The sequence below is a fragment of the Peribacillus tepidiphilus genome (genome assembly GCF_009466385.1).
GTDB classification, from domain to species: domain Bacteria; phylum Bacillota; class Bacilli; order Bacillales; family DSM-1321; genus Bacillus_BN; species Bacillus_BN tepidiphilus.
In genome coordinates, this window is record NZ_WIAQ01000001.1 from 173015 (window position 1) to 230685 (window position 57671).

64 protein-coding genes, 1 tRNA gene and 4 pseudogenes (2 of these 69 running past the window's edge) are annotated in these 57671 nt (G+C 38.0%); 20 read left to right on the forward strand and 49 right to left on the reverse strand.

Annotated elements, in window-relative coordinates; translation table 11 throughout:
- From spoVAEA to GD441_RS00995, 16 genes are all read right to left on the reverse strand, one after another.
- A protein-coding gene (spoVAEA, locus tag GD441_RS00920) for a stage V sporulation protein SpoVABEA (protein WP_153122727.1) crosses the window boundary here: on the reverse strand, positions 1-162 show its 5' end (the start). It extends 438 nt beyond the left edge of the window; 162 of the gene's 600 nt are visible here — the first part of the coding sequence; the start codon lies at positions 160-162; its stop codon lies beyond the left edge, outside the window.
- A gap of 30 nt (positions 163-192) precedes the next feature.
- On the reverse strand, positions 193-615 hold the full coding sequence (locus GD441_RS00925) for a stage V sporulation protein AB (RefSeq protein WP_153122729.1): 423 nt from the start codon (positions 613-615) through the stop codon (positions 193-195).
- On the reverse strand, positions 605-1225 hold the full coding sequence (locus tag GD441_RS00930; RefSeq protein WP_153122731.1) for a stage V sporulation protein AA: 621 nt from the start codon (positions 1223-1225) through the stop codon (positions 605-607). The genes GD441_RS00925 and GD441_RS00930 overlap by 11 nt, the downstream gene beginning before the upstream one ends.
- 257 nt (positions 1226-1482) lie before the next feature.
- The gene (locus GD441_RS00935; RefSeq protein ID WP_153122732.1) at positions 1483-2772 is read right to left on the reverse strand and encodes an NCS2 family permease; all 1290 of its coding nucleotides are present in this window, start codon (positions 2770-2772) and stop codon (positions 1483-1485) included.
- A 166-nt stretch (positions 2773-2938) separates the two neighbouring features.
- The gene (sigF, locus tag GD441_RS00940) at positions 2939-3697 is read right to left on the reverse strand and encodes an RNA polymerase sporulation sigma factor SigF (RefSeq protein ID WP_153122734.1); all 759 of its coding nucleotides are present in this window, start codon (positions 3695-3697) and stop codon (positions 2939-2941) included.
- 13 nt (positions 3698-3710) lie between these two features.
- Positions 3711-4151, reverse strand: coding sequence for an anti-sigma F factor (gene spoIIAB / locus GD441_RS00945; protein ID WP_153122736.1), 441 nt, complete (start codon positions 4149-4151; stop codon positions 3711-3713).
- Positions 4152-4153: 2 nt separating this feature from the next.
- On the reverse strand, positions 4154-4504 hold the full coding sequence (gene spoIIAA / locus GD441_RS00950; RefSeq protein WP_153122738.1) for an anti-sigma F factor antagonist: 351 nt from the start codon (positions 4502-4504) through the stop codon (positions 4154-4156).
- Positions 4505-4627: 123 nt separating this feature from the next.
- Positions 4628-5803 (reverse strand): D-alanyl-D-alanine carboxypeptidase family protein, encoded by a 1176-nt coding sequence (locus tag GD441_RS00955; protein ID WP_153122740.1) that lies wholly within the window; start codon positions 5801-5803, stop codon positions 4628-4630.
- A gap of 227 nt (positions 5804-6030) precedes the next feature.
- Positions 6031-7335 (reverse strand): pyrimidine-nucleoside phosphorylase, encoded by a 1305-nt coding sequence (locus GD441_RS00960; RefSeq protein WP_153122742.1) that lies wholly within the window; start codon positions 7333-7335, stop codon positions 6031-6033.
- Between the two features lie 113 nt (positions 7336-7448).
- Complete coding sequence (locus GD441_RS00965) at positions 7449-8261, reverse strand: purine-nucleoside phosphorylase (protein ID WP_153122744.1); 813 nt, start codon at positions 8259-8261, stop codon at positions 7449-7451.
- 114 nt (positions 8262-8375) lie between these two features.
- A complete protein-coding gene (gene deoB / locus GD441_RS00970; RefSeq protein ID WP_153122746.1) occupies positions 8376-9560 on the reverse strand; it encodes a phosphopentomutase in 1185 nt (394 codons plus the stop codon).
- Between the two features lie 335 nt (positions 9561-9895).
- The gene (gene xerD, locus GD441_RS00975) at positions 9896-10789 is read right to left on the reverse strand and encodes a site-specific tyrosine recombinase XerD (RefSeq protein WP_153122748.1); all 894 of its coding nucleotides are present in this window, start codon (positions 10787-10789) and stop codon (positions 9896-9898) included.
- 16 nt (positions 10790-10805) lie between these two features.
- Positions 10806-11039, reverse strand: coding sequence for a YqzK family protein (locus tag GD441_RS00980; RefSeq protein WP_153122750.1), 234 nt, complete (start codon positions 11037-11039; stop codon positions 10806-10808).
- A 177-nt stretch (positions 11040-11216) separates the two neighbouring features.
- Positions 11217-11678 carry a ferric iron uptake transcriptional regulator gene (fur, locus tag GD441_RS00985; RefSeq protein WP_153122752.1) on the reverse strand — a complete coding sequence of 154 codons (462 nt, stop codon included), beginning with the start codon at positions 11676-11678 and terminating at the stop codon, positions 11217-11219.
- 126 nt (positions 11679-11804) lie between these two features.
- Complete coding sequence (gene spoIIM, locus GD441_RS00990; protein WP_153122754.1) at positions 11805-12452, reverse strand: stage II sporulation protein M; 648 nt, start codon at positions 12450-12452, stop codon at positions 11805-11807.
- A gap of 278 nt (positions 12453-12730) precedes the next feature.
- A complete protein-coding gene (locus GD441_RS00995) occupies positions 12731-13282 on the reverse strand; it encodes an NUDIX domain-containing protein (RefSeq protein WP_153122756.1) in 552 nt (183 codons plus the stop codon).
- 73 nt (positions 13283-13355) lie between these two features.
- Between GD441_RS00995 and mciZ the strand changes: the two genes are divergently transcribed.
- Positions 13356-13508, forward strand: a complete 153-nt coding sequence (gene mciZ / locus GD441_RS01000; protein ID WP_153122758.1) for a Z-ring formation inhibitor MciZ — start codon at positions 13356-13358, stop codon at positions 13506-13508.
- A 90-nt stretch (positions 13509-13598) separates the two neighbouring features.
- A complete protein-coding gene (locus GD441_RS01005; RefSeq protein WP_153122760.1) occupies positions 13599-14519 on the forward strand; it encodes an aldo/keto reductase in 921 nt (306 codons plus the stop codon).
- 71 nt (positions 14520-14590) lie between these two features.
- Here GD441_RS01005 and GD441_RS01010 read toward each other — a convergent pair whose 3' ends face one another.
- Positions 14591-14845: a YqkE family protein gene (locus GD441_RS01010; protein ID WP_153122762.1), complete on the reverse strand. Its 255-nt coding sequence runs from the start codon at positions 14843-14845 to the stop codon at positions 14591-14593.
- 123 nt (positions 14846-14968) lie between these two features.
- Here GD441_RS01010 and GD441_RS17395 point away from each other — a divergent pair, with 123 nt between their 5' ends.
- Positions 14969-15097, forward strand: a complete 129-nt coding sequence (locus GD441_RS17395; RefSeq protein ID WP_263862411.1) for a hypothetical protein — start codon at positions 14969-14971, stop codon at positions 15095-15097.
- Between the two features lie 435 nt (positions 15098-15532).
- Positions 15533-16438: an alpha/beta hydrolase gene (locus tag GD441_RS01015; protein WP_153122765.1), complete on the forward strand. Its 906-nt coding sequence runs from the start codon at positions 15533-15535 to the stop codon at positions 16436-16438.
- 92 nt (positions 16439-16530) lie between these two features.
- On the opposite strand, the gene GD441_RS01020 is transcribed toward GD441_RS01015, so the two are convergent.
- Complete coding sequence (locus tag GD441_RS01020; RefSeq protein ID WP_153122766.1) at positions 16531-16860, reverse strand: iron-sulfur cluster biosynthesis family protein; 330 nt, start codon at positions 16858-16860, stop codon at positions 16531-16533.
- Between the two features lie 130 nt (positions 16861-16990).
- Between GD441_RS01020 and GD441_RS01025 the strand changes: the two genes are divergently transcribed.
- A complete protein-coding gene (locus GD441_RS01025; protein WP_153122768.1) occupies positions 16991-17209 on the forward strand; it encodes a CDGSH iron-sulfur domain-containing protein in 219 nt (72 codons plus the stop codon).
- A 155-nt stretch (positions 17210-17364) separates the two neighbouring features.
- Complete coding sequence (locus GD441_RS01030; RefSeq protein ID WP_153122769.1) at positions 17365-17736, forward strand: iron chaperone; 372 nt, start codon at positions 17365-17367, stop codon at positions 17734-17736.
- A gap of 301 nt (positions 17737-18037) precedes the next feature.
- Here the strand turns inward: GD441_RS01030 and GD441_RS01035 are convergent, their stop codons facing one another.
- Both GD441_RS01035 and GD441_RS01040 read right to left on the reverse strand, forming a co-directional pair.
- Positions 18038-18367 (reverse strand): YolD-like family protein, encoded by a 330-nt coding sequence (locus tag GD441_RS01035; protein WP_119113740.1) that lies wholly within the window; start codon positions 18365-18367, stop codon positions 18038-18040.
- A 335-nt stretch (positions 18368-18702) separates the two neighbouring features.
- Positions 18703-19962, reverse strand: a complete 1260-nt coding sequence (locus GD441_RS01040) for a Y-family DNA polymerase (RefSeq protein WP_153122770.1) — start codon at positions 19960-19962, stop codon at positions 18703-18705.
- Positions 19963-20343: 381 nt separating this feature from the next.
- Here GD441_RS01040 and GD441_RS01045 point away from each other — a divergent pair, with 381 nt between their 5' ends.
- The 3 genes from GD441_RS01045 to GD441_RS01055 all read left to right on the forward strand — a co-directional run bounded on the left by GD441_RS01045 (position 20344) and on the right by GD441_RS01055 (position 22321).
- A complete protein-coding gene (locus GD441_RS01045) occupies positions 20344-21009 on the forward strand; it encodes a C40 family peptidase (RefSeq protein ID WP_153122771.1) in 666 nt (221 codons plus the stop codon).
- 268 nt (positions 21010-21277) lie between these two features.
- Entirely contained in the window at positions 21278-21469 is a 192-nt protein-coding gene (locus tag GD441_RS17610) for a TnsD family Tn7-like transposition protein (RefSeq protein ID WP_225434108.1), read from the forward strand.
- A 381-nt stretch (positions 21470-21850) separates the two neighbouring features.
- The gene (locus GD441_RS01055; protein WP_153122773.1) at positions 21851-22321 is read left to right on the forward strand and encodes a hypothetical protein; all 471 of its coding nucleotides are present in this window, start codon (positions 21851-21853) and stop codon (positions 22319-22321) included.
- 70 nt (positions 22322-22391) lie between these two features.
- Here the strand turns inward: GD441_RS01055 and GD441_RS17710 are convergent.
- Positions 22392-22658: pseudogene (locus GD441_RS17710) on the reverse strand (transposase); the annotation flags it as partial.
- A gap of 457 nt (positions 22659-23115) precedes the next feature.
- On the opposite strand from GD441_RS17710, the gene GD441_RS17580 reads away from it, so the two are divergent.
- Together GD441_RS17580 and GD441_RS01070 are read left to right on the forward strand one after the other, a co-directional pair.
- Positions 23116-23517 (forward strand): CBO0543 family protein, encoded by a 402-nt coding sequence (locus tag GD441_RS17580; protein ID WP_338091682.1) that lies wholly within the window; start codon positions 23116-23118, stop codon positions 23515-23517.
- A gap of 23 nt (positions 23518-23540) precedes the next feature.
- A complete protein-coding gene (locus tag GD441_RS01070) occupies positions 23541-24239 on the forward strand; it encodes a DUF421 domain-containing protein (RefSeq protein ID WP_153122775.1) in 699 nt (232 codons plus the stop codon).
- 166 nt (positions 24240-24405) lie between these two features.
- Here GD441_RS01070 and GD441_RS01075 read toward each other — a convergent pair.
- Positions 24406-24812, reverse strand: a pseudogene (locus tag GD441_RS01075) (ferritin); the annotation flags it as partial.
- 75 nt (positions 24813-24887) lie between these two features.
- On the opposite strand from GD441_RS01075, the pseudogene GD441_RS01080 reads away from it, so the two are divergent.
- Together GD441_RS01080 and GD441_RS01085 are read left to right on the forward strand one after the other, a co-directional pair.
- Positions 24888-25070 (forward strand): annotated as a pseudogene (locus GD441_RS01080) (hypothetical protein); the annotation flags it as partial.
- 185 nt (positions 25071-25255) lie between these two features.
- Positions 25256-25561, forward strand: coding sequence for a peptidoglycan-binding domain-containing protein (locus GD441_RS01085; protein WP_153122777.1), 306 nt, complete (start codon positions 25256-25258; stop codon positions 25559-25561).
- A 65-nt stretch (positions 25562-25626) separates the two neighbouring features.
- Here the strand turns inward: GD441_RS01085 and GD441_RS01090 are convergent, their stop codons facing one another.
- A complete protein-coding gene (locus GD441_RS01090) occupies positions 25627-27813 on the reverse strand; it encodes a beta-propeller domain-containing protein (RefSeq protein WP_191992060.1) in 2187 nt (728 codons plus the stop codon).
- Positions 27814-27968: 155 nt separating this feature from the next.
- Positions 27969-29204 (reverse strand): MFS transporter, encoded by a 1236-nt coding sequence (locus GD441_RS01095; protein ID WP_153122780.1) that lies wholly within the window; start codon positions 29202-29204, stop codon positions 27969-27971.
- Positions 29205-29330: 126 nt separating this feature from the next.
- Between GD441_RS01095 and GD441_RS01100 the strand changes: the two genes are divergently transcribed.
- On the forward strand, positions 29331-29495 hold the full coding sequence (locus GD441_RS01100) for a hypothetical protein (RefSeq protein WP_153122782.1): 165 nt from the start codon (positions 29331-29333) through the stop codon (positions 29493-29495).
- Positions 29496-29576: 81 nt separating this feature from the next.
- Here the strand turns inward: GD441_RS01100 and GD441_RS01105 are convergent, their stop codons facing one another.
- The 5 genes from GD441_RS01105 to GD441_RS01125 form a co-directional block, all read right to left on the reverse strand.
- Positions 29577-30041, reverse strand: a complete 465-nt coding sequence (locus GD441_RS01105) for a threonine/serine exporter family protein (RefSeq protein WP_225434106.1) — start codon at positions 30039-30041, stop codon at positions 29577-29579.
- 1 nt (position 30042) lies between these two features.
- Positions 30043-30801: a threonine/serine exporter family protein gene (locus GD441_RS01110; RefSeq protein ID WP_153122787.1), complete on the reverse strand. Its 759-nt coding sequence runs from the start codon at positions 30799-30801 to the stop codon at positions 30043-30045.
- 127 nt (positions 30802-30928) lie between these two features.
- Entirely contained in the window at positions 30929-31219 is a 291-nt protein-coding gene (locus GD441_RS01115) for a hypothetical protein (protein ID WP_153122789.1), read from the reverse strand.
- A 131-nt stretch (positions 31220-31350) separates the two neighbouring features.
- Positions 31351-32142 carry an SDR family NAD(P)-dependent oxidoreductase gene (locus tag GD441_RS01120; protein ID WP_153122792.1) on the reverse strand — a complete coding sequence of 264 codons (792 nt, stop codon included), beginning with the start codon at positions 32140-32142 and terminating at the stop codon, positions 31351-31353.
- 11 nt (positions 32143-32153) lie between these two features.
- Positions 32154-33107 carry an MBL fold metallo-hydrolase gene (locus GD441_RS01125; protein WP_153122794.1) on the reverse strand — a complete coding sequence of 318 codons (954 nt, stop codon included), beginning with the start codon at positions 33105-33107 and terminating at the stop codon, positions 32154-32156.
- 506 nt (positions 33108-33613) lie between these two features.
- Here GD441_RS01125 and proC point away from each other — a divergent pair.
- Both proC and namA read left to right on the forward strand, forming a co-directional pair.
- Complete coding sequence (gene proC / locus GD441_RS01130; RefSeq protein ID WP_153122797.1) at positions 33614-34462, forward strand: pyrroline-5-carboxylate reductase; 849 nt, start codon at positions 33614-33616, stop codon at positions 34460-34462.
- 85 nt (positions 34463-34547) lie between these two features.
- Complete coding sequence (gene namA, locus GD441_RS01135) at positions 34548-35564, forward strand: NADPH dehydrogenase NamA (protein WP_153122800.1); 1017 nt, start codon at positions 34548-34550, stop codon at positions 35562-35564.
- An 81-nt stretch (positions 35565-35645) separates the two neighbouring features.
- On the opposite strand, the gene rnz is transcribed toward namA, so the two are convergent.
- The 3 genes from rnz to GD441_RS01150 all read right to left on the reverse strand — a co-directional run bounded on the left by rnz (position 35646) and on the right by GD441_RS01150 (position 39689).
- Complete coding sequence (rnz, locus tag GD441_RS01140; RefSeq protein WP_153122802.1) at positions 35646-36569, reverse strand: ribonuclease Z; 924 nt, start codon at positions 36567-36569, stop codon at positions 35646-35648.
- A gap of 148 nt (positions 36570-36717) precedes the next feature.
- Entirely contained in the window at positions 36718-38991 is a 2274-nt protein-coding gene (locus tag GD441_RS01145; protein ID WP_191992061.1) for an ABC transporter permease, read from the reverse strand.
- Entirely contained in the window at positions 38988-39689 is a 702-nt protein-coding gene (locus GD441_RS01150; RefSeq protein WP_153122806.1) for an ATP-binding cassette domain-containing protein, read from the reverse strand. The genes GD441_RS01145 and GD441_RS01150 overlap by 4 nt, the downstream gene beginning before the upstream one ends.
- A gap of 323 nt (positions 39690-40012) precedes the next feature.
- Here GD441_RS01150 and zwf point away from each other — a divergent pair, with 323 nt between their 5' ends.
- Positions 40013-41515 (forward strand): glucose-6-phosphate dehydrogenase, encoded by a 1503-nt coding sequence (gene zwf / locus GD441_RS01155; RefSeq protein WP_153122808.1) that lies wholly within the window; start codon positions 40013-40015, stop codon positions 41513-41515.
- A 266-nt stretch (positions 41516-41781) separates the two neighbouring features.
- Here the strand turns inward: zwf and GD441_RS01160 are convergent, their stop codons facing one another.
- The 5 genes from GD441_RS01160 to GD441_RS01180 all read right to left on the reverse strand — a co-directional run bounded on the left by GD441_RS01160 (position 41782) and on the right by GD441_RS01180 (position 46183).
- Complete coding sequence (locus GD441_RS01160; RefSeq protein WP_153122811.1) at positions 41782-42222, reverse strand: hypothetical protein; 441 nt, start codon at positions 42220-42222, stop codon at positions 41782-41784.
- A gap of 110 nt (positions 42223-42332) precedes the next feature.
- Positions 42333-42548 (reverse strand): hypothetical protein, encoded by a 216-nt coding sequence (locus GD441_RS01165; RefSeq protein ID WP_153122813.1) that lies wholly within the window; start codon positions 42546-42548, stop codon positions 42333-42335.
- 476 nt (positions 42549-43024) lie between these two features.
- Positions 43025-43192: a hypothetical protein gene (locus GD441_RS01170; protein ID WP_153122815.1), complete on the reverse strand. Its 168-nt coding sequence runs from the start codon at positions 43190-43192 to the stop codon at positions 43025-43027.
- Positions 43193-43365: 173 nt separating this feature from the next.
- The gene (gene gndA, locus GD441_RS01175; protein ID WP_153122817.1) at positions 43366-44775 is read right to left on the reverse strand and encodes an NADP-dependent phosphogluconate dehydrogenase; all 1410 of its coding nucleotides are present in this window, start codon (positions 44773-44775) and stop codon (positions 43366-43368) included.
- Between the two features lie 121 nt (positions 44776-44896).
- The gene (locus GD441_RS01180) at positions 44897-46183 is read right to left on the reverse strand and encodes a DNA polymerase IV (protein ID WP_153122820.1); all 1287 of its coding nucleotides are present in this window, start codon (positions 46181-46183) and stop codon (positions 44897-44899) included.
- A gap of 211 nt (positions 46184-46394) precedes the next feature.
- On the opposite strand from GD441_RS01180, the gene GD441_RS01185 reads away from it, so the two are divergent.
- Positions 46395-46468: transfer RNA gene (locus GD441_RS01185), tRNA-Arg, on the forward strand.
- A gap of 192 nt (positions 46469-46660) precedes the next feature.
- Here GD441_RS01185 and GD441_RS01190 read toward each other — a convergent pair.
- The 4 genes from GD441_RS01190 to mce form a co-directional block, all read right to left on the reverse strand.
- Positions 46661-47110, reverse strand: a complete 450-nt coding sequence (locus GD441_RS01190; protein ID WP_153122822.1) for a GNAT family N-acetyltransferase — start codon at positions 47108-47110, stop codon at positions 46661-46663.
- Between the two features lie 125 nt (positions 47111-47235).
- Positions 47236-48357, reverse strand: a complete 1122-nt coding sequence (locus GD441_RS01195; RefSeq protein ID WP_153122824.1) for a M20/M25/M40 family metallo-hydrolase — start codon at positions 48355-48357, stop codon at positions 47236-47238.
- A 311-nt stretch (positions 48358-48668) separates the two neighbouring features.
- On the reverse strand, positions 48669-50219 hold the full coding sequence (locus GD441_RS01200) for an acyl-CoA carboxylase subunit beta (RefSeq protein ID WP_153122826.1): 1551 nt from the start codon (positions 50217-50219) through the stop codon (positions 48669-48671).
- Positions 50216-50638: a methylmalonyl-CoA epimerase gene (gene mce / locus GD441_RS01205; RefSeq protein ID WP_153122828.1), complete on the reverse strand. Its 423-nt coding sequence runs from the start codon at positions 50636-50638 to the stop codon at positions 50216-50218. The genes GD441_RS01200 and mce overlap by 4 nt, the downstream gene beginning before the upstream one ends.
- Before the next feature lie 157 nt (positions 50639-50795).
- On the opposite strand from mce, the gene prli42 reads away from it, so the two are divergent.
- Together prli42 and GD441_RS17715 are read left to right on the forward strand one after the other, a co-directional pair.
- Positions 50796-50891, forward strand: coding sequence for a stressosome-associated protein Prli42 (gene prli42, locus GD441_RS01210; protein WP_153122830.1), 96 nt, complete (start codon positions 50796-50798; stop codon positions 50889-50891).
- Between the two features lie 92 nt (positions 50892-50983).
- A pseudogene (locus GD441_RS17715) lies at positions 50984-51130 on the forward strand (phosphotransferase enzyme family protein); the annotation flags it as partial.
- 147 nt (positions 51131-51277) lie between these two features.
- On the opposite strand, the gene GD441_RS01215 reads toward GD441_RS17715, so the two are convergent.
- From GD441_RS01215 to meaB, 8 genes are all read right to left on the reverse strand, one after another.
- Complete coding sequence (locus GD441_RS01215) at positions 51278-51790, reverse strand: L,D-transpeptidase (RefSeq protein WP_225434107.1); 513 nt, start codon at positions 51788-51790, stop codon at positions 51278-51280.
- Positions 51791-51883: 93 nt separating this feature from the next.
- Positions 51884-52870 carry an aromatic acid exporter family protein gene (locus GD441_RS01220; RefSeq protein WP_153122834.1) on the reverse strand — a complete coding sequence of 329 codons (987 nt, stop codon included), beginning with the start codon at positions 52868-52870 and terminating at the stop codon, positions 51884-51886.
- 148 nt (positions 52871-53018) lie between these two features.
- Positions 53019-53741 carry an amino acid ABC transporter ATP-binding protein gene (locus tag GD441_RS01225; RefSeq protein ID WP_153122836.1) on the reverse strand — a complete coding sequence of 241 codons (723 nt, stop codon included), beginning with the start codon at positions 53739-53741 and terminating at the stop codon, positions 53019-53021.
- On the reverse strand, positions 53734-54402 hold the full coding sequence (locus GD441_RS01230; protein WP_338091683.1) for an amino acid ABC transporter permease: 669 nt from the start codon (positions 54400-54402) through the stop codon (positions 53734-53736). Before GD441_RS01230 ends, GD441_RS01225 begins: the two co-directional genes overlap by 8 nt.
- 104 nt (positions 54403-54506) lie before the next feature.
- Entirely contained in the window at positions 54507-55310 is an 804-nt protein-coding gene (locus GD441_RS01235; protein WP_153122840.1) for a transporter substrate-binding domain-containing protein, read from the reverse strand.
- 409 nt (positions 55311-55719) lie between these two features.
- A complete protein-coding gene (locus GD441_RS01240) occupies positions 55720-56157 on the reverse strand; it encodes a BrxA/BrxB family bacilliredoxin (protein ID WP_153122842.1) in 438 nt (145 codons plus the stop codon).
- Positions 56158-56242: 85 nt separating this feature from the next.
- Positions 56243-56641: a GNAT family N-acetyltransferase gene (locus GD441_RS01245; protein ID WP_153122844.1), complete on the reverse strand. Its 399-nt coding sequence runs from the start codon at positions 56639-56641 to the stop codon at positions 56243-56245.
- A gap of 44 nt (positions 56642-56685) precedes the next feature.
- Positions 56686-57671 carry the 3' portion of a methylmalonyl Co-A mutase-associated GTPase MeaB gene (gene meaB / locus GD441_RS01250; protein WP_153122846.1) on the reverse strand. 139 nt of this gene lie beyond the right edge of the window, so the window shows 986 of its 1125 coding nt (coding positions 140-1125); its start codon lies off the right edge, out of view — the gene reads right to left on this strand; the stop codon is at positions 56686-56688.

Genomic DNA, 57671 nt, shown 5'->3' on the forward strand with positions numbered 1-57671 from the left:
TTGTAAGATCAGCTTGATCATCTCCTCCCCTGACAAATTGGAAGGATTTCCTTTGGACATAGAAATACAACGACCTCCAATTTCCTTAGCAACATGCTCTACAACCTGCTTTGCATATTCATCTCCATCGGTTACCAGTATGACTTTTCGTCTTCTTGTCATAACCTATGTCCTTTCTCTTTAAAAAGTTGATTATTTGTCGACAAAATAAATCCATTGAAAGAGGGATCCTCCGATTTTTCCTAACACGATTGCCATCAGCAAATAAATGATTTTCTCCTGCACACCTACTCTTTTTGCTAAAATAGGTAGTACATTTAAAACCTCTGTTAAAGCAGCAGCAAGCATTCCATTGAACACGCCGCTTAATAAGCCTATGAATATTGTTAAAAGCACTGGTAAATCAAGAATAGAATTTCTAAAGCTTAACCATCCTCCTAAAACCGCACCTGCCACGACAGCAAGCTCATAATAATGAATCATTTTCATGGTTTTTGTAAGCTGCGTTAATCGTGGAATCACCCCAAGTACTGTCAGAAAAGCTACAAAACCAGCACCAACTGCAAGTCCTCCTGCAAAACCGATAAAAAGTAAAAGTAGGACATTAATCACCATCTATTCGCTTCATACTCTCTTTATTTTCATTCATAATGACATATCGATCTAAATCTTGCTGGTAGTTAAACATTTCGATCTCAAGAGGACTGGGTTCTTCGTTAAATCTTTTTCGGAAGAAGTAATTAAAGAATAGAATCATTCCTAGACCCAATCCAATACTATAGGGAATTTGCAGAAGTAAAGGTTTTCTCTCCATCTTACCAGTGATCATTTGATATAGCTTTTGGTGCATAATTTGCATACTGACATCCTCGTGAAAATTCATGATAGCCAATGCAGCCCCAACAAATAACAAGAGCCAGACCGCTAAAAAAAAGGCGATATTCATACTTTTTTGGTCATGTACGATTTCAACAATCGTTTGCGTTGGCCCGAATGCTTGCAATTCAATTTCAGGTAGCTCTTCTACTATACGCTCAATCAATTGAACAAAATCAATGATTACAATATTTTGATCTTTTTTTGTCACTTTATAAAGCAACATATTTTCGATCTTTCCTACTATTTGGTCTGATCCGATAACTTTTGCCACATCTTTAACATAGATTTCTTGATTGCTTTTCATCTGCACGCGGTGTCTCATTCTGATATATACAATCTTTTCCATTCCAATCACCCCGCACATTCAATTATTCATTCTTTCAATTTATTTACCGCCTTTTGATTTTATTATGTGGTATTTATGTCTGCACAATGCAAAGTAAACAATGTCCAAAAATTGTTAAAAGGTGTTTGAAGAATACTAAAATCACACATTCTCTTTTAAAACTCATAAAAAAAGCTGCCCAAAAGTATTTCTTTTGAGACAGCCTGTAGACGAATATTCATTAATGCTTTCAAACGATGATGAGTAAATGAGTATCCTTAGTGTGAAGGGAAAAAGATTAGTTGAATCAAGAATACTACACCAAAGAAATAGATCAGTGGATGAACCGTTTTGCCTTTACCGGTGAACACTTTCATTAATGGATAAGTGATGAATCCTATAGCAATTCCCGTTGCAATACTTGATGTCAAAGGCATAGTCAAGATAATTGCAAAAGCAGGGAATGCTTCGTCAAACTCCTTCCACGCCACCTTAGCTAGACCTTCCATCATAAAGCAACCTACGATGATTAAAACAGGCGCTGTGATCGCAGGTAAGGAAGAGATGGCAGAAATAATCGGCGAAAAGAACATGGAAATAAGAAACAGAATGGAAACAACTAGTGCCGTTAATCCCGTTCTTCCGCCAGCTGCTACTCCCGTACTTGATTCAATATAAGCTGTAGAAGGGCTAGTTCCGAACATTGCACCAACAGTTGTTGCAACAGAGTCTCCAAGAAAAGCTTGTTTGGCTCTCGGGAATTTTCCGTTTTTCAAAAGTCCCGCTTGCTCAGAAACACCAATCATTGTACCGGTCGTATCAAAAATCGTAACGAGTAAAAAAGCAAAAATAACAGCGTATAATCCGTTTGAGAAAACACCTGCAAGATCAACGTCAAAAAAGACAGGAGCAGGAGGCATTGATGCGACTCCTTTAAAACGTAATAAGTCAAAACAATACCCGACAATTGCTGTAATAATCATTCCATAAAATAATGCTCCATTTATTCTTCGTGCCATTAAAATAAGTGTGATCAATAAGCCGAAAATAGATAGTACCGTAACCGGTGAATGCAAATCTCCTAATGAAATCATTGTTGCTTTATTTGGTACAATGATTCCTGCTGATTTCAAACCAATAAATGCGATAAAGAGACCAATTCCTGAAGTTATCCCGTATTTTAAACTGGACGGAATGGCCATGATTAACATTTCTCGTACCTTACTAACACTTAATAAAATGAAAAGAATCCCTGCAACTAATACAGCTCCAAAAACGGTCTGATAGGACAGGCCCTGAGTACCTACCACACTTGCAAAATAAGCATTCAAACCCATTCCAGGCGCAATGGCAATCGGATATTTTGCTAATAGACCCATAATTAGTGTTCCAGTTACTGCAGCAATAATAGTTGCCATAAATACCTGTTCAAATGGCACACCAGCAGAAGATAGAATAGCAGGATTGACAATAACGATATACACCATTGTCAAAAAGGTTGTCACACCTGCTAGTATTTCCGTTTTTAAAGTAGTGTTATTTTCTCGTAATTTAAAAAAGTTTTCCATTTTTTTTAAATCCTCCAAAAGCTAAACCTGTGTAAATCTCCATAATAACGAATATTTCTCGTCAGCATTTACTATAATATTCGTTTTTAGTGAAATGTTCAACAGTTTTCTTTGAAGATTTGCCTGTTTCTATCTATTTTCCCCCAAAAAAATAATCCGCATGAACTTATTCGTTCATGCGGACTTTCATTTGCTGAAGTATTTTCTTTTCAAGGCGTGAAACCTGAACCTGTGAAATTCCTAGCCGTTCTGCGACTTCCGACTGTGTTTGGTCTTTGTAGTATCTTAAATAAACAATCAGCCTTTCTCTTTCATCAAGCTCTAATATCGCATCCTTTAGCGCTAGCTTTTCGAACCATTTTCCTTCTTGGTGATCTGCAATTTGATCTAAAAGGGTGATGGGGTCCCCATCATTTTCGTACACTGTTTCGTGAATGGAGGATGGATTTCTACTCGCTTCCTGTGCAAGGATAATATCCTCTGGGCTGATTTGTAAATATTCTGCAAGTTCATGTACTGTCGGAACACGACCAATTGTCTTGGATAATTCCTCTTTTGCTCTTCTAATTTTATTAGCCATTTCTTTTAGAGAGCGGCTTACCTTAACGGTCCCATCATCTCTTATAAACCTTTGAATTTCTCCAATGATCATCGGAACTGCATAAGTGGAAAATTTCACATCAAACGATAAATCAAATTTATCAACGGATTTTAATAATCCAATACAGCCAATTTGAAAAAGATCATCTGGTTCATATCCACGATTTAAAAATCTTTGTACAACGGACCACACAAGTCTAAGATTGCTTTTTACAATGGTGTCACGTGCTAATTGGTCCCCATTTTGACTGCTCCTAATTAATTCCTTAACTTCGTCATCCTTCAAATGGGTTTGACTCTTGCCGTTTTTGACCTCCACGTCCATAAGCAGTTCTCCCTTAATTACACAAAGCTTTGCTGTTCGTTAACTGTTTTTTTAGCGTGATGATCGTTCCTTCTCCTTTATGAGACACGATTTTTATTTCATCCATAAAGTTTTCCATTATCGTAAAGCCCATTCCTGATCTTTCTAACTCAGGCTTTGTTGTAAATAGCGGCTGTCTAGCCTCTTCAACATCTTCAATGCCAATTCCTTCGTCACGAATGGTCATTTCAACGGTATGTCCTTCTATGCTCACTGTAATATATACAATGCCGTTTGGATCGTTCTCATAGCCATGAATAATGGAATTCGTCACCGCTTCAGAAACGACTGTTTTTATTTCTGTCAGCTCATCCATTGTTGGATCAAGCTGGGCAATAAATGCAGCTACAGTAACCCTTGCGAAAGATTCATTTTGACTTAGTGCAGAAAATTGTAGTGACATCGTATTTTTCACGATTACGCAACCCCCAGTCTTTGTAAAGCATTCTCTTCAGATACTTCCTGTTTAATAATTTTAAATAAACCGGACATTTCAAACAATCGCTTTACAGATGAGGAAATTGCGCAAACTACCATTTCACCATGATTTTGCTTGATTTGCTTGTAGCGGCCAAGAATGACTCCCAAACCGGAGCTATCCATAAAGCTGAGTTCTTCAAGATTTAAAATAATATGCTTGATACGATTTTTTTCAATCAAATGTGAAGCCTTATTTTTCAATTCCTCAGCAGTATGGTGATCCAATTCTCCTCTAAGGCGAATACAAAGAACTTCTCCTATAACTTCCATGTCAATGGTAAGACCCACTATAACAGCCTCCTTCTCTGTCTTATAGTGAGTCATTTCGCCTTTTGTTTATTTGTTTCCTGCGTCAATGACAAAACAAGTGCTATTTCGCTTAAAATAGTGGAAATCTGATTGATTTTGACACTATTTGCTATCAGCTTGTGTAAACATCCCAAAAGCTCGTTTATAAAGCTGCCACCAATTCGCTTTGTCAACTTTTTCTTTAGCTACAATAGGAGATTCTACTAACACTTTATTGCCTTTCAAAATCTTAATCGTCCCAATTTCTTCGCCTTTTTGGATTGGAGCCTTTAAGTTTTTTTTCAAAGTCACTACTTTTTTAATGTCATCAATCGATTCGCCTTTTTTTGTTAATACTGAAATAGGTTCACTAGTTACTGCAGAGACATTTTTGATGTTTCCCTTGCTGACGAATGCTTGATCTAATTCAATCCCTCTTTTTAAAACTGGATGAGTCATATATTGGGCATAGGCATAATCCAGCATTTTGGTGACTTGGGCATTGCGTTCCTTTGGAGTAGGTGCTCCAAAAACGACTGCAATCACCCTCATGTTTCCTTTTTTGGCTGTTGCTGTAAGACAATATTTGGCTTCATTTGTAAAGCCAGTTTTTAGTCCATCAACACCGGGATAAAATTTAACAAGTCGATTCGTATTAACCAACCAAAACTTTTTATCCGTATTTTCACGCAAATAGGCCTCATAAGTACCTGTAAACTTTGTAATATCTTCGTATTTCAGTAGTTCTTTTGCCATTTTGGCCATATCATAGGCCGAACTGTAATGATCACTTGCAGGAAGTCCTGTTGCATTCTGGAACTTCGTGTTTTTTAAACCTAAATCTTTTGCTTTTTTATTCATCATTTCTACAAATGTTTCTTCAGAGCCCGCAATCCTTTCAGCCATTGCAACAGAAGCATCATTGCCTGAACCAATGGCAATCCCTTGTAGCATTTGCTTCGTCGTCATTTCTTCACCAGGTTCAAGGAAGATTTGTGATCCCCCCATCGAAGCAGCATATTCACTCGTTCTAATTTTTTCATTCATCGATAATTTTCCTTGATCAATCGCTTCCATAATGAGAAGCATTGTCATAATTTTCGTCATACTTGCAGGAGGAAGCTTTTCATTTGAATTTTTTTCGTATAAAACTGCTCCTGTGTCACGCTCAATTAAAATAGCAGATTGGGCTTCTTTAGCTAGTTCCACACCTTTTTGCTCACTAGCAGCAGCCTGATTGCCTGCAGTAAAGCTAAATAACACACAAGATAGTAAACCTATTAAAAAAATGCGTTTCATCTCCAAACCCTCCAATCGTTATAGCACCCATTTTTTCCAAAAACCATCGTTTTATACAAATCATTCCAGTGAAAATAATAGGGAGAGGCTTTTTTTGTGAGGATCCGATTAAATCGTTTGAATATATAGTTCTGTTGTTTTGAAAAGATAGAATTATACAAAATTCATGCTGATTCAAATAAATAAAATAGGCTCCTGACCAAAAATGGATCAGGAGCCTATCAACATTATTTTGTAATTTCTTTGTAAATTAATGTTGGTTTTTCAGTTTTTTCAGGTGATATTACAATATTTTCGTAAAGCATATTCTTTACTTCAGTAATGTCTTCAAAGTTGCTGTGGATTGTCACTAATGACTCTCCTTTCTTAACAGCATCTCCGATTTTCTTTCTTAAAACTAGTCCAACAGCCAAGTCGATTTGAGATTCCTTTGTGGCTCTTCCGGCACCTAGAAGCATAGCCGCAGTTCCGATTTCATCTGCTACAATTTCTTTTACGAATCCATCTTCCTTAGCTTCTAATTCAAACTGATATTTTGCTTTCGGCAGCTTAGCAGGATCGTCAACAACAGATCCATCCCCACCTTGGGATTCTAGGAACTCTTTGAACTTTTTAAGGGCTTCTCCATTCTTCATTACCTCACGTAGCATGGATCTTGCCTCTTCAAGAGAAGATGCTTTATTCGCTAAATACACCATGTGGCTACCAAGTGTTAAGCAAAGCTCCGTTAAGTCCTCAGGACCTTGTCCTTTTAAGGTTTCAATAGCCTCTTCTACTTCAAGTGCGTTTCCGATCGCATAACCTAGTGGCTGACTCATATCTGAGATGACTGCCATTGTTTTTCTTCCAACATTATTACCAATGCTAACCATTGCTCTAGCGAGTGCCTCAGAGTCTTCAAGCGTTTTCATAAACGCTCCCGCCCCGGTTTTTACATCAAGTACAATGGCATCTGCACCTGCAGCAATTTTTTTACTCATAATAGAGCTTGCAATTAATGGAATGCTGTCAACTGTTGCTGTTACATCTCGCAGTGCATATAGCTTTTTATCTGCTGGTGTTAAATTACCAGTCTGACCGATCACTGCAATTTTATTTTTATTCACTAACTTGATAAATTCTTCATTATCGATCTCTACATGAAAACCTTTTACTGACTCAAGCTTATCGATTGTTCCGCCAGTATGTCCAAGTCCGCGTCCTGACATTTTCGCGACAGGAACGCCTACCGCTGCAACAAGAGGCCCAAGTACAAGTGTAGTTGTATCTCCAACTCCACCAGTGCTATGCTTGTCTACTTTTATTCCTTCAATTGCAGATAAATCAATTTGATCGCCAGATTCAACCATTGCCATTGTTAGGTCTGCGCGCTCTTTCTCGGTCATTCCTTTAAAAAAGATCGCCATGGCCATTGCACTCATTTGATAATCAGGAATGCTTCCGTCTGTAAAACCCTTAATCATGAACTGAATTTCTTCTGTAGTCAGCTCAAACCCATCACGTTTCTTTTCGATTAAATCAACCATTCTCATTATTAAAACCACCTATTACAATTTATTTTATTGAGAAAAGGGACAGTAAATAGTCCCCTTTCATCATTATCAGGATGAAATAAATAGATGCTATCATCTTATTGTCTGTTACTTTACATTCGTGAAACAATTTCTTTCACATATGTCAAAAAGCTTGATTTTACTTTTTCTGTTGTTTCAATCACTTCATCATGTGAAAGTGGTTGGTCTAGAATTCCTGCTGCCATGTTTGTAATGCAAGAAATGCCTAGAACACGGATACCGGAGTGTCGGGCAACAATCACTTCGGGAACGGTCGACATTCCTACCGCGTCTCCTCCCCAAATACGCGCCATTTTCACCTCGGCAGGTGTCTCATAAGTTGGGCCGGAATTACCTATGTAAACACCCTCTTTTACTTCTAAATGGATGGAGGACGCAATTTCTTTTGCGAGCATCCTAAATTCTTTATCGTAAGCCTCTGACATATCTGGAAAACGAGGGCCAAATCGCTCATCGTTTGATCCAATGAGAGGATTAGTACCCATATTGTTTATATGATCGCTGATGATCATTAAATCTCCCGGTTTAAAGCTTTCATTGACTCCTCCAGCTGCATTGGTGACAATCAATTTTTCAATTCCCAGTAATTTCATCACACGGACCGGAAACGTCACTTTTTCCATTGGATAGCCTTCATAAAAATGAAAGCGCCCTTGCATAGCTAGTACAGTCTTGCCACCTAATTCCCCAATGACGAGTTGGCCGGCATGTCCCTGAACAGTAGAGGTTGGGAAATTCGGTATCTGTTCATATGGAATTTTGATTGGGTTTTGAATTTCATCAGCCAAAACACCCAAGCCTGACCCTAGAATTAAACCGATCACTGGCTGTTTGGGTAATTTTTCTCGGATAAATTGGGCTGCCTGATTTATCTCTTCAAACACTTTGTTTCCTCCTTTTTCCCGAAGCACCTTAAGTAGCTGCTACTCTAAGTAAACGATGAAGAACTGTTAATTACTGAAAGAATGAAAACTATTTTAGAAACAATCTATGAGTAATTATTGAAGCTCTGAAAGAAAACTTTTTCCATGTTTCGGCATTTTGACACCAAAGTTTTCAGCTACCGTTGCACCAATATCTGCAAATGTTTTTCTAAGCGGAAGTTCCTTTGGAGACTTTAGGCTTTTAGAATAAACGAGCAGTGGAACATACTCTCTCGTATGATCTGTTCCATGATGGATCGGATCATTTCCATGGTCAGCTGTTATGATTAACAAATCATCTTCTTTTAATTTTTCAAGCACTTCAGGAAGTCTAGCGTCATATTCTTCTAGAGCTTTTCCATAGCCGATTGGATCTCTTCGATGGCCATATAAAGCATCAAAGTCAACTAAGTTCAAGAAACTTAGTCCTGTAAACTCCATATTCACTGTTTGAAGGAGTTTATCCATTCCGTCCATATTTGAGACTGTTCTTAATGATTCAGTTATTCCTTCTCCATCATAAATGTCATGAATTTTACCAATTGCGATCACATCATAATTCGCGTCTTTCAATTCATTCATAACGGTTCTTTCAAAAGGCTTTAACGCATAGTCATGACGGTTAGCCGTTCTCTTAAAGTTTCCTGGTTCTCCCACAAATGGACGAGCAATCACTCGGCCGACCATATATTCTTCTCTTAAAGTCAATTCCCGTGCAATTTTGCATATTTTATACAATTCATCAAGTGGTACAACTTCTTCATGAGCTGCTATTTGAAGGACAGAATCAGCAGAAGTGTAAACGATTAGTGCTCCTGTCTCCATATGCTCTTTTCCTAACTCGTCTAAAATGGCTGTTCCACTTGCCGGCTTGTTTCCAATGACTTTTCTTCCTGTTTTTTCTTCTAGCTCTTTAATTAACTCGTTTGGAAATCCTTCAGGAAATACTTTGAAAGGTGTTTCAATGTGCAGCCCCATAATCTCCCAGTGCCCAGTCATCGTATCTTTACCATTCGATGCTTCCTGCATTTTTGTATAATAAGCAAGCGGCTGTTCAACCTCTTGAATACCTTTTAGCTTTTCGATATTTCCAAGACCTAATTTCTCCATATTAGGCATTTTTAATCCATTCATTTTTTCAGCTATATGTCCAAGGGTATGGGCACCTTTATCACCAAACTTTTCTGCATCCGGTGCTTCCCCGATTCCGACAGAATCCATAACAATTAGGAATATTCGTTTAAATTTATTTTTACTCATATTGATTCCTCCTACATTGGATAACATTTCTCTTTTTTACTTTAATATAATCATCACTTGTACAAACAAAACGTACATTCTGTTTGTATGTTGCCCTAAAAAGGGATATATAACCATAAAAATTCATTATACATGTCGGAAGTCTGACAACTTAATTTTAGAGGATATTATATAGTTAATGCAAGGGTTTTCACTAATTTGATACATTTAAAAGAGACTAACGATAAACAAAGAGGGATCTGTTACATTCGTTAATCGTCAGCCTCTTTGGATTATGATTGAGTGACAAATGATTTATGAATGAAAAATGGCTTACTGAGATTCTCTTAATCTCGTTATGCACGCGGATGAAACTTTGAGTATACATCCTTAAGCCGCACATTGGTTACATGCGTATAAATTTGTGTAGTGGAAATATCTGCATGACCTAGCATTTCCTGCACAGACCTTAAATCTGCCCCATTCATGAGTAAATGTGTTGCAAATGAATGACGAAGAGTATGCGGTGTCAGTTCTTTTTGGATATTCGCTTCTTGCGCCAAACGTTTTAGAATCTTCCAGAAGCCTTGCCTCGTCAACCTTCCTCCATGATGGTTTAAAAATAGCGAATCCGTTCTATTTTTCTTGCTAACTAGTTTTCCTCTGCCTTTTTGCAAATAATCCTCCACTGCATGAAGAGCCGTTTTGCCAATTGGAATAATTCTTTCTTTATTTCCTTTTCCAACACAACGAACAAATCCCATATTTGCATGGACATCAGATATGTCTAAATTGATTAATTCACTTACACGCATGCCTGTTGCATATAGAAGCTCAAGCATTGCACGGTCTCGCAAACCAAATGCATCACTTGATTTAGGTGCATCCAGCAGCGCCTCTACTTCTTCCATGCTCAATACCTTAGGTAGTGTTCGTTCAGGCTGAGGAGTTTCTATATGTATGGAAGGATCTTGTTCAGTCGTTTTTTCTCTTAGTAAAAACTGATGAAAGCTACGAATAGAGGCTATATGGCGAGCCAAGGTCCTTGAAGATTTTCCTTCCTGCCTTAAATGACCCAAAAAGTGCATGATATTTGGTCTTCGAACATCATTCCAATCCTTGACGCCTTCTACTGCAAGTAGGTAATTCATATAAGAATTCAAATCTCGTTGGTAGGAAACGATTGTGTTCTTTGCTAACCCTTTTTCTACTGTTAAAAAATGAATGAAATCTCTTATCGCATCTTTCATATGATTACTCCCTTGATTACTCCCCGCTTAAATAAAATAGCTTTAAGCGCTCAAGAAAGCTCCAGTCCTTACCTTCTGCGGTTAAAGTACCTGAAGCTTTAATGGCATTTCCGTTAGGCTCATCATACCGATGATAGTTTTGATACTCCTGATTTAACCATACCATGCCGAAATAAAAAAGAACAGTAAAGCTAACAAATAATAAAAAAACCTTTAACGTGTTCAAAATCATTTTTATGGATGATTTCATCTTACACCCTCCGTTCTTCTTCCTACTTCATCCTATGTCAGATCGGACAAGTTTTATACATGAACGAAAAGAAAAGTATTTGCACGATAAAATCATCTAAAAATGAGAAAAATAAAAAGATGCTTATTTTCTCACGTCAATAAATGCTATAACGAGAGAAATAATGCATCTAATGTATTATTCTACAGTATTGGAATCTTCTTTTGATTGACATCTGTGACAAATCCCATGGAAGGTTAGGCGGTGATCTTTGACTTTAAAATTCCAATCACGTTCAACAACCGCTTCAACTTCTTCTAAAAGATCTTCTTGAATTTCATCCACTGCCCCACACTCCATACAGACAAGGTGGTGATGAAAATGAGCGGCGCCTTCTTGTCTTAAATCATATCTAGACACACCATCTCCAAAGTTAATTTTATCTACGATTTTTAATTCAGTTAATAACTCTAATGTTCGATACACAGTTGCTAACCCGATTTCGGGCGATTTTTCTTTTACCAGGAGGTATACGTCTTCTGCGCTTAAATGATCCTCTTCATGCTCCAGCAATACACTAACTGTTGCCTCTCGCTGAGGAGTCAATTTATAGCTAGACGAGTGCAACTGTTTTTTTATTCTCTCGATTCTGCTTTCCATCTTATTCCCTCCCTCGCCACTGTAGATATTATTATATCAAATTAAAGGGAAGTGTCAAAATACAATAATTATTATTTAGAAAAAATAATGATTCTTTTTTTATATTAATTATTATAAATTTGCATTCTAGCTGTTCAGTATACTCATAATAGTTTTCATTACTACGGGTGAAAAATATGCTTCAATTGCTCCAGCTCCTACAAGAAACAACATACAAAGTACAAACGAAAAAACATATTTAAAGATTACCGGCTTTAACGGTTCACGAATTTGCTTTAAAAATACCCTGCGTATCATTTTAATGCTTAAGGCCAAGGATAGTGTGGTAATGAAAATGAATACAGGTACGATGATAATATTTTGCGGCAGAATCGAAACAAAGGCCATACCGAAGCCATCCCACCCCATTTGGTTCACTAAAAATCCTACAGTAAAGCCTACTACCATACCTTTTAAAAATAATAGAATCAGAATAATGGGCAGTCCAATAATTGATACTCCTAATATCCATATGATCCCTGTGTACTTTATATTGTGCATCACACTTTGTATAAACATATCATATGAGGAAGAGATTTTACCTTCTGCTACCTGAGTAAAAAAATGAGACAGATAATAAAAGAGATCTTCCTTTTGAGTAAAGCTTAAGCTATTTACGATCACAGCCCCAAAAATGACTCCCATTAAAAACAGGACAATAACAAACGCATATAACGAGGAATGCTCACGGAAATGGTTTTGTGCAACGATTTGTAAGTGCGAATGTCTCTTCATCTACTTTTCCTCCCATTTGCTGCTTACTAGATTTTATGTGTGAGCTTGTCTTTTATGACAGTTTTAATAAAGCTGGCTTTTCGTCCTGTTCAAAGCCTTTTCATTTATAAAGGAAATATTTTAAAGAAATCTCTTCCCTTTGCCTATAAGGGGCTGTCCGAAAAGGGCAACTTCATTAAAAATGGAAAATCAAGAATGTTGATATATTAATATTCTTGAACATAAAAAGGGGGCATCCAAAAGCCGAAAATCGACTTATTGGACAGCCCCTTATGTATTTATTTGACCATCATATTTTTCAATTGTAAGTATTGCACAGCATAAGCCGTTTTTGCATCATAAATTCTTTTTTCTTTTATAAATTCCAGTGCTTCCTCTAAAGTCAATTCGATCACTTCTACGAATTCATCCTCATCGCAAGCAGCCGCATTTTCTTTTTTCTTCAATCCATGAGCGAAGTAAAGATGTACCAGTTCATCTGCAAAGCCTGGAGAGGTGTAAAAGGAAATGATGTGCTCCATTTTTTCGCACACATAACCAGTTTCTTCCTCCAATTCCCTTGAGGCTGTTACAATTGGCTCTTCCCCTTTTTCTAGCTTACCTGCCGGAATTTCTACTAGACTTCTTTCCATCGCTTTTCTATATTGCTCAACCATGACGATTTTGTTTTCTGGTGTCAAGGCTAGAATCGCAACCGCCCCCGGATGTTTAATGAGCTCACGCTTGCTTTTTTTTCCATCCGGAAGTTCCACTTCATCTACCTGCAGGCTAATGACCTTGCCTGTGAAAATGGTTTCAGAGGAAATGGTTTTTTCTTCGAATTTTTTCATTTTTGTCACTCCCTGTTCTATTGACAGACACTCTGCTCATACATTTTACCATAATCGAATTGGGGGTTGTCTGATGAAAATTTATATGATGGATAATGGGATCGTATTGTGCGGCAAGGCTTGGGAAATCAAAGCAAAGTTGAAGGAATACAATAGAGAATTTTATTATGTAAAAGACTGGGTGAATCATAAACAGAATCATGCGCATCTAAAAATTGTGAAATAACTGAGGCATATCTTTATTTTTTTCTCCACTCTTTCGGTACAATATAGCTAAATGTTTTTGGACAAGCCACTTTGAAGGAGTGATAGATGAATGAAAAAAAGAAGATTAGGAAAATCCGAGCTGTATGTGACCGAAATGGGTCTTGGTGCGATGTCAATCGGAACAGATGAAAAGGAAGCGTTACATATTATTTCCGCTGCTCTTGATGAAGGAATTAATTATTTCGATACTGCCGATCTTTATGACTATGGCATGAATGAAAGGATTGTCGGAAAAGCTCTTAAGCCGTATCGCGATTCTGTTATCATCGCCACTAAAGTCGGGAACAAATGGAACGAAAACAAGGATGCTTGGAGTTGGGATGCGTCCAAAAGCTACATCCTTTCTGCGGTGAAAGATAGTCTTCACAGGCTTGGTACAGATTATATTGATTTGTACCAGCTACATGGCGGTACGATGGAAGACAACCATGAAGAAGTGGTAGAGGCTTTTGAACAGTTAGTTAAGGAAGGTTACATCCGTTATTACGGCATTTCTTCCATTCGACCAAATGTCATTGATTCTTTCGCACGAAAGTCCAATATTCAAACCGTTATGATGCAGTACAGTATCTTGGACAGAAGACCGGAAGAATGGATGACTATTTTGAAAGAAAATAACATCAGCATGATTGCCCGCGGTCCTGTTGCTAAAGGGCTTTTAAGTGAAAAAATGCTTGAAAAAGCTTCAGCTTCTGTTAAAGAAAAAGGCTATTTAGATTATTCTTTTCGTGAGCTTGAAGATACATTACATAAACTTCGTGAGATCTTTTCAACCCGAAGTATGAATGAGATCGCCCTCCAATATATTTTATCGCACGACGTCGTTGGAGCTGTTATACCAGGAGCAAGCTCTGTTAAACAGGTAAAGGAAAATGCTCAAGCTGTTCGAGGAGAAAGATTAACTGACGAAGAAGTGGAACTGATAAAATCCCTAACCAAGCTTAACAAATATGAACACCATAGGATTTAATGATTAACAAGAAAGCAAGGCGATAAAAAAACATTTATGGTGCCTTGCTTTTTTCTTATCATTTATAGGATTTAGTCTTTATAACTTCGCCAGTCCATTTCACTTTCGTTCAGAAGCTCTTCAAACGTTTTATTTTTTTCTTTCTTTTTCAACTCTTCTTTTCTTCGTCTTTCCTCTTCTTCTTTTTTTAGAAGCTCTACCTTTGTCAATTCCTGTTGCTTTTCACGAAGTTGAGTAAGAAGCTCCTGGTTTAGCATATCTCCTAGCGTAAGTTTTTCTTCTTTTTTCGGTGTTTGGGTTGGATTTTTCTTACCTTTTTTCTTCATGTTACACGTTCCTCCTATCCTTCCACATTATAGCACGAACCGCTCTATTCTTCTTAGGCATTAGTATACTTTCTTGTTTTTTACCCAAATTAATAATGAAGCTATTGAAAAAGGGGGGTTAGCATGAGCAAAAGGGATAAAGGATATAGTCAAAAAGGCAAGCCAAATAACGATCGTGGGAATAACGTAATGGCAGCTGAGGAGCTTGAAAAAGCCATCCATCCTACAAAAAGGCAAAACAGTGAACAATAATTGCGCACTCTTATTTGCGATTCGTTTCATCTCAGTTTGATAACAATATCCTAATTTTTATTCATCTATTATCAAGCTGAGATGACTAATTTCTTTCATACAATTTAGAAAAATAGAGCCAATTTATTTTTGGAGAAGGTTATAGAGGCAGAAAATTTTGGGGTAAAGAATCCTTTACGATTCCATTTCTGCATCATGTTTTTCTGTTTTTTTTGCTTACATATTCAATATCAATCTTTATGCGACTTGTTTCATCCCACACTAGTTTAAAATAGTCCTCATGCTGATTCAGTCTCTGTTTTTCCCATATTATTTTACCATTGGTTTATTATTTCCTCTGCTATTTCCACAAATTTTTTCCAACAAAAAATTATAACAACTTTTTCTAAGATGATAAACTAAACATATAGTTGCTTTAACTTATGGGGTGAAATGATGAAAAAGTGGTTAGTCCTTCTTTTTGGTGTGTTTACTTATGTTGTTGGAATCGGTATTTATTTTACAAACCGACTTATGTTTATGAGAAAAAAAGAGGATGAGTTTGTTCGGAATCGTGAAATTACTGCCAAACGAGTCAATGAAACAGAATTTTATAAGCTGCCAAAAACCAAAGTGATGGTTGCTTCACCATTTGGGTACGATCTTGATTGCTACTTCATTCACCCGTACAACACAAAAAAATGGGTGATTTTTTGCCACGGTATTACAGAGAATAAATGGAATTCCATTAAGTACATGAACTTATTCATAGAGCGGGGGTTTAACTCTATTATATATGATCATCGTCGCCACGGTGGTTCCGGTGGTCGCACAAGCTCTTATGGTTATTATGAAAAATGGGATCTGGATGCTGTTATTAAAGAATTGAAAAAACGTGAAGGAGAAGATGTAAAATTCGGGATTCACGGTGAATCGATGGGAGCTGTTACGGCTATTCTCTACGGAGGAACCATTGATGACGCTGCATCCTTCTATATTGTTGATTGTCCGTTTTCTGACTTTACAGAACAACTGAAATATCGCATTAAGCAAGAAATCAAAATTCCATCTTGGCTCGTCTTGCCAATCGGAAAATATTTCTTAAAGATGCGGGATGGTTACTGGATGAAGGATGTTTCTCCACAGTCCGTGATTTCAAACATACAAAAACCCGTTCTTTTTATTCATAGTGAAAAAGATGATTTTATATTGTCGAACATGACAAGGGCTCTTTTTGAGAAAAAAACAGGAGACAAAAAGCTTTTTCTTGCCGTCAATGGAGCCCATGCACAATCCTTTAATGAAAATAGGAAGGAATATGAGGAAGCTATTGATGATTTTCTTGAGACCTTTTCCCTATAGGGGCGTTTCTCTCAAACGCCCCTATAGGGAAAAGCGAAAAACGTTCGCACTCAGCCCTCAAGAAGTGAGTAAATATCTTCTACTGAATGTATTCACCCGTGCGTTTTATCGTAAAAACTCATTCGCGGATTTAGGATGCCCCCCGGACTTTTCAGTTGAAAGCAGTTCGCTTCCTTTACAAAATCAATTTTCATTATATCGTCTAAAAAGATCATTTTGGATTTTTCCACATACACGTCCCCGGCGTTTGTAGCGATTTTCTGATCATCCTCTTCCAGCTCTTCGACAAGCCAAAGAGCCGTAATTCCGTTTACTACACAGCCACAATCCTCTGTGTCATATTTTAACTTCAAAAAGCCTTTCTTCTCTCCAAGCTTTTCTTGAAGCTTTGTCAATGCAGCTTCTGTCCATGTAATCTCCATTATGGATCATTCCCCTTTCCTGTACATCATTTATTGTAGCACGGTAAGAAATCCGTTGAAAAAGGATAGGCTTATTAGTAGGATTAAAGTATAAATGTGACAATTTTGTGAATTCAAAGGAGGACATCCTATGTCAAAAGTGCAGATTAAAGTGATGGATAACGGGCCGCTACGTATAACCGGAGAAGTTGAACTCATTGATGCGGAAGGGAATGTGTTCCCGACAAAGCCGACTTTTTCATTATGCCGCTGTGGGCTTTCGGAAAAACTTCCTTTTTGCGACGCTTCCCATAAAGGAAAATTTTCTTCCTGCGTTCGTGCGGAAAAAGTGCTAGATGACCAAAAGTGATGTTTGTTTTTGATTCAAACAACAAGCCCTTTAGACCATTAACGGAATTTTATAACTATGAATTAGGAAGATTAAGTGAGCGTAGAAGTTTTAACGACGAATGGGTTTGAGGAACTTCCCTGAACGACATAATTTTTATTTTAGGAGGGAACAACATGGAGGTTTTCGCCAAATATTTAGCAGGTATCGATAACCCCGACCACCGCGACCGAACAGAGGAAATTTTGGTGTGGGTTGCTAATAAATTTCCAAATTTGGAACCGCTAATCAAATGGAATACGCCAATGTTTTCCGATCACGGCACATTTATCATCGGCTTTTCCACAGCGAAGCATCATTTGAGCGTTTCACCCGAAGAAGTAGGCATTGCGCACTTTGCCGATGACATTGCCCAAGCTGGCTACAGCGCTACCAAAGGCTTGTTTCGAATTCCGTGGAATGAGCCGGTAAATTACGAATTGCTTGAGAAAATGATTGAATTTAATATTCAGGATAAAGCAGACTGTTCCACTTTTTGGCGGAAATAGAAAAAATACTTATTCCAGAAAATGGCCCTATAGTGGCAGAGTGAAACTTCATTGTTTTTAGTTAACTGTGAATTTCACTTATTCCACTAACGGGTGCTTTAGTGAAAGAAGAATTAATTGATTTTAAGATTGAGATCATGTTTTAGTTATTCCATTATAGAGCACGATTGTAGAGTAACAAAAAGCCCAATTTCTAGGTATTGAATTTGAGAAATTGGGCTTTTAATTATTGGCATTTTCTTTCTGCATTTCCTGACCTTACGCTACCCCTATTAAAGTTTGTATTTCTAATGCTGTTTTCTTAGTATTGCTCAATTTCAATAATATCTCCTAATTTTAAAACATGTTTTTTAGTCAAGTAATCAACAATTCGTAATTCTCTTTTTAGCTGATCAATGTAATGAATATTGCCGACAAGTTTCTTCATTTCACCTTTTTGATAATAAGTGAATTGTAGAGTAATGTTCTCTTCCATAGCCCTACAGATAACTTCATTAAATTCTTCATATTTTTGTTCATCCAAAACCGGTTTTTCGACTTTATCTAAACTTTCATTGTATTCCCTTAGTAATTTTACATGTTCTGGTAACATCATTGAAACCCATTTGATACGGCCTCTGTCACGAATCACCTCAAGACACCTGCTTTTCCATTACATTTTGTGGGACATTATATAAAATCACTTGTCACTATTGAAAATCAAATTAATTTCTTGACATTTAATATAAATTTAATTCGACCCCTGTCTCTGATCATTCGTTAGGTCCCTCCTGTCTGCTGAACTAGCTTAGACGATAAATTCCAGGGGATTTTTCCAACAATCCCGCCAGAATTAGATGATTTATTCCATCAATTTTCCAATAATTCCACCAGATCCTGCTTTTTTACGCCTTTTGTCCCTGCTCGACTGTTATCTTGGAAAGCTAAAGAATTAATGTGGCAGCCAAGAGGCATTGCTCGACACCCCTATGCTTTATGTCCGCCAACGAGCTTGCTGCGATAGACAGCTGTTCCCGCTTCGGTGTAAGATACAGCTCGGAGTAGCGCTTTTGAGCCAAACTTTCTACGGATTCGGTCTACCGTATATCCAAGTTCTCTTTTTTTCCACCTGTTCGGCTCAAATAAAGTAAGCTGCATTTGGACATCATCCGTTATATTAGAAAGAGAAACAGAAATTTGCCGGACTGTTTTTCCTTCATAATTCTCACGGAACAGCTCGAGACAAACACGATATAAATCCATCGTAATGTTCGTCGGCTGATCCACAGAACGAGAGCGGAGAAATCCGCCGCCGAATTCATCCTGACTGTAGCCGATACCAAGACTGATCGTCCGCCCTGCTTTTTTATGTGTTCTTGCCCTTCTTGCCACTTCCTCACAAATTTCCAAAATCACGCTTTTGATTTCATGCTCTTCTTTATAGTCTCGCAACAAGATTTGACTTTTTCCAAAGCTGATCTGCCCTTCCATAATCGGTGCTCCAATTTCTGAAAGGTCGATCCCCCAAGCATGATAATAAAGCTGATTTCCCATAATACCAAACTTCGCCTCAAGCTTCTCCAAGCTGTAGTTAGCCAGCTGACCAACGGAAAAAATCCCCATGCTGTTTAACGTCTTTTGAACACGTTTCCCAATTCCCCACATCTCGCTTAGTGGAGATAACGGCCAAAGTTTTTTTTTCACATCATCATACGTCCACTCAGCTATACCGGTTTTTTTGGCTTCAAGGTCTAAACAAAGCTTCGACAACAGCATGTTTGGTCCAATTCCAATGGCACATGGAAGCTGAAATTCCCTTTCGATTTCGTTTTTAATTTTTTGGGCAATCGTTTTCGCATCTCCCCATAGCGGAATCGCTCCATCCACCTTCAAAAAGCTTTCATCCACGCTATAGGTGTGAATAGCTTCTTTTGGGACGTAACGATGAAACAGTCGGGTAATTTCAGTCGAAATCCGCAAATAGGTAGACATTTTCGGTTCAACAAGGCGAATACGGGGGTCATCCGGAATTTCAAACATTCGGGAGCCGGTTTTTATGCCGAATTCCTTCTTCAAAAGTGGAGATGCGGCAAGTACAACACTTCCCTTCCTTTCTTTGTCCCCTACAATGGCAATATAAGAAGTTAGTGGATCCTCTCCCATCATCACAGCCGAACAACTGGCATAAAAGCTTTTCATATCCACGCACAAAATATGATGATGAGGCATCTTACTGTAATCCACCATATTTTCTCCTCCTACAAAACGAATGTATGTTCGCATATATATCCTATCCACAATAGTAACCGAATATACGTTCGTATTCAATGGAAATTTTCTTGCACCTTTCAACATAGCGGATAAAATTCCTGTATGATCCACCCGAGGAAAATTTATTATTCCAGAAAAATAAAACGTCCCATTTTCACAAACCGTATTAGCCGCAAAGTCATTAAAAAAATCTCTAAAAAAACAACGAAACCATCTAATTTCGTATTTTTTTAAAGTGTCTTTCCTCCTATTATTTGTAATTTAATTGTAATAAGTTTGAACAAAAAATGTTACGAAAATATCGTAGGATAATTCAAGAGAAAAAGATTCATAGACAACTAGGGGGATAAAAACAACATGAAAAAATGGATCACTACAACAACTTCTGCAGTCGCTTTAGCTTCATCGATTCTTTTTTCACCTTTCCAAGCGAGTGCTAACATAGGAGATCAAACACTTCGTCCAACAATGTCACATAACGATGTCAAACAGCTGCAAATGCTGTTAAAAGAAAAAGGATATTTCACATATACAGGAGCCTTTACAAATTATTACGGAATACATACGACAGACGCAGTAAAACGTTTCCAAAAAGCAAAAGGCTTGACTGCGGATGGAATTGCAGGCCGCAAAACGTTTAACGCATTGGGTGTTTATTATGTAAATAACTCATCTCTTATTAGCTACGCCAAAAAGTTGATTGGAACACCTTATGTGTGGGGCGGAACAAGCCCTTCTGGTTTCGATTGTTCCGGATTTATTTATTACGTATTTAAAAATTCCCAAGGCATCACGCTGCCACGCACTGCTGCAACCCAATATTCGAATGTAGGCTTAAAAGTAAGCAGCCCATCCGCTGGGGATTTGGTATTCTTCCAAACCACTTCTTCAGGTGTTTCACACGTCGGGATCTATATCGGAAATGGTCAATTTATCAGTGCAACTTCTTCAAAAGGCGTTAAAATCGATTACTTGAACAGCACATATTGGAAACCGCGTTATGTAGGAGCGAAAACTTTATAATGAAAAAACGTGTTAAAAACAAGGCACCTATAAATGGGTGCCTTCGTTTTTTCCTACTTCAATATTTTTAAAAAACTGTAAATCACCAATCTTCCCTCTCACATAGAATAATGTGAAATCTATGAGAGGGAGAGGAGACCGTGCTAAAAAAATGGGTAACGGCAATCATTATAGCGAGCCTTCTATGGTTATTTGTCGGAACGGAGACAATTTCAGCAGCTGTGATTGTTTAGTCAAACTGAATGGAAAGTATCAATTAGTAACGGACATTTCCAAAACCTACAAAAAAATTGGAACGATTAAACAATTTGGTGATTTGTGGATTATAACTGCTAATAATTTAATTCATAATGAGAAAAGGAGTTATAGATCAGTTGCCAGGCAATTAGATGTGGATACCAAAACAGTAAAAAAATATGCAAATTCGTCTATGAATGAAAAAAAAACATGGTTCTTCTAATGACGTTATTTTTCAGAATAAGAAATCTGAGTGGCTTTATCTAATTAAGGAGAATCCTGGGAAAATGTAACAGAAATAAGAACAATGAAGCCTGCGTTGTACGCCGTCATCTATCGTAACGACAAAACAATGGCTTAAAGAGAATTCACCCAAAGAGAAAAGATAAAGGAATTTTTTTTGTAACATAATTTTTTATTCTAAACAACTATTTGTTGTATGATCTGCATTTTTCAACGAAAGGATGAGCTTCTAACCGTTAAAAGTAAACATATTCAGCTTGTGGTGCATATACTGGATTGATCCTTTATATAGGGTAGTAAATAAGATATCTAATCCTTTATTCTTCAGAACATAAACTTTAAATTTAGGGGGAGATTAGTATTGCAAACTGCACAGCAAACAATGGTTAGTATTCCATTCCCATCATTATGGGGTATCCATGCTGCTATAGCTGGTAAACCAATCGTTTGGGGCGTACTCAACATTAACTCTATTACAGATAACAGGGTAATTGGTACGGTTAATTTTCGTGGTACACCTATTCCAATTACTGGATCTTGGGATGAAAACACCAAACAAATAAGATTTGATACACCTTATGCCACATTTTCTGGAAACTTAGCGATATTTGATGAGCCCCAAATTAGAATTCGACATTTTATTTTAAATGGGAGGCTTATTATGAAACCTCCTTCTTTACAAGCAGGCGAATACGGAACATGGATTGCTACAACCGATAGAGCTCTTACCGGATATCCCGTAATTAGTGGTATCTTGCCCCCTGTTGGAGTCTTTTTAACATCGAATATACTTAGTCAGCTACAGCAGAATAATGTAAGATCTTGGGTTTAAATGGAAGAAACGTAAAACGAACCTTCCTCTATAAATGTTGATATATCAACGGTTTGACCCGTTGGTGGGGTGTCAAAAAAATATTTTTAATTAGTTGGCGTGGATTTTCGTAGTGTGAAAAGCTTCCGATTTCGGCTAATAAATCGACAATCGTTGTTTCTCCAAGCCCTGGAACCGTTGATAGCCATTCGTATTCTACAGATGTTTTTACAAGCTCAACTAAGTGTTGAGTAATACTTTCAATATCCTTCTCTAATTGGTGGTAACGGCGGACGAGTGTGGCGATTTCAATACGGGCCATCTCACGTCCCTCTGTTACTCCGATAGAGTTAGCTGCGACTTTGAACCGTCCGTCTTTTGAGAATGATTTTTGGAGCACTCGCCCTCGATCATCAACAAAACAAGCATAATGTGTGCGCTTGGCAATGTCGACTCCCACAACAAGTGTTTTTTCGGTGACTTTATTTATTTTCTGCTTTTGTTTAAAATCCATTATGGTGTCCTCCTTGGTTAACAAATTAGGGGTCATTTCGCCACGATTTGACACCCCGCATCATACCAAGAGGGCTCTTTTGTTCAAGTCCCCGAAAATTCTTCTAACAGGAATGCTCCTTTTTTGTTTTTCGATACATCTCCAACATTAAATTTCCTGTGACAAAACAAACTAATTACAAAATTATTTGAGGTGTCTCATGAGAAAAGGACAATCTAAACAATTCCTCGTATTCCAAACGTATACTTGCTACATAGTTTGTACATGTTAAGGGAAAAACTAAGGAGGAATTTTAGTTGGAGTGGATTTTTTTCTATACCTGTTAAATGGTACCATAATTATCTTGACAACAACCTTATTAGATGTAGTTGGTGCACAATACAGTTTTTGGGATTACCCCATTGCATTCCTACCTTTTATTCCCAGGGCCTTTCCTTTTGATTTTTCAATGGTACCTGTAGCTTACATGTTGTTATATCAATATTTTAGAACATGGAAATCTTTTATTTTAGCCCAGATCATTATGGCACTAACATATGCCTTTATAGGTGAACCCTTTTGCGAGTGGGTCAAACTTGTTAATTATTTAGAGTGGAGATACAGATATTCGTTCATATATTACATCATTGTTGGAATTGTAACTCGAGCTTTAATATTAAAACTAGCCTCTTTATCTAAACCTCAAGATCTTACAACTAAGTAAAATTTAAATTGGAGGAAAAAACTTTGGAAGAAGTTAATATTGGTTTACTGACGATCAAAGTCATCGTTGGTTTTGCAACTTTATTTTTTATCATTATCATAACAGGCAGAACATCCATCTATCAGTTAACCCCGTTTCACTTAGTTTTTGTGTTAGTACTTGGAGATTTTTTAGGAAATAACATTTATGAAGATAAGGTAGGGATTTTTCATTTTTTATATGCCATCGGATTGTGGACGTTTCTTATGTTGGGAATAGAGTTTATGACTCTAAAAAATAAATCGATACGTTCTCTCTTATTAGGCAATCCTAACATCATCATTCGAGATGGTGTTATGGACAGAAAGTTACTTACAAAGAACAAATTGGATGTAAATCAAGTATTGAGTATACTCCGTCAAAATAATGTCTTTTCAGTTCGCGAAGTCAAATACGGTATATTGGAAGCTAATGGGCAAATAAGTTTATTATTAAAATCCAAGTATCAAAAACCAGACAAGCAAGATCTCAATCTTCCAGAAAGTCCAGTAGACCTCCCAACATCGTTAATTATAGATGGGGAAATTTTATGGGATAATTTACATGAACTTGGATTTGATAAACAGTGGTTAGATAACCAATTAACTACCAATGGATATGATAATGTAAAGCGTATACTTTACGCAGATTGGCGAGAAAGTGAAGGCATACATGTAAGTCCTAATAAAAATTTATTAGGATAGGAGCATATCAATTTTCTTGATAAATATAATGTGGATTTAAAAAAAGATGAACCAGAAAATCCGTTTTATGAATTTATCTGATAGGGTGTTTGTTACTCTTTGGTTTTCCACAATCGGGCGCGTTGCGTCTTATTCGTGTATCGGGCCATATATTGTAGAGTAATTATATTACGTAGTAGACTTGTGCTTCCTCATCGATTTGCTCTCTTAAAAAATCTTGTATAATTACAGCAGCCTGTGGGTCTGTTTGATTGCGTAGTTATAGGCTTGACGATAAGAATTTGTAACAAATTGTTCATGAGCTAATACTTTTTGAAAAGTCTCTAGCGGTGTACCAAAGTCGCTAGGCTGAGCAGGGAGACTGCTCAGTTGGACAGTACCATCCCGATCCACAACAAAATCAATTAAGGTAAGCATGTGTGTTCTTTCCTCTTCTGATTGCAATCTTAACCAGTGAGCCATACCTGTTTAGTTCAATCTCCCCAAATATGCAGACATGGCAAGATATAAAGTCGTTGATACATGTTCAATTTGAATTAGATTATTAAATAACCTTTGAAGTTCCTCATTCATGTCCTCTACACTCCTAACTCCAAGATGTTTTATCCTTAATGTTTCGTCATTATATATTAGAAAATTCCCAGGATGTTAAAAAGGGGAATAAACGCCTTACACATTCTTCAAGAATTTATTCTAATGGGCGTACTTGTAGGGAAAGGATATTCTCCCGAAAGAGCCTATGAAACAGTAGAAGAATGGGAACGTACAGGAGAATCTAAACTTCTTCAACAAAGCAAAAATGTAGAAATAGAGGTAAAAGCATATAGTTAAGGGAAGATGCTTATTGAACCAAACGGGTGCGTTGCTAAATATTAATTTTTAAAGTACTTTTAAATATTTCGATCTTCCGCAATCGGGCGCTTTAATGGAATAAAATGAAGACAACATATTAGTCATGTGTAATATGTACTCTTCTTTGTTTTTTAGGGATTTTTTAATTTAGGTCTTGATAAATAATGAAATCAAAGTTAGACTTCCATTCCATTGCAACAGCGAATGGGTTTAAAGTAACGGGTTCAGCCATACCCGTATCTTCTAAACCAGAATCAAACGTTCAAACCTTAAAGCGAGGAAGTCGCGGTGAAGCTGTAAAAAAACTCCAAACTACATTAACAGCAATAGGATATAATACAAACGGAATTGACGGCATATTTGGGTCTGGAACGGAAAAAGCAGTCCGACAATTTCAACAGGCCCGGTCTTTACTAGTTGACGGAATCGCAGGTCCGGCAACACAAAAAGCTTTGTATGAAACAAAATAGAACATGAAAAGAGAGGATGGCCCGCCTGTAGAAAGGAGGACATCCTCTTTGCCTATTCTATAGGATTACTTTAAAGATAGCTCGCCTATTTTTTCATTCGTCGTTAAATGATGCACTGTTACGGTATTAGGTGATAAGGCATACAAATAATCATGAATATAGACAAGACGCTCAATTGAATGTTCCCACTCTTCGTACGGAGTTTTACCATTGTAATGGGTAATCTTATTTTTCAACTGAAAGCCCTTTTCCATATTTACTTCGTACACGTAAGCACCTTGAAACTCAAACACTTGTTCAAATTCCTTCCCTTCTACATCATGATAGACTGAAATCGGAAAACCAAACATCCCTTTCCTTTTATCCCATAAAAGCGCCTTATGGTCGTAATGAAGAGGTGAATATGTTCCTCTTCCCCCAATTATTTCCGAAAATTTCTCTTTAGGATTCGAAACATCACGCACATCAAAAAACGAGAGCTTCACACCATTCGTCAGAACCCTTGGTTCGTTCGACTCTTTGGAAGCTACAATTTTTGTATCATGGCCAAATCCGATGAGATGGTTTTCGTCAAAGGGGTGCAAATAATTGCTGAAGCCCGGAATTTTGAGCTCACCAAGTACCTTAGGTTCTCTTGGATTTTTAGCATCAATGACAAACAGAGGGTCCACCTCTTTAAAGGTTACAAGATAAATACGATCGTTCATAAAACGGGCAGAATAAATCCTTTCTCCTCTTGCTAAATGATCGAGCTTACCGACTTGGATCAAATTCTCATCTAATATATAAAGCTGATTAGATGAAGGACTCTTATCGTCCCATGTATTTCCTTTAGTTGTTGCAACTCGGAAAAATCCGTTATGCTCATCCATTGAAAACTGATTAAGAACAGTTCCAGAGACGTCTGCTGATGCCTTGTATTCCACTTTCAACCCTTTTACTGAAAATTTATAGATCGTTGTATCAGGTGAAGGATCAAAAGCACCGCGGGTTAGAGAGACATCCTTTGTTTCATGATAGACTGGCACAGCAAAGTATAAGTGATCTTTAGACATATACACTTGCTGACCGCTTCCTAAGAAGGTCTCGATATTGGCTTTTTGCTTTAGGTTCTCTAGGTTAACGGATGTGATAAGAGAAAAATTTGCTTCTTTTGAATTCGGCATATATTGGATTCTTTTGTAGTCAACGTGTTGAAGCTCGCTCGTTTCTTCGGAATCAGAAAAGAGAGGGCGTAAATCAACATCCTTTTCTTCTTTTAAAATCCACAGATCCGGGTAATGTTGAGAAATGAAAAACAGCTTCCCGTCCATTTTCCGGGAGGATAACAAATAACCCTCCACTTCTATTTCACGTACGTTCTTTGGCTGAGTAGGATTTTTCAAATTGTACACAATCACCTTAGTAGTAGATTGTAGAGGACGATATGGAAGAATTTGATCTTTCTTTTCCATAGAGTCTTTCACAATAGCATTTTCTTTATAGCTTTGTCCAAGAACAATGAGTAAGTCTTTATGAACATAAATCTCCAGTGGTGAAAACAAATGGTCATAAGAGATGACAGCATCAAGCTTCATACTGCTAGGGGAATCAGCCTTAATAATGTTAACTCTGTTTTCTGCGATTTGAAAAATATGTTTACCGTTTGTTTTTACTCGATCTCCTTCATCAATTCCTGCGACCTGGACATTCGTTTCTGAATGGGAAGGTGCACCGCCTGAATCGGACGAATTCGCTTTCTCTTCACTCTTCCTATCATTACGCACAAAGCTAAAAAAACCTTTGGATCTTTCTTGCTCCTTCATAATTTTCACAAAATATTGATCTAGTTTCTCTTTTGTCTCAACAATCGGCAGCGTTTCTCTTACAGTAAACAAGATCGTACGGTCTGTAGCCAAAGATCGTCCATTAATCGAAGAAATACCTTTTTTGAAATGAACCTTATAAAAAGCAGAGCTAGAATCGTACCCTTCTTCTGGAGGAGCGATGAGAACCATCTTTTTATCAGAGCTTAAGGAAACAGAAACGTTCACCTTCTCCCCATTTTCATTCGTGACTGTAAGATTATCATCAAGAGAGTCCGGATTCAGCTCCTTTGAAAAGGGAACCTTTATGATTCCTTTTGGCAAAACGACATTGTCCTCTGCCTTATGACTCCACGCTCCAACCATCTTAGGCTGAGCAGAAAAATAAATCCCTACTAGACCTCCCAAGACACAAAGAACAAAAATACTAATCATGATTTTCTTCATATCATCCCTCCATCGTACCATTCCTTCATTCGTGAACACGTTTATCCAACGAACCATTTGAAAAGGAAAAAGCCACCTTTCTCTCATTGACGAGATCAGGAGGCTTAGGGTTACGCTATTGTTGAATTTTTAATGTATACGTTTTGAAAAACAGACTAGGACGAAATCGTTTGCTGTTCTCTAACCACTTTCTTTTTTCCATACAGTACAGTAAGAGGGAGAGCCGAAATGAGAAATACGCTTGAAATCTGGAAAATCGTCTCAATGTCAAAAAATGATGCAACCGCTCCAAACACAATTCCGCTTAATCCGATTCCTAAATCAATAGAAGAAAAAATCATACCGTTCGTAACTCCACGACGATTTGCAGGCGTCATAGACAGAGCCCAGGACTGAAGAGTTGGAATTAAACAACCAAACCCAATACCAAAAAGAGAACCAGCGATGGCTACCATTAAGCTAGAGTGGGCAAAAGAAAGCACCCACATCGCCAAAAACGTAAGAAACGAACAAAACAGCACAATCCCTTTTGGTCCATGGTTATCAAACCATTTCCCTGCAACTGGTCGAGAACATGTCGCTAAAATCGCATTAAGTAAGTAGAAAAGAAAAATTTGATCGATGCCTCTTTCTTCTCCGAAAATGACAATAAATGTGACAATCGATCCATATCCAAAAGAAGTCATAAATGTGATAAATGCTGGAAACCAACTCGTTTTTTCAATAAGAGAGTCCTTTAGAGAAAACGTTAACTCTTCTTTTTTTACATTTTTTACCGAATTAGGTGTTTGATATTGTACGATTGCCAGCAATATTAGAGCAATGACTCCTAATGCAGCGGATAATAGAATCAGGTTTGTAAAGGAAGTAGCTTGGAATAGGAAAATTCCAAGACTTGGGGCAATGATCATCCCAATTGTCACAGAAAGCCCGAAATAACCCATTCCTTCTCCAAGCCTGGAATTAGGAATGACATCCACCGCAGCTGTTCCGTTTACTGTTGTCGACCAGCCCCATGCTAAGCCATGAATAAATCGAAAAAGCAAAAAGACAAGAACTAGTTTAGAAATTGGATATAGCATCGTAATGAACAGAAGCGCTGCTGCCCCGACTAATACAAGCGGCTTTCTCGTTTTATATTCAAGCAAATACCCAATAAAAGGTCTGATTAAAATGGCACCAATCGAAAATAAAGCTGTTACTAATCCAATTTCAAAGCCTGAAGCTCCAATTGATTGAATATAAGGAGGCATCGTCGGGATCAACATTTGAAAAGACATGAACACAAACAAGTTTCCAACCATTAGCATAATAAACGACTTTGTCCATAATGGTTCTTTTTGTATAACAGACAAATGGATCCCCTCCTTGTTATAGAAATTATTTCGCATCTCTAAATATTAACATAGAAATTTATGAAAAGGAATGTAGATATCCAAATTTATACCTACTGTTTCTTCAAAGAAGCAAGTTTTTCTCATTATCAGCATATTGTGGTGGTAAAGGAGGCTGATAGAATGGGAGTTGGCTTGCTGATTACTGTAGGATTTTTATTGATATTATTGTTGATGGGACTGGTGTTCACATACACTTTTTCTATCGCAGTAAAAAAAGAGGATGCGGTTACGATTGATCCAATCCCGACATTGATAGAAAAGGAAATGAAGGAAAATAAAGAATAAAAAAACAAGGGTGACTCAAAACCTAAGAGGCAGCAATGATTTCACAAGGCCTATACGGATCGTTTTGAGTCACCACATTTTTTATACACGTTTAACTTGAGATTTTTTCATAATTTGGTTAATAACTTCCGAAAAGACAAGTCCAATTGCGATTGAACCAGAAATCATAAACGCCTTCGCGGCAAGAGTAAGAGCAGCATAATAATCGTTTTCGACGAAATTTCTCATTGCATCGTAAGCCATGCCACCGGGGACAAGTGGAATGATTCCGCCAACAGTAAAAATGATAATGGGAGTTTTATACATTCTTGCAAAAACTTGACTAAGGAGCGCAACTAGAAAAGATGCAGCAGCAGTCGCAAGAATCATATCTACTTTATGCTCAAACAATGCGATATATGTAATCCAACCAGCCATTCCTGTAAATCCGCATTTTATAATTGACTCTTTCGGGACATTAAATATAATACCGAATGCTGCAGAAGCAATAAAGCTTGTCACGATTTGTTCTATATATAGCATAAAATGTTTTTTCCTCCTGTCCACTTTATAAAAAGGTTAAAACAACAGCAATTCCGCCGCCAATGGCAAACGAAGTAAGAAAAGCTTCTGCGCCTTTAGAAAGTCCGGACAATAAATGGCCAGCCATCAAATCTCTTACGGCATTCGTTATTAAAAGTCCAGGTACAAGTGGCATTACAGAGCCAATAATGATTTTATCCAGCTCTGTACCATAGCCTGTTTGAACGAAGACAAATGCCAAAAGTCCAATCAGCATGGAAGCAAGAAATTCAGAAAAAAACTTAATGGACATATAGGAATGAAAAAGGATAAAACTTAAAAATCCCAGTCCTCCTGTGATCATGGCCGGTAAAAAATCTTCCCAGCCACCCCGGAACATAATGAGAAAACAACCACTTGATATGGCCGCAGCCAGAAGCTGGGTTTTAATCGAAAAGGACATTTTGGAAGATTCCAATTGTACAAGTTGATCGTACGCTTCTTTTACGGTAAGCTTTCCCTCGCTAATTCTTCTCGATATCCGATTCACCATCGTGACTTTTAATAAGTCAGTTGTTCGATCTGATATCCGGATTAGCTTTGTTTTTGTCGGTTCATCCGTTTCAATGGAAAAAATAATGCCTGTCGGAGTGACAAAGCTATGAGAAACAGGAATACCGTATGATGCTGCTATTCTCATCATCGTGTCTTCAACCCGATAGGTCTCAGCCCCGTTTTGCAGAAGAATTTTTCCCGCCAGCAGGCAAACCTCCATAATGTCATACTTTAATTGTTGTTTCATCATACTATCCTTTCAAAACCTCATAGACTGTTATTAATCAATCAGCCCTCAAACAAGTTATATCGTATTTATTGATCTACTAGCAAGAGACATGAAAAAAATCTAAAATATCTTAATAATAAAAATCCTATTAAATTCTGATCTTAAGGTCCCCTTTAGGATAAACAGCTACTTTGGTACCTAGTATTAATCCCTTTATTGTTCGATTTTTTCCTGAACTGTCCGTTAAAATCGTTTCTTTTTCAATCTCGTAAACCACATCATTTATTAACACAGCATTTCCTATACGATCCGTTATAAAACCAATAGCTGGAGTTTCTAAAGGCTGGTCTTGAGAGGGATTAAATTGGTCATTGCCTTGTTTTCCACAGCCGTTTATGAAAAGAATTAGCAAAAGGAAGAAACTAGACCATTTCTTCATAAAATTCACCTCAAAAATGGTTATTTATTTATTTAAACTAAAAAAATTGCTATTCGTTTCAATCTGCGTTATCACAAATTTTCAAACTATAGAAAAAAAGATGACAAGCCTAATGCATGTCATCTTTTTTCTTACTTTCTAAAAAATGCATGTTTCCCAAATCTCTCCACTGTCCGAGGAAAAAGCGTATATAAAATGCTTCCAGCGTTCATCCATCGAGGAAGATTGATTTCCCGCTTGTTTGTCAGCATGCTATTTACCACCTTCTCAGCGACATACTCCGGCTTGAGCATGAATTTTTGTACGTTTTTTACATACGTACCTGATTCATCGGCAATGCTAAAAAAATTCGTAGCAATCGGACCAGGATTTACAGTTGTAACAAAAATTCCGTCGCGGGCACATTCCATCCTTAAGCTGTTGCTATAACCAAGTACAGCATGTTTGGTTGCCGAATAGACACTAGACTTTGGCGTAGCAATTTTACCAGCTTGTGAGGCAATATTGATAATGTGGCCGGCTTTTCTTGCTTTCATATGAGGCAGCACTGCAGATGTACAAGCAATTAACCCCATTACATTCACATCAAACATCGCCTTTGCCTCTTTGACATCCACTTCATGCGCTTCTTTAAAAATTCCGAAGCCAGCATTGTTCACCAGAACATCAATCCCATTCGTCTCATTGAAAATACGCTCAAATACCTGTTGAACCTGTTCAATATCCGATACATCAAGCTGGTAAGAACTCGCGGTTACCCCAAAACGGCTAGTAATAGCGTTTTCTAATTCCTTTAGCTTATCGATACTTCTAGCCGCTAAAATGACATTTGCCCCTTTTTCAGCTGCTTTCCATGCAATTTCTTTTCCGATCCCACCTGAAGCTCCGGTGATGACAACCCATTTATTCTTCAATTTGCTCAAAGAAGACCACCTCAACCTTTGTAAACCATTCCACGCTCTGTTTTTTCTCCTTTAATTTCTCCCAAGCTCTCTAAATAATCAATTTGGCCAATTGTTTCAGAAAGAGTGAGACCGAGCTGTTTTTTATAAATTTTCGGGAAAAGAGTCTGACATAGCTCAAATGCAGTAGAAGGTTTTTGAGCTAAAATGGCTTTTACCTTTAATGCTCGCTCATGCTGAACCTGCAGGCGATAAGAAATCAATTCATCCACGTTTTCAATTATATTCCCGTGCCCTGGATAAACAGCGGTAATTCTTAAATTCTGCAGCTTTTTTAAAGAGTCATTCAGCTGAAGCTGTGACTTTGGACGTTCTTCTCCTCTTGCTAAAGGTGGCTCAACAAGTGGATTGGGTGAAATTTTATCAAGCAAAATATCACCGCCAATCAATGCTCCGTCGCTTTCCCGGTAAAATGCCAAATGGCTCTGTGCATGACCTAGCGTCTCTACTGCTTTCCAACCAGGCAATCCAGGAAGTTCATCTCCGTCCTGTATAAAACCGGTCAGTGTTCTTTCACACCCGTACTTCATCAATCTTCCAATGTTTCCAACGCGACTCCTAATCTCATGAGGGACTCCCAATTCATTAAGAAATCCTGAAAAAAATTCATGATTAAAAGCGATAAAATCAGGAGAAAGCTCCAAAAAACGTTGGTTATTGACATGTCCAAGAAACGGTAGATCCAAACTAAAAAAATCCACTCCACCAATATGGTCAGGGTGATGGTGAGTGATAATGACCTGTTCAATATCGTTTAATTGGAGCCCGAGTTCTTTTAAGCCAGTCTCAATCGCCATTTTCGCTTCTTCAGTTTTTGGCCCCCCATCAATCAAAGTCAAGACATCCCCTTTTACAACATACGCATACACATCTCCAACCGGAAACGGTGTTGGGATGGTGATTTTAGCAATTTTTTTGTCCCACATATATTTTTCACCTTATCATTTTATTTTTCCAGAAAAAGATTATTCCCTATAAACTGTAGCATAAACAAATAAATAGCATATAATCATTTACAAGTTTACCTTTTCTCAAGAGAATTGTCATTATTTTCACATAATTAATCAAAAATAAATATAAATAAAGGTTGACAAGTAGCTCATCCTTCATGCATAATCTCAATTAACTAAAAATTCCGGCAATGATTAAGGCCAGTAGATAAAATAAGACGAAAGAGAGTGGAGCTCAGCGGCTGAAAGGCTTCACCGTCCTCTATTTTATTGAACCTACCTTATGAGCTGTTAGGCAAACCTAACCGTCCCTCCAACGTTACTGGATTCGAGCTGCATTGCGCTCGCTAGCTTTATGTAAATGTAAGCGGAGTTGCAATGAACAAAGGTGGTACCACGGAAGCAAAGACCTTTCGTCCTTTATATGTAGGATGATCGGTCTTTTTTTATTCACTTATTTTAAACAAAAAGGAGGTCTTTCCATGAATAAGATTGCTTTTATTGGCGGAGGCTCAATGGCTGAAGCGATGATTTCAGGAATAACGTCACGAGGTGTCATCGAGCCCCCTAGCATTTTCGTGACCAATAAAGATGATGATGAAAGACTGAATTTTTTACAGAAAACCTATGGGGTATCTGTGACATTAGATAAAGATGAGCTATTAAAGAATGCTGACATTGTCGTATTGGCAGTCAAACCTAAGGATGTTTTCAATGCATTAACCTCCGTAAAAGACTATTTGACAGAGAATATGCTGCTTATATCCGTAGCAGCTGGAGTTTCTATTACTAGTATTGAAAACATAATTGAACAAAAAATCGCGATCATCCGATCGATGCCTAACACATCTGCAACGGTCGGTCTTTCCGCTACCGCTGTCAGTATGAATTCCTTAGTTACAGAAAAACAATTAGAAAAGGCTTGCAGATTGTTTGAAACAATCGGCATTGTGACGACTGTCGAGGAAGAACAATTAGATGCCGTTACAGGCTTATCTGGGAGCGGTCCTGCATATATTTATTACTTGGTAGAGGCAATGGAGCAATCTGCTTTAGAAACAGGTCTGCAAAAGGACATAGCAAAAAAATTGATCGTTCAGACCTTACTCGGTGCAGCACAAATGCTTCAAACCTCCACGAAAGAACCGCAAATCTTAAGAAAAGAAGTTACGAGTCCTGGTGGAACGACAGAAGCTGGCTTAAAGGTGTTACATTCTCATAAGGTACAAGAAGCTTTTGTTTCGTGCATAAAAGAAGCTACAAGGCAATCAAAACGTCTTGGTGAGCAGCTCAGTAATGAAATTCAAGCCAAAACCGCATTAACCAAATAATAATGAAAGCTGAACTTTTTGAAGGCTGGAAAAGTATTGCTATACTTAATTTGTTCATCATTTTTTATTTAAGGAGATGCAGTGAATGAATCATAAACTTTTCTCGCCCTATACCATTAAAAACGTTACATTCAAAAATAGAATTGTAATGGCACCTATGTGTATGTATTCCAGTCACGAAAAGGACGGCAAAGTACAAAACTGGCACAGAACCCATTATACAAGCCGAGCAGTTGGAGGAGCCGGACTCATCATCATTGAAGCAACTGCAATTACTCCACAAGGTCGCATTTCTGACCGAGATCTGGGAATTTGGAATGACGTTCACATTGAAGGTTTGAGCGAACTTGTTACCTTAATGAAGGAACAAGGCGCAAAAACTGGCATCCAGCTTGCCCATGCCGGTCGAAAAGCGACAGTGGACGGTGAAATCTTGGCTCCATCCGCCATCCCATTTAATGAAATGAGCAAAACGCCGAAAGAAATGACAAAAGATGAAATTGCCGAAACGGTTCATGCATTCAAGGAAGGTGCCCGGAGAGCAAAGGAAGCGGGCTTTGACGTGATTGAAATCCATGCCGCTCATGGCTATCTCATTAACGAGTTTCTTTCTCCGTTAACAAACAAGCGTGTTGACGAGTACGGCGGCCATGCAGAAAATCGCTATCGTTTCTTGAAGGAAGTTATTACAGCTGTAAAAGAAGTATGGGATGGCCCTTTGTTTGTTAGGGTTTCTGCCAATGACTATCATGAAGAAGGTTTAAAGCCAGAGGACTATGCTAAAATGGCAAATTGGATGAAAACCGATGGTGTAGATTTGATTGATGTAAGTTCAGGTGGAGTCGTACCAGCTAGCATTCCCGTATTCCCTGGATATCAGGTAACGTTTAGTGAAGTAATTAAGCACGGTGCCGATATTCCAACCGGAACAGTCGGACTCATCACTTCCGGCTTGCAAGCTGAGGAAATTCTGCAAAACAACCGTGCAGACTTCATTTTTATCGGACGGGAATTCTTGCGTAATCCATACTGGCCAAGAACTGCCGCTATAGAAATCGGGGCAGAAATCGAACCGCCAAAACAGTATGAAAGAGGCTGGTAAAGTACTCTTTGAAAGCATTCTGAATGATCGTAACATACATTTAAAGTTAGCCCAGCCATCCATGGCTGGGCTAAGTCACTTTTATACACGTGGAATATCTACTTTCATAAAATCTTCCGCTATGATGACAGCTGGAAAAATTTCCTCTGCTTCTTTTTTCAATATTTCGGTTGCAATTCCCGTATATCGAGAAGAAATATGGGTGAGAATTAAGTTCTTAACACCCGCCTTTTTAGCAGTCAAAGCAGCCTGCACGGTTGTTGAATGAAAATAGTTGTACGCCAGCTCTTCTTCATCACGAGAAAATGTAGCCTCATGTATCAGATAATCGGCTCCCTCTGCTAATTTCAACGATGTTTCACAAGGACGTGTATCACCTAAAATGGTGATTTTACGCCCTTTTTGTGGAGGCTTTACAAAATCCTTCCCATAGAGAGTTCGGCCATCTTCAAGTACTACAGTCTCTCCGTTTTTCAATTTTTTATAGATTGGCCCAGGCTTCACACCAAGCTTAATCAGATCATCAGCTAGCAATTCACCAGGACGGTCTTTTTCTGTTATTCGATATCCCCATGATTCCAAACCATGCTCTAAAATTCCGGCTTCCACGACAAACTGATCATCCTCAAAAATAATGCCTTCTTCAATCTCCTTCACATGCAAAGGATACTTGATATGCGTTGCACTTACACGTAAGGAAGTCCAAATAAAATCAGCAAGCCCTTTAGGACCATAAACGGTAAGGGGTTCTGTTCCACCTTGGAAGGAACGGCTGCCAAGTAGCCCCGGAAGCCCGAATATATGGTCTCCATGCAAATGAGTAATAAATATTTTTTCAATTCGTCTCGGCTTAACGGAAGTATGTAAAATTTGGTGCTGTGTGGCTTCACCACAGTCAAACAGCCACACGCTCCCTCTTTCCTCAAGTAATTGTAGTGCAATGGAAGAAACATTTCTTGCTTTGGCCGGTACTCCTGCTCCTGTACCCAAAAAAACGAAATTCAATGAAGAATCCTCCTACTATTATCTTTATACAATCCATCATGTACCATTCAATCAAATGATAGACAAAATGTACAACAAACCGATCAACAACCCTTTTCAGAAAAAAAAGGGACGGCTATTTATCCTGTCCCCTACTCTTTATTTTCAGCTACACTTCTTGATGTTTCAAGACTTCCTGCAAAGAAATTTTCTTTATTTTATATTTTGAAATGAATAATGATGCGTAATAAGTCAGTAAAATAATGACTAACCCGAGTACCATCCAAAGCGGCTTTACGGAGATTGGGAATATAAAATTGGTTTGCTCAGCCATAGATGTTAACAAGGTATCAAGGCTAAAAATAGCTAACGGAATCCCAATGAAATAGGATAGAATCACGACTGGTGTATACACATTGATCATCAGCTGTGAAATCATGGAATCTTGATATCCGATCACTTTCATAAGTGAAATGGCTGACGTATTTTCTTCTACCATTAAATTAGTCAGAAGGCTAATAATGATAACTCCAATGACGAATGCTGTCCAAGCCATGAGATAAATGGAGTAACTCATTGGACCCATTAACGATTCGAATGAATCCATCACCTGTCTTTTATCCTCAACCATTAGATACGTACCTTCAGTTGGCTCTTTTTTTGTCCACTTTCCAAAATAAGACTGGTGCGGATAACCGGCTATTTTATTCAATTCGTCTCTCTCGACATACGCATAGTTCCCCATATAAATTTCAGCAATTCCGCCAACCTTATACGTTTTCTCTTGATCATTTCCTTCATGATATAAGACGATTTCGTCCCCTTTTTGAAGGTCAAGAGTATGAGCCAACACTTTACTGATTATGATGGTATCGTTAAGCCTTTCATCCAAATCTTTACCACTTTTATCAAACAGGTTAAGGAGCTTAGGATTTTCATCAATTCCATACAATGAAATTTTTTCATCCTTCCACTTGACCGTCTTTTCATTCGACTTTGTCTCCTTTATTTCTACTTCAGTGAAGGAAAAGACATCCTCATCCCCTGAACTAGTTCCTTTTTGCAGGCTATTGTAATACAAACCATAATCATACTTCATGACTTTCTCATACGTCATTGTCATTAAGTCATCCATAGAATTCATCGTAATAAATCCATACATTAGAAGCATCGTTGAAAAAATAATCCCAATTGCCAAATAAAATAACCGTGGACCATTTCTTAAAAGGGTTCTCAAACGGAATCGCATTTTGAAAGATTTAATCCCATTAAAAGATGTCATTTTTGCCCATTTGACATTCTTCATCGAAGCTTGCTCATTTTTCATTAAATCAAGCGGTGATGCTTGAATTTGCTTTTTTATTACAAAGAATCCTGTTGTCATAAGAACAACGACAGGAATAAGAATCGCTAAAATAATCGTTATTGGATTCATATTCACTTTTGCCAATAATGGGAGGTTGTAAAAATACAAGTAGTATTCTGTTAGCGGTATAGATGTACAAATCCCAATAACGACTCCAAGAACACTCCCAATCACTCCAATTGTGAATGGAAAGAGTAAATAGTTTTTAATAATCTCGTTATCTCTATAGCCAATAGCTTTTAACGTCCCTATTTGTTTACGATGAATTTCAATTCTTCTTTTTATTAAAATCGAAATCATCAAAATGGTCAGGAACAAAATCATAATCGGTAAAGTGGTTGTCGTTGCTTTCGAACCTTCAATCTTCGTCTCAACGTAGGTAATGCGCGGATTATCCTTTCGATTCAACCATTTTAATACCGGTATAGCTTTTGAAATTTCTTTTTTAATGGTTGACTGTTTTATCTTTGTATGATTCATTTTCCCATGATAAGAAAGAACGGGCAGATTCGTCACCTTTAAAAGCCCTTCCTTTGTCATCAGAGCTGTGCTGAATTTTTGAGGATTCTGATATAGATCTGTCTCATTTTTAATCCCATATACATAGTCAGGCAAGATGATGGTACCTGAAATCAAAAAATCCTGACCAGCCACCTTTAGAGAATCTCCAACTTTCAAACGATTTTTATCAGCAAAATTTGTGGAAATGGCAATCTCAGAATCGTTTTCTGGAAGTCTTCCATCTTGAACATACGGAATATTCACCTTATCAGTGATTGTAAAGATTCTTAGTTCACGATTATCTAAAACTTTAACATCCTTTTGCCATCTGTCCTCAAGAGTAATACCAAGTTTTTTTTGCAATTGATTGATATTCGTCAATTGACCAGAAGGAAAAAAATGAAAATCCTCTTGATTATTCCGTTTGATAAAATCTATATTGCTTCGCTCCACTGTTTGAAGAGAGGCACTCAGCATCACATAGACCATAACGCCTAGTAGCAACAAAAGAATGGCTCCACCATATTGAAGCTTCGTATTTTTAATCGTTCTCAGGATACTTTTTCGAAAAATCATACCCATCTCACACTTTCTGCCCGAATTGGCTTATGATTACGGTACTCCTCTACAACTTCACCACTCTTCATCTTAATCACCCGGTGAGCCATTTCACTAATTCCGGGATTATGCGTAATGATAAAAATCGAGGTTTTATATTTTTCATTGATTTCTTGTAATAGAGTTAAAATTCTTTTGCCTGTCTCTTCGTCTAATGCGCCGGTTGGCTCGTCACAAAATAAAAGGTTGGGATTTTTCACAAGAGCCCGAGCTATAGCAACACGCTGTTGCTCTCCTCCACTTAGCTGATGCGGGAATTTATCTGCCTTACTCAACATTCCGACTCGCTCGAGCACCTCTTCAATCGAAAGAGGATTCTCGCTTATTTCTGATCCAACCTCTACATTTTCCCGAACTGTTAGAGATGGCAGTAAGTTATATGATTGAAAAATAAAAGCTGCATTCCTTCTTCTGAAATCTGTTAATTCTCGATCCTTCAGAACAGTTATATTGGTACCGTTTATCGTTACGCTGCCAGTGGTTGCTCTGTCAATCCCTCCTATAATATTAAGTAAAGTGGATTTTCCTGAACCAGATGGACCAAGAATAACCGTAATTTCACCATCCGGAAACTGTAAAGAAACATTTTTTAATGCTTGGACTTCTACTTCTCCCGCTTGATAAACCTTACTAACACGCTCTAGTTCAACCCCCATCATAATCCCTCCTCACTTATATCTTCATCTTACATGATGAATCCATCCCATTACAATAAATTTATGAAATTATTTTAATGATTCATTTCATATTTTCAAAATATATGATTTAATTTTTTTAAATAGAGCATATCTAGGTACATTTATCAAAAGAATAAGAATTAGCATGTCATAATAATTGATTTACAGTGACTTAATCTTTAAAATTATATATTTGTATGGGGTTATTATGTGCGGGGATTTTAAACAATCTATCCCCCTCCTCAAAGTGAGAGTACATATATTACATTCACAAAAGTGAAAGGAAAGTTGAGGTTCCAAACGTGAGTAACAAACAAAGACCATCCGCATTAATTATGCTTTTCGGAGCTACTGGAGACCTAGCCAAGCGGAAACTATACCCATCCCTTTATCGTTTATATAAAAAAGGAAGAATTACAGAGAGATTTGCTGTCGTTGGAGTGGCTCGCAGACCACTAACGAACGAGGAATTCCAGAAACATGTCAAGGATTCTATTCTCACTCATATTGGTGAGAACACTGAGATTGATCAATTTGCGTCTCATTTTTACTATCATTCTCATGATGTAACAAATACTCAATCGTATCGTGATTTAAAAACATTGGCCGAGCAATTAGATGAGAAATACAGCCTTGAAGGAAATCGATTATTTTATTTGGCGATGGCACCTGAATTTTTTGGTACGATTGCCGAACATTTAAAATCAGAAGGATTAACGGATACACGCGGATATAAACGTCTCGTGATTGAAAAACCATTTGGTCATAACTTTGAATCAGCCCAAAAATTAAATGACCGCATTCGCACAGCCTTTGCTGAAGATGAAATTTATCGAATTGATCATTACCTTGGAAAGGAAATGGTTCAAAACATCGAGGTCATCCGTTTTGCAAATGCGATTTTCGAACCACTCTGGAACAATCGCTATATCTCTAATATTCAAGTCACATCCAGTGAGACGCTTGGTGTAGAAGAGCGTGGACGATATTATGAAACAAGTGGAGCTCTACGTGATATGGTCCAAAATCATATGCTGCAAATGGTAGCTCTGTTGGCGATGGAGCCACCGATTCGATTGACAACGGAGGAAATTCGCAGTGAAAAGGTACGTGTACTCCGTTCCCTTCGTGCAATGAGTAAAGAAGAAGTAAATGAATACTTTGTAAGGGGACAATACGGAGCAGGAGAAGTGAACGGCGAGGATGTCGTTGGCTATCGAAACGAATTAAATGTAGACCCAGAATCAAACACAGAAACCTACGTAGCAGGCAAGCTAATGATTGATAATTTCCGTTGGGCGGGTGTCCCATTCTATATCCGAACCGGAAAACGTATGGCAGCAAAATCCACAAAAATTGTTGTCCAGTTCAAGGATATCCCGATGAATCTTTATTATAATCCAGCAGAACCATTACAGCCTAACCTGCTGATTATCCACATTCAGCCTGAAGAGGGTATAACCCTCCATTTGAATGCCAAAAAATCAGGCAAAAGCTCAACGATTATTCCAGTTCGCTTGAATTTTGCCAACAAAAGCGTAGACCGAATGAATACACCAGAAGCTTATGAAAAACTATTGTATGACAGTATGCGCGGTGATGCGACAAACTTTACACATTGGGATGAGGTCGCACTTTCCTGGAAGTTTGTCGATGTGATCTCTGATGTTTGGGAAAACACAAAGGAAAAATCATTCCCGAATTATCCTGCAGGTTCCATGGGTCCAAAATGTGCCGACGAACTTCTGCAAAAGGACGGGAACTTTTGGTGGGATGTTGAAAAATTTGTCATTGAAACCTGCTAATTTTTAGGTACGGAAGCTGCTATTCAATAGGCAATAAAATGAGGCTGCCAGCTAATCAATGGGCAGCCTTATTATATAGTCAAAGTATATGTTACGCACATTCAGACTGATTGAAAATGCTTGTCAGTCGAGGAACGAACCCGTGCGAGGAGCGGAGTTACCCTGCTGTGCAATACAGAAATCATCTTCTTAAGGCTGCCTAACCTTTTTTAAAATGTCCTTTACAAGGGGTCCACTTTATATAGACGCCCAACCTCTTTTTTTGTTTAAAAGTTCATATTATTTTTTTCCGCATCTTTTAATCTATTTCCGGACATATTAATTATTTTTGATAAGGCTATAATTATGATAATAAGACAGATAGTTCCTATCTTAGAAAATGACAGACCAACGAAACGTTGATCTAAAAACAGTATGTAAAGTGTAAGTAGCAAGGCTTTTAATAAAGTTAAAATTATCAAAACTGTTTTTTTAAGATATTTGTTTTTTACAGGGGTATCTTGAAAAAAATTAATCAATTCATAGGGAATAACCCATAGTATGATAAATAAAGAAAAGGTGAAAACAGAAAGCCAATTGTAAATTGTTATATTTAATATTGGAATTAAACTTAAAAGGTAAATCAAAAAGCTAAAAATTCCTATATATAAAGCAGTAATTAACAATATAACAATTACAATATATAAACCAAAGATTACCTTTTTCATAATTCCCCCCTTATATAAAACACTAGAAGAATAGAAGAATAGCACAATATAAACTATGCATCCCATGTATTTGATTATCACACTAGATGCATAATTTTGGAATTAAAGAATTAAAGAACAAGAGCTACAATAATTTTTGCTAGGGCACTTGCCACGTCAGATGGCATACCCAACGCACGAAAGCCACTTGCAAGAACAGCTACGGAAACCTCTGAAACAGTATCTAAGAAGTCTGCAATTTTTCCAGTGTAGCTTCGAACTATATCTGCTGCTCTCTTGCTGGTTCTTACAAGAAATAGGCCAACTTGAAACCCCTTGGCGCTCAAGGTATTTCAAGTTGGCCGTTTTTATCGTTTATACAGTTTTTTATACATCCGTTGATAAATCAATGTTTTCAGCTTCTCAAGAAACCTGGCTGCTGCATAAAAAAGTCGAGTTTTATGCAATACATCTAAATAACAAACCTTTATTTAATTGATTTTACAATTTTCAATATCTCCGATTTCGTCGGTGGATCCTGTGAAACATATTCTAAGGAATAGTAAAGTCCATCCAGTTCCCAATCTAACCGAGGGTCCCTACTTTCACTCACTGAATAAAGACCAATGCTGTTTTCAAATAAATGAATTTTTTCCCCTTTTCCACTGAAATATTCTGGTTTTTGAGGAGTTACGTAAATTACTAATTCAGTAGAGAACCTTATTTGATAACTTATCTGTAACTGGTTTAATTCTTTATCGATCCAACCGTACTCCTTGATTAGCACCGGAGTAGGGTTCGTGACGATGAATGCGAGCGTTTGTCAACAGTCTGAAGCTTCTCTTTTGAACCATTTCTCTTTTACCTTTCTTAAAAATCCATGCTTTTCTTTTCCGGTAGCGGTATAATGCTTTAGCCAAACATTCACGGCTGTTTCAAAAATTGCCAAAAAACTAAGGAAGATGGCACATATTAAAATGAATTTGGCCATTAAGCTTTCACCTGCCTATTGATTTTTATACGGTTATTATTACTTTTTTATTTGGATATGAACAGAGACACAATACCTAATATGTATATTCTTACTAAAGTATGATTGACAATGTATGAATAGAACAAAAAAGCACTGGACCTCTATCAAAGAGACCAATGCTTTTTTGAATATTAATTCATCCATTCCGTATGGAATACGCCTTCTTTGTCGACACGCTCATACGTGTGTGCTCCAAAGTAATCGCGCTGTGCCTGTAATAGATTTGCAGGTAAAGTTTCCGTACGATAGCTGTCGTAATAAGCAAGAGCTGCAGCAAAGCAAGGAACAGGGATTCCGTTCATCACTGCAAGACTAACCACTTCACGTAATGCCGTTTGATAGCTTTCAACAATTTCTTTGAAGTACGGATCTAATAACAAGTTTTTAAGCTCCGGATCTCGATCGTATGCATCCTTAATTTTTTGTAGGAATTGTGCTCGGATAATACAACCGCCACGGAAAATCATAGCAATCTCGCCGTATTTCAAATCCCAGCCGTATTCTTCGGATGCTGCTCTCATTTGTGCGAAGCCTTGTGCATATGAAACAATTTTACTCATATAAAGTGCCTTGCGGATGCTTTCAATTAGACCCTTTTTATCTCCTTCGTATGGCTTTACTTCTGGTCCTTTTAAAACTTTACTTGCTGCCACACGTTCATCCTTCATGGCTGAAATAAAACGCGCAAAAACAGACTCTGTAATAACAGGTAGAGGAACCCCTAAATCAAGAGCACTTTGACTTGTCCATTTACCGGTTCCTTTTTGGCCTGCTTTATCTAAAATAACATCTACCATCGGCTTGCCTGTTTCTTCATCGTACTTCTTGAAGATTTCCGCTGTAATTTCGATTAGATAGCTGTCGAGCTCACCTTTGTTCCACTCCGCGAATACTTCATGAAGCTCTTCTGCAGATAGGCCAAGAATATTTTTCAATAAGAAGTAAGATTCTGCAATCAGCTGCATGTCACCATACTCGATCCCATTATGAACCATTTTCACATAATGGCCCGCTCCATCAGGACCGATGTAAGTTGTACAAGCCTCTCCGTTCACCTTTGCAGCGATATCTTTAAAAATTGGAGCCACAAGCTCATACGCTTCTTTCTGACCACCAGGCATGATGGAAGGACCTTTTAAAGCTCCTTCTTCTCCACCGGATACACCTGTTCCAATGAAATGAATGCCAAGCTCGCTTAGCTCTTTATTTCGGCGTTGTGTATCAACGAAGAAAGTGTTTCCACCATCAATTAAGATATCGCCTTTATCTAAATGTGGCTTTAAGGCTTCAATTGTTGCGTCCGTTGCTGCTCCGGCCTTTACCATTAATAAGATTTTGCGTGGTTTCTCTAATGAATTGACAAACTCTTCAATGGAATATGTAGGAACAATATTTTTACCCTGTGCTTCCTGCATCATTTCATCTGTCTTTTCTCTCGAGCGGTTATATACAGAAACAGAGTAGCCTCTGCTTTCAATATTAAATGCAAGGTTTTTGCCCATTACAGCTAGACCGATGACACCAATTTGTTGCTTTGACATGTTTTTACGTCCCTTCTTTATGCTTAACGCGTAATTTCCTAAACCCCTATAAATTTAGCAATTTTCCAAGATTCGTGCAAGTTTTCCAGCTTAACTCTTAGTATTTTACACGTAGAAAATATTATGAATCTTTATTAGGAGGCTTTTGTTCCTTCCAGCGAAAATGATCAAAAAAATCCTTATTAAAACTGGTATCCGTTCCTACTGAAAAATCTGCTTTCGGAATGATTGCTCCTTTTTTTATTACCTCTTTCCCAAACTTGCTTTGAAGCTTTTCAATAGCTGAGATTAGAGGCTCTTCCTTGGCATCATTCTCATATGAAAAGAGATCAAGCTGTTTAACAGCGGATTCCTTCTCTGTGACTTCAAAGGCTGTTACACCAAGCAGCCTGACAGGATCACCATTCCAGTGCTTCAGGAATATTTCAACCGCTTTTCTATAAATATCGTCCGTATTAAAAACAGGATTTAATAGCATTTGGCTTCGAGTAATCGTTTTTCGATCTTTATAACGAATCGTCACTCCTAATTTCTGACCGACTAGATTCCTTGTTTTTAATCGAATAGCTACTTTTTCAGATAAACTTTTTAATACATCCGTTAATTCTTTTTGATTTGATGAATCCTTCGGCAATGTGGTAGAATTCCCTACACTTTTATGGTCATAAATGCTTTCAGGGTCCACTTCTCGAATGTCAATACCATTTGCACGTTCTTTCAGCTTTAATCCATTAATCCCAAGAAGAGCTTTCAGTTGGATGTCATTCGCTTTTGCGAGATCCCCGATCGTATGAATTCCGATAGTTTTCAGCTTTTCCGCTGTCTTTCCCCCAACCCCATGCATTTCTACACAGCTCTTCGGCCACAGGATTTTGGGTACATCTCTTTTTCGTAAGATCGTAATACCAAGTGGCTTTTTCATATCAGAGGCTGTTTTAGCTAAAAACTTATTCGGAGCAATACCAATACTGCATGGCAAATCCAATGTATCCATGATTCTTTTTTGAATACTGCTGGCAATTTCAATCGGCGACCCAAGGTGAGAACATTCTGTAATGTCTAGATAGCCTTCATCAATCGATACCGGCTCTACAAGTGTGGTGTATTGCCGTAATAGCTGAAAAATGGCAAGAGAAGCCGTTCGGTATCTTTCGAAATTTGGTTTTTTAACGATTAGATTAGGACATAGCTTTTTAGCTTCCCACAACGGCATCGTTGTTTTTACTCCGAACTTTCGCGCTTCATAGCTGCATGTAATAATAATGCCGCGTCTTTCCTCCGTATTACCCGCTATTGCCAACGGCTTCCCTTTTAATTCAGGCTCATACGCCATTTCAACAGAAGCATAAAAGCTGTTCATATCGACGTGCAAAATAACCCTTCCGCTTTTCGGATACATAGACTGCATGCGACACACCACACTTTTGTTTACATTCTCAGTCTATTTTATCAAAATAGATGAATTGCTCAACAAAGATGCGAGTGAGAATAAGGTTTGTGTGTCAAATAATCTTTTTTCTTGTAGAAAATTTTGACGAGATCTTCCCACAAACAAAGAACTACAAACACAATGAAACCATTGACTTTTCAAAATGTTTCCTTATAATAAAAATCTGGATGTCCCAGTAGCTCAGCAGGATAGAGCAACAGCCTCCTAAGCTGTAGGTCGTGAGTTCGAATCTCGCCTGGGACGTTAAATCCTTATAAACACTGATATTATCGCATTTCTGACGGATATGAATTTCCGGTATGAAATACATAATATCAGTGTTTTTTTATTTGTATATAGGCTTTCAAACCCTTAAAAATGGAGGGTTTATTAGAATTGGGAAGGAAATTTATTGTTGAAAGAGGATCAACAGCCTAACCAGAGATATTTCATGGTTTAACTATGTATTAAATTTAGAGAATAGTTCAAGAATGATGAGTCTGCCTTATATCCATTCTTTTCATATAGCCTTTGGGCGTCTTTATTATCTGGAGCTGTTTGAAGCTCTAATGATTTTGCTCCTGTGCTTAGGGCATATTCTTTGGCTGTTTCTAAAAGCTTTTGAGCGACACCTTTCTTTCTTACTTCTTCATGCACATATAAATCATTTAATATCCATGTTCTTTTCATCGAAACAGATGAGAAGGAAGGATATAGTTGAGTAAACCCCAAATATTTACCTTGATCAACGGCGACAAATATAACTGACTCTTGATTTTTTAAGCGTTCAGAGATAAAAAGCTCGGCTCCATTTAGATTAGATGGTTGTTTATAGAACATGCGATACAAATTAAATAAATTAGAAACCTCTTTTAGATCTGACAATGTTGCTTGATATATTTCCATATCTATTTCCCTCCTTTGTTATGAAAAACATCATTCTCATTCACCTTCTAAATAAGATAATGGTAAGTAAAAAAGAAGGTGACACTCACCCGCGATTAAACCGAAATAAGTGTCACCTCTTCATCTTATTCTCCCGCTACTTCTTGTATGATGGCAATGACCATTTCTCCAAGCTTCACAAGTTCTTCGATTGGCATTTTTTCATTTGTTGTGTGGATTTCTTCATAGCCTACAGCTAAATTGACCGTTGGGATACCGAAGCCTGCAATGACGTTTGCATCACTTCCACCGCCGCTCTGCTGCAGCTCGCTTGGGCGATTGATCCGCGCAGCTGCTTTTTTCGCTACTTCTACAACGTGATCGCCGTGATCAAATTTAAATCCTGGATACATCACTTGAACGTCTACGATTGCTTTTCCGCCCATTTCTTCAGCAGTAGACTCGAAAGCTTCCTTCATTTTGCGGACCTGCTCCTCCATTTTTTCTGGAACAAGTGAACGTGCTTCCGCTAAAATTTCTACATGATCACAAACGATATTGGTTTGAGTCCCACCTTCGAAGCGGCCAATGTTTGCTGTTGTTTCCTCATCAATTCGGCCTAGTGGCATCTTTGCAATCGCCTTTGCAGCAATTGTGATAGCTGAAACTCCTTTTTCAGGAGCAACACCGGCGTGAGCAGTCTTCCCTTGAATCACAGCAGAAATTTTTGCTTGAGTAGGTGCAGCTACAACGATGTTACCTACTTTACCATCACTGTCTAACGCATAGCCGTATTTGGCAGTGATCAATGAACGATCCAACGCTTTAGCTCCCACTAATCCAGATTCTTCACCCACTGTGATGATAAATTCAATTGTACCGTGTGCGATGTTTTGTTCTTTCAATACGCGGATTGTCTCAAGCATTACAGCTAAACCAGCTTTGTCATCTGCCCCAAGAATTGTCGTTCCGTCTGTCACGATATATCCGTCTTTGATAGAAGGCTTTACACCTTTACCAGGAACAACTGTATCCATGTGGGATGTAAAATAAATAGTGTCCACACCTTCTTTTGTACCTTTTAACGTACAAATTAAATTTCCAGCACCATGACCCGTTACAGAAGTTGTATCATCTTCATAAACCTCTACTCCAAGAGCAGAGAATTTTTCCTTTAAAACCTTAGCTATTTCACCTTCATATTTTGTTTCGGAATCGATTTGTACCAGTTCCAAAAACTCAGACACTAGTCTTTCTTGATTAATCATGTAAGGTTACCTCCATTAACTATGTATAAACGTTTCAATCCTAGTATACCTGTAATAAAAGAAGGAGGGCAAATGTTTCATCCCTGCCCTCCACAAAATGATCCCGTATTAACGGGCAGTAATACCCCCACTTTAAGAATTAGAGGAATCGTTGAAGTCTACGTTGGGGGACAACTGCCCGTAAAAGCCCGAAAATAAGAATCACAGACTAAAACCGCCACGTCGTGTGGCAACGACTGTGTGACCCACATCCTGTGGGCCTCAACTAACCATCAGTGGGGATCAAGCCCCTCACTGATGGAAGTTTCACTTTATAATGGAATATTTCCATGCTTTTTATATGGTCTGCTTTCTTTTTTGTTACGAAGCATTTCTAAAGCTTGGATAATTTTTATGCGTGTTTCTCTTGGATCAATGACATCATCGACCATGCCTTGAGAGGCAGCCACATACGGATTGGCAAACTTTTCACGATATTCCTCAATTTTTTGTGCACGCGTTGCTTCTGGATCTTCGCTGTTCGCGATTTCCCTTGCAAAAATGATATTTGCCGCTCCTTGTGGACCCATTACAGCAATTTCTGCATTCGGCCATGCAAATACTAAATCGGCTCCAATGGATTTACTGTTTAAGGCAACATAAGCGCCACCGTAAGCTTTTCGCAAAATAACCGTAAGCTTTGGAACGGTTGCCTCAGAATAGGCATACAAGATTTTTGCACCATGTCGGATAATGCCTCCATGCTCCTGTTTAACACCAGGGAAGAAACCCGTAACATCTTCAAACGTGATAATTGGGATATTAAAGGAATCGCAGAAGCGAATGAATCTCGCTGCTTTATCAGATGAGTCAATATCCAATCCTCCAGCCATAACCTTTGGCTGATTGCAGACAAGACCGACAACCTCGCCTTTTATTCTTGCAAGACCAATCACAATGTTCTTTGCGAAGTCCTGCTGAATTTCCATGAAAGAATCTTGATCTACCACTTGTTCAATCACTTTTCGAACATCATATGGACGAAGTGCATCAAATGGAATCGTGTCGGTTAGTTCCGGTCTGTAATCATCTTCTAGCTTCGGTTTCATTCTTGGAGGCTTTTGTTCATTATTTTGCGGTAAGTAGCTAAGTAATTGCCTTACCTTTTCAATAACTTCCTCTTCCGAGCTAGCTTTGAAATGTGCATTTCCGCTAATGCTGTTATGTACTCTCGCACCGCCAAGATCTTCTGCGCTGATTTTTTCACCTGTTACCGTTTCAATGACCTTCGGGCCTGTAATAAACATCTGGCTTGTTTTTTCAACCATAAAGACAAAATCCGTAATCGCAGGAGAATATACCGCTCCCCCCGCACATGGTCCCATAATGACAGAGATTTGCGGAATCACACCTGAATAAATAGAGTTTCGATAAAAAATATGTCCATACCCATCCAGTGAAACGACCCCTTCTTGAATTCGTGCACCACCAGAGTCATTCAATCCGACGAAAGGAGCTCCGTTTTTTGCTGCCAAATCCATTACATTCGCGATTTTCTTTGCATGCATCTCCCCTAATGCGCCACCAAAAACCGTGAAATCCTGTGAAAATAAATAAATATCCCTGCCATTTACCTTTCCATAGCCGGTTACAACCCCGTCCCCTGGTCCTTTTACACCCGCAAGGCCAAAATCATTGCAGCGATGAGATATAAATGGATTTAACTCTACAAAGGTTCCAGGGTCGACTAACAAATCAATTCGTTCACGCGCAGTCAGTTTGCCTTTCTCATGTTGTTTCTCGATTTTCTCATCTCCGCCACCTAGCTCAACTTCCCGTCGTTTGTCATATAAATCGTTAATTTTTTCATAGATGTCAATCATGAATGAGCCCCCTTCTCATCTTCCCTCTCACAAAATTCGTATAGAACTCCACCCGTTGATTTTGGGTGAAGAAATGCGACCTTTGCTCCATGAGCGCCTCGTTTTGGCTCATCATGTATCATGACAATGCCTTTGTCCTTTATCTCTTTGATTCTCTCTTCAATATTTTTCACACCTAATGCAACGTGATGGATCCCCTCTCCACGCTTTTCAATAAACTTTGCAATCGGGCTTTGTTCTGATATAGCCTCTAGCAACTCTAATCTCGTATTGCCTGCCAATAAAAATGCAACTCTTACCCCTTGGTTTTCCACGGTCTCAGTTCCTTCGTATGTAAGATCTAAAGTCTCTAAATAAAACTTCAACGAATCGTCTAAGGAACGAACGGCTATCCCAATATGATCAATTTTTGTTATCACATTAAGTCCCCCATATTCTTAACAGAATGAACATTTGAAATATTCTACAAAAATCGATATATTCCTGCATAGAAATTCATTTTTATGAGGGAGTTGTTTTTCGAATAACATTCACGATAAAATAGATTTGTATTAGTTCTAACGGGAGAGATGGATCATGAAAAATAAAAAATTCCGTAAGTTTGTCGTTTATATGATGATGATAGTCATGCTTTTATCAACGTTGCTTACAGGCATATCATTTTTATTCTAAATAAAAAAACCCGAAGACTTTCCTCACGTGAATACTTCAGAAGTGCAAATAATTTAATAACAATATAATGCACTCGTCATTTCACATATGAAGAGATTTACTTGTATCAATTATTTAAACAAAAATGGGATATGAATCATTTAGAAGATTGGCAAGATTACACCTTGCATGATGTAGAAGACAAAATTAAGAATCAAGTGCCATATGCGGGAATTAACGATTTTTCTATTTATTTGTAGGAAGTTTCGTTTTTTTGTTAAAATAACGTGTGTCTTAGCGAAAAAATGGATAAAAAAATGGCTCGGAGTTTGCCTCCGAGTCATTTTTTTGGAATTACGATGCGAATCCATTGGCGAATATCTTGTGATTTCAAGTGAGACAGAATACTACCTTTTAATTGCCCCGTACTCTTTCCCTAGCGTGACAAAATCTTTTTTCGTGTTGACAACTAGAATTTTCGTTCCGATTGGAACTTGATCGTACAGCTTTTCTACTTTCGGATTTAGGAGTCTTATGCACCCTTGCGAGATATATTTTCCGACTGTCCATGGCTGATTTGTCCCGTGTACACCATATATACGGCCGTTAGTTCCTCTTGCATCAAAGCCAATCCATCTTGTTCCAAGCGGGTTGCGAGGGTCTCCGCCGGGAATGTTTTTCTTTCGATAATACGGATTTTTCGCTTTTACTGTAACAGTGAAAAGCCCTTCCGGTGTTAAATCATTGCTTTTACCGGTCCCTGCTTTCATAACCTCCTGCACCTTCCCACCTTTAATAAAGGCCAGCTCATTTTTCGCTTTATTAACGATGATAAAAGGATCTCCTATTACTGGGTTTCTTCCAATAGGCCAAACCGGGTTAATACTTAACAAAATAAAAATCGTAAGTAAAATTCGCACTTTCATCACCCTAATTTTTTCTTAGTTTTGTCGAGTGATGAAGTTTTCATTCTTTTTTCCCAGGGATCCCTAACCCACCCTGGATTCGAGCATTTAAGAAGGGGAAACCGTTACTTGATTGATTTTTCTTTTCTTTAATCCTTTAAACGACTGCTTTAATAGTAAATAATCTCTCAATTCTTTCGTCAGCTGAATGAGCGCTGCACGGACTTCAAATTCTTCTCTTGTTTTCGGAAGCTCCATTTCTTTAAATTCCTTCATCATTTCATCTAGCTTTTTTAAATACACATGAGCTGTATTGTGCGGATGTACATTTTCACTAAGTTCTTCAATAAAATCTGCTATTCTCTGACAGTGAATTCCTGTTGCAGGTAAGGAAGTAACAAGCGGTAAAATTCTTTCGATAATCTCAAACTGCTTTTCCCTCATTTCAAAGTATTGATAAAACAAATCCTCATGCCTTAAAAAGTGATTTTCTACATCCCTGAAAGCAAGCGACTTTGCCTCTGCAATTAACCGCGAAGTTTCCGTAATCTCTTTCCCGTCCCAATCACATACATTCTTTGTTAAAAAGCGAACAATTTCTTTTAAGATAGAAGAAAAATGTTTTTCAATTTCCTCTTGATATTCATACAGCTTTTTCTCCATACTTGGCATATATACATTCATGATGAGAGCTATACCGATCCCGATCATGATAAGAGATGTCTCATTAAGAAGCAATGGAAGCGTAACTTGCTTGGCAGAATAAATATGCAAAATAATAACACTGCTCGTAACGATTCCTTCTTGAGCTTTTACTGCTACTACCGTTGGAATAAAGAATAATAGCATCATTCCAATGATCACTGGATGATAGGCAATGCCTTCGAAAAATATTGTGGAAAAAACCATTGCAATAAGGCAGGCTAAAAATCGATTCCATGAAGCCTGCAATGATTTTTTCTTTGTCACTTTAATACAAAGAATCGTAATGATGCCTGCAGAAGGAAAGTTATGCAGTCCAAGAAACTGTGCAAGTGAAATGGCAGCAGCTGTACCAATCGCTGTTTTTATTGTTCGGTAACCGATCCTAAACATCCTATCACTCCTGCTGTCATTTTGTATAAACACTATATTATTCAATAATATACGCCTGGTTCATATCAAGTAAACTTTTCATGAACAATAGGTAAAGAAAGAGGCTATCCAAAAGTTTTACTTTTGGATAGCCTCTCTACCTATTGGATTATAGCATTTTCTCAAGGAAATCCTTTGCTCGCTGACTTTTTGGAGCAGTAAAAAATTCAGCAGGTGGTGCATCTTCAACTAGGTTACCACCATCAAGGAACAAAACACGGTCAGCAACCTCTCTAGCAAACCCCATCTCATGAGTTACAATTGCCATTGTCATACCAGTGTGTGCTAATGATTTCATTACCTCTAGGACTTCTTTAACCATTTCCGGGTCTAAAGCTGAGGTAGGTTCATCGAACAGCATGACTTCAGGATCCATTGCCAGAGCCCTTGCAATTGCGACACGCTGCTTTTGTCCTCCTGATAAGCGGTTTGGGTATTCGTTAGCCTTTTCAGCGAGACCGACTTTCTTTAATAGCTCTACTGCTTTTTGATCGGCTTCTGCCTTCGATAGTCCTTTCACTTTCATCGGAGCATAGGTCAAATTTTCTAACACTGTCTTATGAGGAAAGAGGTGAAAGTGCTGAAAAACCATACCAACATTTTCCCGAACCTTCATAATGTTTGTCTTTTTGCTTGTAATTTCTTGATTATTGATCCAAATTTTCCCCTCTGTCGGTTGCTCGAGAAGATTCATGCAGCGCAGGAAGGTAGATTTACCAGAACCAGATGGACCAATAATAGCAACAACTTCTCCTTCATTGATAGAAGTTGTGATCCCTTTTAGAACTTCCAGCTTCCCGAAATATTTATGAAGATTCTCGATTTTAATCACTGCGTCTCATTCTCCTTTCAACCAATTTGCCAAGTAGGGTTAAGATCATAACCATCACGTAATAAATGAGTCCGGCAAATAGGATTGGTTCAAGGAATTTATACGTTTGTCCACCAACAATATACGAACGGCGCATAATGTCCGTGATGCCGATAACTGTCACAATGGCAGATTCCTTCGTTAAAGTAATGAATTCATTCATAAGTGCAGGTAAAATATTTTTCATTGCCTGTGGAAGGATAATATCCCACATCATTCTTTTATATGGAATTCCGAGTGCCATCGAGGCTTCGCGCTGTCCTTTATCCACCGCAAGGATCCCTGCGCGAATTACCTCAGAAATATAGGCTGCAGAGTTTAGACCAAATGATAAAAAAGCGGCCACAAACGCATCAATTTGCGTTCCGAACAGCTGCGGAGCACCATAGTAAATGAGCATAACTTGAAGAACGAGTGGAGTTCCTCTAAATACAGAAGTATATGCATCGGCAAACCAAATCGCCGGCTTAAAATGACTGATTTTAAATAACGCCAATATAACTCCCCATGAAAAGCCAAGCAAAGCTGCAGCAGCAACAATTTTAAGAGTAATGGGGATTCCCTCCAGGATATAAGGCAAGGAAGGTGCGATTCTAGCAAAGTCAAAATTCAAATTTGTCATTCCCCTCTACTGCAATGTTAGTAAAGTAAAGCAAAGTGCCAAGCTGGCCACAAGAAGAAATTATTACTTCCGTGAATAACCGGGCACTTTTTCATTTAATAAAATTACTTATTTTCTCCGCCGAACCACTTTAGAACAAGCTTTTCAAGTTCGCCGTTTTCTTTCATTTTCTTCAACTCTTCGTTAAATTTAGCGGTTAATTCAGAACCTTTCGGGAAGGCCATCGCTGAACCAGCTTCTTCTTTTGGAACTGGAATCACATATCCTACCAATTCATCGTTATCTTCTAAATAACCTTTTGCAACTGTATCTTCAATGATTGCTGCATCAAAACGTCCTGCAAGGATTTCTTGAACAATTTCTGGAATTCTGTTGCGATTTTCAATTTTCATAGCAATCTTCTTTTCTTCTACAAGCTCTTGTGCCATTCCCTCTTGAATAGAAGCTAATTGAACCCCAACCGTTTTACCTGCCAAATCCTCTTCTTTCTTAATACCACTATCTTTTTTCGTTACGATCATGTGTTGAGCTACATAATAAACGTCTGAGAAGTCAACGCTTTTCTTGCGCTCTTTTGTCGGAGTCATTCCTGCTAAAACGAAGTCTACTTGATTGGATTGTAACGCTGTGATAAGACCACTAAATTCCATATCTGTTACTTTCACTTCATAGCCAAGCTTTCCAGCAATCGCTTTTGCTAAATCAATGTCAAAACCGATAATTTCGTCACTTTTTGCAGTATCAACATATTCAAATGGAGGATAATCCGCAGATGTTCCCATTGTCAGTACTTTCTTTTCTTCTCCCTCACCACTAGCGCCTTCTTCTTTTTTGTTAGATGTTCCGCATGCTGCTAGAATTCCCACTAGCAAAAAAGTCGTTAGCATCATAGCAAACCATTTTTTCATTTTGTTTTCCTCCTACAATTAACAAAATATTAATTTTTCTTAATATTTTTATATTTCAAAACCTATTATGAAATATGAAAATAACTTTTTCAAGAAAAATAATATATTAATATTTATTCGATGTTTTGTATTTTAACACATTTTTATTATTATGCAATAAAAATAATAAAAATTTATTCTTTAAAAAATAGTTTTTTATTATTCTAATATGTTTCTTAACTCTTTTTGAAAGGCTCGCTACAATCAACTCAGATCGTGTCGTTAAATTACACTTAAAAAGCAACAAACTTTACGAAATCAGCCTTTTGAAAATAAAAAAATAATTTTTACTTCAGAACAAAATATTGAATAAATAATCAAAAACGTTAAAAAAACCCTTGGTTTCATGAACCAAGGGTTAGTAAATGGATTATACTTCTTCACAGTACTGATCAAAGTAGCTTTGAAGCTTATTTATTACAGACACAGGATCATGTCCTTCAATTTCATGTCGTTCGATCATTGTACAAAGCTTGCCATCCTTCAAGAGAGCAAATGAAGGGGATGAAGGAGGATATCCTTCAAAATAACTGCGAGCACGTTCAGTTGCTTCTTTATCCTGACCAGCAAAAACTGTTACCAAATGATCAGGGCGCTTATCATAATGAATAGCATGCGCAGCAGCAGGACGTGCAATTCCACCTGCACAACCGCATACAGAGTTAATCATAACCAGCGTTGTTCCTTTTTTGCTAAATGCTTCGTCTACCTCTTCAGGCGTCTTCAATTCTGTGTAGCCAGCAGCCGTAATTTCCTGGCGTGCTTGTCTAACAATATCATTCATAAAAAAATTAAAATCCATATTCATGGTATCGCTCCTAAACGTTTTTATTCACTAACATCATATCAATAGGACGTTTAGGATTCAATCGAGAAGTTTGATCTTTATCAATTTAACGTTTTCTCCGAATGATAAAAGCATTTTCCGCTTTGTCGAATCCAACTTTAGGATAATACTCCATCGCACCTGGTGCAGATAGAAGGATCAGTGCAACTTCTTCACCGATCACATCCCTTAGCCGTTCTATTAGCTGCTTTCCAATTCCACTTTTTTGATATTGTTGATCGACAGCCAAGTCAGAGAGATAACAGCAATAGCTGAAATCCGTCAAAGCTCGAGCAATCCCTACTAATTTTCCTTCATCCCAAGCAGTAATTATGACATTAGCTTGATCGATCATCTTCTGAATTCGTTCTTTTTGGTCTACTGGGCGTGTTATTCCACTATTCTTAAATACTTGAATCACTTCTTCAGCTTTCACCGGCTCATTTAATTTATAGATAATTCCCATTATCTCCTACTCCTCCTAGCAAACGCATCATCTAGAAAATCCCGTCATGATATTCCTTTAAAAAAATGCTTGAAAGCTTCTGAAACAGCCGTTGACACGGTTTTTGTCCCGCTCATCACCTGATTTTCTAAAACAGGTAAAATCTTTTTGATTTCAGGATTTTGATAAAATACTTTATGAAGCTGTTCTGTTATTAAAGACTTCATCCAGTCTTTTACCTGCAGTCTTCTTCTCTCTTCGAAAACCCCAGACTTCTGAATAAAAGCCATAAACCTCTCAATGACATCCCATAATTCTGAAATACCTTCACCTGTTTTAGCGGAACAAGTATAGGCCTCTGTTTGCCATCCCTTCGTTGCGGGCTGAAGAAAATGCAAAATACGGTTATATTCTTCCTTCGTTTTTAAAGCGAGTGGTTTATTACTTCCATCTGCTTTATTCACTACGATGCCATCTGCCAATTCCATGATCCCTTTTTTCATGCCCTGCAATTCATCTCCCGCTCCAGTAATCACAAGCAGCATAAAATAATCGACCATTCCTCGGACAATCGCTTCGCTCTGACCAACTCCCACGGTTTCAATCAAAATCACATCGTACCCAGCCGCTTCACACAAGAGCATGGTCTCTCTCGTTTTGCGGTGGACGCCACCTAGTGTCCCTTCTGATGGGGAAGGTCGAATAAAAGCATTCTCATTTCTTGAGAGGTCTTCCATTCGTGTTTTGTCCCCCAAAATGCTTCCGCCTGTCACCGTGGAGCTCGGATCAACAGCGAGCACTGCCACTTTATGGCCTTTAGAACAAAGATAAAGACCAAAGGCTTCAATGAACGTGCTTTTGCCGGCTCCTGGCACACCGGAAATACCGATTCTTACAGAATTTCCGGTGTGTGGCATAATTTTTTGAAGCAGCTCTTGTGCTTGGTCAAAATGATGACAAGCATTGCTTTCAATCAAAGTGATTGCTTTACCAAGGGCCGTGCGGTTACCAGCTTGCATCTCCCGAATGATCTCGTCTAGGTTCAGCTTTC

Coding starts and splice junctions, on each gene's coding strand:
- GD441_RS00925 (WP_153122729.1), bottom strand. CDS start 615: ATGGTGATTAATGTCCTACTTTTACTTTTTATCGGTTTTGCAGGAGGA.
- GD441_RS00930 (WP_153122731.1), bottom strand. CDS start 1,225: ATGGAAAAGATTGTATATATCAGAATGAGACACCGCGTGCAGATGAAA.
- GD441_RS00935 (WP_153122732.1), bottom strand. CDS start 2,772: ATGGAAAACTTTTTTAAATTACGAGAAAATAACACTACTTTAAAAACG.
- sigF (WP_153122734.1), bottom strand. CDS start 3,697: ATGGACGTGGAGGTCAAAAACGGCAAGAGTCAAACCCATTTGAAGGAT.
- GD441_RS00955 (WP_153122740.1), bottom strand. CDS start 5,803: ATGAAACGCATTTTTTTAATAGGTTTACTATCTTGTGTGTTATTTAGC.
- GD441_RS00960 (WP_153122742.1), bottom strand. CDS start 7,335: ATGAGAATGGTTGATTTAATCGAAAAGAAACGTGATGGGTTTGAGCTG.
- deoB (WP_153122746.1), bottom strand. CDS start 9,560: ATGAGTAAAAATAAATTTAAACGAATATTCCTAATTGTTATGGATTCT.
- xerD (WP_153122748.1), bottom strand. CDS start 10,789: ATGAAAGATGCGATAAGAGATTTCATTCATTTTTTAACAGTAGAAAAA.
- GD441_RS00980 (WP_153122750.1), bottom strand. CDS start 11,039: ATGAAATCATCCATAAAAATGATTTTGAACACGTTAAAGGTTTTTTTA.
- fur (WP_153122752.1), bottom strand. CDS start 11,678: ATGGAAAGCAGAATCGAGAGAATAAAAAAACAGTTGCACTCGTCTAGC.
- spoIIM (WP_153122754.1), bottom strand. CDS start 12,452: ATGAAGAGACATTCGCACTTACAAATCGTTGCACAAAACCATTTCCGT.
- GD441_RS00995 (WP_153122756.1), bottom strand. CDS start 13,282: ATGAAAAAATTCGAAGAAAAAACCATTTCCTCTGAAACCATTTTCACA.
- mciZ (WP_153122758.1), top strand. CDS start 13,356: ATGAAAATTTATATGATGGATAATGGGATCGTATTGTGCGGCAAGGCT.
- GD441_RS01005 (WP_153122760.1), top strand. CDS start 13,599: ATGAAAAAAAGAAGATTAGGAAAATCCGAGCTGTATGTGACCGAAATG.
- GD441_RS01010 (WP_153122762.1), bottom strand. CDS start 14,845: ATGAAGAAAAAAGGTAAGAAAAATCCAACCCAAACACCGAAAAAAGAA.
- GD441_RS17395 (WP_263862411.1), top strand. CDS start 14,969: ATGAGCAAAAGGGATAAAGGATATAGTCAAAAAGGCAAGCCAAATAAC.
- GD441_RS01015 (WP_153122765.1), top strand. CDS start 15,533: ATGAAAAAGTGGTTAGTCCTTCTTTTTGGTGTGTTTACTTATGTTGTT.
- GD441_RS01020 (WP_153122766.1), bottom strand. CDS start 16,860: ATGGAGATTACATGGACAGAAGCTGCATTGACAAAGCTTCAAGAAAAG.
- GD441_RS01025 (WP_153122768.1), top strand. CDS start 16,991: ATGTCAAAAGTGCAGATTAAAGTGATGGATAACGGGCCGCTACGTATA.
- GD441_RS01030 (WP_153122769.1), top strand. CDS start 17,365: ATGGAGGTTTTCGCCAAATATTTAGCAGGTATCGATAACCCCGACCAC.
- GD441_RS01040 (WP_153122770.1), bottom strand. CDS start 19,962: ATGGTGGATTACAGTAAGATGCCTCATCATCATATTTTGTGCGTGGAT.
- GD441_RS01045 (WP_153122771.1), top strand. CDS start 20,344: ATGAAAAAATGGATCACTACAACAACTTCTGCAGTCGCTTTAGCTTCA.
- GD441_RS01085 (WP_153122777.1), top strand. CDS start 25,256: ATGAAATCAAAGTTAGACTTCCATTCCATTGCAACAGCGAATGGGTTT.
- GD441_RS01090 (WP_191992060.1), bottom strand. CDS start 27,813: ATGAAGAAAATCATGATTAGTATTTTTGTTCTTTGTGTCTTGGGAGGT.
- GD441_RS01095 (WP_153122780.1), bottom strand. CDS start 29,204: ATGCGAAATAATTTCTATAACAAGGAGGGGATCCATTTGTCTGTTATA.
- GD441_RS01100 (WP_153122782.1), top strand. CDS start 29,331: ATGGGAGTTGGCTTGCTGATTACTGTAGGATTTTTATTGATATTATTG.
- GD441_RS01110 (WP_153122787.1), bottom strand. CDS start 30,801: ATGATGAAACAACAATTAAAGTATGACATTATGGAGGTTTGCCTGCTG.
- GD441_RS01115 (WP_153122789.1), bottom strand. CDS start 31,219: ATGAAGAAATGGTCTAGTTTCTTCCTTTTGCTAATTCTTTTCATAAAC.
- GD441_RS01125 (WP_153122794.1), bottom strand. CDS start 33,107: ATGTGGGACAAAAAAATTGCTAAAATCACCATCCCAACACCGTTTCCG.
- proC (WP_153122797.1), top strand. CDS start 33,614: ATGAATAAGATTGCTTTTATTGGCGGAGGCTCAATGGCTGAAGCGATG.
- namA (WP_153122800.1), top strand. CDS start 34,548: ATGAATCATAAACTTTTCTCGCCCTATACCATTAAAAACGTTACATTC.
- GD441_RS01145 (WP_191992061.1), bottom strand. CDS start 38,991: ATGATTTTTCGAAAAAGTATCCTGAGAACGATTAAAAATACGAAGCTT.
- GD441_RS01150 (WP_153122806.1), bottom strand. CDS start 39,689: ATGGGGGTTGAACTAGAGCGTGTTAGTAAGGTTTATCAAGCGGGAGAA.
- GD441_RS01160 (WP_153122811.1), bottom strand. CDS start 42,222: ATGAAAAAGGTAATCTTTGGTTTATATATTGTAATTGTTATATTGTTA.
- GD441_RS01170 (WP_153122815.1), bottom strand. CDS start 43,192: ATGGCCAAATTCATTTTAATATGTGCCATCTTCCTTAGTTTTTTGGCA.
- gndA (WP_153122817.1), bottom strand. CDS start 44,775: ATGTCAAAGCAACAAATTGGTGTCATCGGTCTAGCTGTAATGGGCAAA.
- GD441_RS01180 (WP_153122820.1), bottom strand. CDS start 46,183: ATGCAGTCTATGTATCCGAAAAGCGGAAGGGTTATTTTGCACGTCGAT.
- GD441_RS01190 (WP_153122822.1), bottom strand. CDS start 47,110: ATGGAAATATATCAAGCAACATTGTCAGATCTAAAAGAGGTTTCTAAT.
- GD441_RS01195 (WP_153122824.1), bottom strand. CDS start 48,357: ATGATTAATCAAGAAAGACTAGTGTCTGAGTTTTTGGAACTGGTACAA.
- GD441_RS01200 (WP_153122826.1), bottom strand. CDS start 50,219: ATGATTGACATCTATGAAAAAATTAACGATTTATATGACAAACGACGG.
- prli42 (WP_153122830.1), top strand. CDS start 50,796: ATGAAAAATAAAAAATTCCGTAAGTTTGTCGTTTATATGATGATGATA.
- GD441_RS01220 (WP_153122834.1), bottom strand. CDS start 52,870: ATGTTTAGGATCGGTTACCGAACAATAAAAACAGCGATTGGTACAGCT.
- GD441_RS01230 (WP_338091683.1), bottom strand. CDS start 54,402: ATGACAAATTTGAATTTTGACTTTGCTAGAATCGCACCTTCCTTGCCT.
- GD441_RS01235 (WP_153122840.1), bottom strand. CDS start 55,310: ATGAAAAAATGGTTTGCTATGATGCTAACGACTTTTTTGCTAGTGGGA.
- GD441_RS01240 (WP_153122842.1), bottom strand. CDS start 56,157: ATGAATATGGATTTTAATTTTTTTATGAATGATATTGTTAGACAAGCA.
- GD441_RS01245 (WP_153122844.1), bottom strand. CDS start 56,641: ATGGGAATTATCTATAAATTAAATGAGCCGGTGAAAGCTGAAGAAGTG.